The 57,671-nt window shown below is 58.0% G+C and carries 42 protein-coding genes and 21 pseudogenes (1 of these 63 running past the window's edge); 20 read left to right on the top strand and 43 right to left on the bottom strand.

Annotated elements, in window-relative coordinates; translation table 11 throughout:
- The first annotated feature begins 254 nt into the window (after positions 1–254).
- The 4 genes and pseudogenes from potA (at position 255) to potD (ending at position 4,036) form a co-directional block, all read left to right on the top strand.
- A pseudogene (gene potA / locus AC6I8M_RS05485) lies at positions 255–1,368 on the top strand (spermidine/putrescine ABC transporter ATP-binding protein PotA).
- Positions 1,361–2,213, top strand: a pseudogene (potB, locus tag AC6I8M_RS05480) (spermidine/putrescine ABC transporter permease PotB). Before potA ends, potB begins: the two co-directional pseudogenes overlap by 8 nt.
- Positions 2,210–2,982 (top strand): annotated as a pseudogene (potC, locus tag AC6I8M_RS05475) (spermidine/putrescine ABC transporter permease PotC). Before potB ends, potC begins: the two co-directional pseudogenes overlap by 4 nt.
- Before the next feature lie 10 nt (positions 2,983–2,992).
- A complete protein-coding gene (gene potD, locus AC6I8M_RS05470; RefSeq protein ID WP_010617226.1) occupies positions 2,993–4,036 on the top strand; it encodes a spermidine/putrescine ABC transporter substrate-binding protein PotD in 1,044 nt (347 codons plus the stop codon).
- Between the two features lie 190 nt (positions 4,037–4,226).
- Here the strand turns inward: potD and cobB are convergent, their stop codons facing one another.
- The 4 genes from cobB to lolC all read right to left on the bottom strand — a co-directional run bounded on the left by cobB (position 4,227) and on the right by lolC (position 8,345).
- Positions 4,227–5,060 carry a Sir2 family NAD+-dependent deacetylase gene (gene cobB / locus AC6I8M_RS05465; RefSeq protein WP_010617227.1) on the bottom strand — a complete coding sequence of 278 codons (834 nt, stop codon included), beginning with the start codon at positions 5,058–5,060 and terminating at the stop codon, positions 4,227–4,229.
- 147 nt (positions 5,061–5,207) lie between these two features.
- On the bottom strand, positions 5,208–6,452 hold the full coding sequence (gene lolE, locus AC6I8M_RS05460) for a lipoprotein-releasing ABC transporter permease subunit LolE (protein ID WP_010617228.1): 1,245 nt from the start codon (positions 6,450–6,452) through the stop codon (positions 5,208–5,210).
- Entirely contained in the window at positions 6,452–7,153 is a 702-nt protein-coding gene (gene lolD / locus AC6I8M_RS05455) for a lipoprotein-releasing ABC transporter ATP-binding protein LolD (RefSeq protein WP_010617229.1), read from the bottom strand. The genes lolE and lolD overlap by 1 nt, the downstream gene beginning before the upstream one ends.
- A complete protein-coding gene (gene lolC, locus AC6I8M_RS05450) occupies positions 7,146–8,345 on the bottom strand; it encodes a lipoprotein-releasing ABC transporter permease subunit LolC (RefSeq protein WP_010617230.1) in 1,200 nt (399 codons plus the stop codon). The genes lolD and lolC overlap by 8 nt, the downstream gene beginning before the upstream one ends.
- 248 nt (positions 8,346–8,593) lie before the next feature.
- Between lolC and AC6I8M_RS05445 the strand changes: the two genes are divergently transcribed.
- Positions 8,594–8,803 carry a hypothetical protein gene (locus tag AC6I8M_RS05445; RefSeq protein ID WP_010617231.1) on the top strand — a complete coding sequence of 70 codons (210 nt, stop codon included), beginning with the start codon at positions 8,594–8,596 and terminating at the stop codon, positions 8,801–8,803.
- 186 nt (positions 8,804–8,989) lie between these two features.
- Positions 8,990–12,433: a transcription-repair coupling factor gene (gene mfd / locus AC6I8M_RS05440; protein ID WP_010617232.1), complete on the top strand. Its 3,444-nt coding sequence runs from the start codon at positions 8,990–8,992 to the stop codon at positions 12,431–12,433.
- A gap of 126 nt (positions 12,434–12,559) precedes the next feature.
- On the opposite strand, the pseudogene AC6I8M_RS05435 reads toward mfd, so the two are convergent.
- From AC6I8M_RS05435 to yceD, 22 genes and pseudogenes are all read right to left on the bottom strand, one after another.
- Positions 12,560–13,084, bottom strand: a pseudogene (locus AC6I8M_RS05435) (glycine zipper 2TM domain-containing protein).
- A 305-nt stretch (positions 13,085–13,389) separates the two neighbouring features.
- Positions 13,390–13,872, bottom strand: a pseudogene (locus AC6I8M_RS05430) (FAD-dependent oxidoreductase); the annotation flags it as partial.
- Positions 13,873–14,105: 233 nt separating this feature from the next.
- Positions 14,106–14,648: pseudogene (gene ycfP, locus AC6I8M_RS05425) on the bottom strand (alpha/beta hydrolase YcfP).
- A gap of 39 nt (positions 14,649–14,687) precedes the next feature.
- Entirely contained in the window at positions 14,688–15,731 is a 1,044-nt protein-coding gene (nagZ, locus tag AC6I8M_RS05420; protein ID WP_022548776.1) for a beta-N-acetylhexosaminidase, read from the bottom strand.
- Between the two features lie 15 nt (positions 15,732–15,746).
- A pseudogene (gene thiK / locus AC6I8M_RS05415) lies at positions 15,747–16,562 on the bottom strand (thiamine kinase).
- Positions 16,549–17,145 carry a penicillin-binding protein activator LpoB gene (lpoB, locus tag AC6I8M_RS05410; protein WP_010617239.1) on the bottom strand — a complete coding sequence of 199 codons (597 nt, stop codon included), beginning with the start codon at positions 17,143–17,145 and terminating at the stop codon, positions 16,549–16,551. Before lpoB ends, thiK begins: the two are co-directional and overlap by 14 nt.
- A gap of 10 nt (positions 17,146–17,155) precedes the next feature.
- A complete protein-coding gene (locus AC6I8M_RS05405; RefSeq protein ID WP_010617240.1) occupies positions 17,156–17,521 on the bottom strand; it encodes a YcfL family putative periplasmic lipoprotein in 366 nt (121 codons plus the stop codon).
- Positions 17,522–17,539: 18 nt separating this feature from the next.
- On the bottom strand, positions 17,540–17,890 hold the full coding sequence (gene hinT, locus AC6I8M_RS05400) for a purine nucleoside phosphoramidase (RefSeq protein WP_010617241.1): 351 nt from the start codon (positions 17,888–17,890) through the stop codon (positions 17,540–17,542).
- Positions 17,891–18,224: 334 nt separating this feature from the next.
- Positions 18,225–19,657, bottom strand: a pseudogene (gene ptsG, locus AC6I8M_RS05395) (PTS glucose transporter subunit IIBC).
- 286 nt (positions 19,658–19,943) lie between these two features.
- Positions 19,944–20,735: a metal-dependent hydrolase gene (locus tag AC6I8M_RS05390; protein WP_010617245.1), complete on the bottom strand. Its 792-nt coding sequence runs from the start codon at positions 20,733–20,735 to the stop codon at positions 19,944–19,946.
- 17 nt (positions 20,736–20,752) lie between these two features.
- The gene (holB, locus tag AC6I8M_RS05385) at positions 20,753–21,742 is read right to left on the bottom strand and encodes a DNA polymerase III subunit delta' (protein ID WP_498013694.1); all 990 of its coding nucleotides are present in this window, start codon (positions 21,740–21,742) and stop codon (positions 20,753–20,755) included.
- Entirely contained in the window at positions 21,739–22,374 is a 636-nt protein-coding gene (gene tmk / locus AC6I8M_RS05380; RefSeq protein WP_010617247.1) for a dTMP kinase, read from the bottom strand. Before tmk ends, holB begins: the two co-directional genes overlap by 4 nt.
- A complete protein-coding gene (gene mltG / locus AC6I8M_RS05375) occupies positions 22,364–23,383 on the bottom strand; it encodes an endolytic transglycosylase MltG (protein ID WP_022548778.1) in 1,020 nt (339 codons plus the stop codon). Before mltG ends, tmk begins: the two co-directional genes overlap by 11 nt.
- Entirely contained in the window at positions 23,380–24,192 is an 813-nt protein-coding gene (pabC, locus tag AC6I8M_RS05370; protein ID WP_010617249.1) for an aminodeoxychorismate lyase, read from the bottom strand. Before pabC ends, mltG begins: the two co-directional genes overlap by 4 nt.
- A gap of 123 nt (positions 24,193–24,315) precedes the next feature.
- On the bottom strand, positions 24,316–25,557 hold the full coding sequence (fabF, locus tag AC6I8M_RS05365; protein WP_010617250.1) for a beta-ketoacyl-ACP synthase II: 1,242 nt from the start codon (positions 25,555–25,557) through the stop codon (positions 24,316–24,318).
- A gap of 85 nt (positions 25,558–25,642) precedes the next feature.
- Positions 25,643–25,879, bottom strand: coding sequence for an acyl carrier protein (gene acpP, locus AC6I8M_RS05360; RefSeq protein ID WP_010617251.1), 237 nt, complete (start codon positions 25,877–25,879; stop codon positions 25,643–25,645).
- Positions 25,880–26,022: 143 nt separating this feature from the next.
- Positions 26,023–26,757 carry a 3-oxoacyl-ACP reductase FabG gene (gene fabG, locus AC6I8M_RS05355; RefSeq protein ID WP_010617252.1) on the bottom strand — a complete coding sequence of 245 codons (735 nt, stop codon included), beginning with the start codon at positions 26,755–26,757 and terminating at the stop codon, positions 26,023–26,025.
- 3 nt (positions 26,758–26,760) lie between these two features.
- Positions 26,761–27,699: pseudogene (gene fabD, locus AC6I8M_RS05350) on the bottom strand (ACP S-malonyltransferase); the annotation flags it as partial.
- Positions 27,700–27,715: 16 nt separating this feature from the next.
- A complete protein-coding gene (locus AC6I8M_RS05345) occupies positions 27,716–28,669 on the bottom strand; it encodes a beta-ketoacyl-ACP synthase III (RefSeq protein ID WP_010617253.1) in 954 nt (317 codons plus the stop codon).
- Entirely contained in the window at positions 28,670–29,710 is a 1,041-nt protein-coding gene (gene plsX, locus AC6I8M_RS05340) for a phosphate acyltransferase PlsX (RefSeq protein ID WP_010617254.1), read from the bottom strand.
- Positions 29,711–29,737: 27 nt separating this feature from the next.
- Entirely contained in the window at positions 29,738–29,908 is a 171-nt protein-coding gene (rpmF, locus tag AC6I8M_RS05335) for a 50S ribosomal protein L32 (RefSeq protein ID WP_010617255.1), read from the bottom strand.
- A gap of 14 nt (positions 29,909–29,922) precedes the next feature.
- Positions 29,923–30,444, bottom strand: coding sequence for a 23S rRNA accumulation protein YceD (gene yceD / locus AC6I8M_RS05330; protein WP_058948767.1), 522 nt, complete (start codon positions 30,442–30,444; stop codon positions 29,923–29,925).
- Positions 30,445–30,586: 142 nt separating this feature from the next.
- On the opposite strand from yceD, the gene AC6I8M_RS05325 reads away from it, so the two are divergent.
- On the top strand, positions 30,587–31,168 hold the full coding sequence (locus AC6I8M_RS05325) for a Maf family protein (RefSeq protein ID WP_010617257.1): 582 nt from the start codon (positions 30,587–30,589) through the stop codon (positions 31,166–31,168).
- 10 nt (positions 31,169–31,178) lie between these two features.
- Here AC6I8M_RS05325 and rluC read toward each other — a convergent pair whose 3' ends face one another.
- Complete coding sequence (gene rluC, locus AC6I8M_RS05320; protein ID WP_010617258.1) at positions 31,179–32,138, bottom strand: 23S rRNA pseudouridine(955/2504/2580) synthase RluC; 960 nt, start codon at positions 32,136–32,138, stop codon at positions 31,179–31,181.
- 575 nt (positions 32,139–32,713) lie between these two features.
- Between rluC and rne the strand changes: the two genes are divergently transcribed.
- Entirely contained in the window at positions 32,714–35,950 is a 3,237-nt protein-coding gene (gene rne, locus AC6I8M_RS05315) for a ribonuclease E (protein WP_041387272.1), read from the top strand.
- Between the two features lie 182 nt (positions 35,951–36,132).
- On the opposite strand, the pseudogene flgL reads toward rne, so the two are convergent.
- The 11 genes and pseudogenes from flgL to flgB all read right to left on the bottom strand — a co-directional run bounded on the left by flgL (position 36,133) and on the right by flgB (position 45,177).
- Positions 36,133–37,099, bottom strand: a pseudogene (gene flgL, locus AC6I8M_RS05310) (flagellar hook-associated protein FlgL).
- A 17-nt stretch (positions 37,100–37,116) separates the two neighbouring features.
- Positions 37,117–38,760, bottom strand: a pseudogene (flgK, locus tag AC6I8M_RS05305) (flagellar hook-associated protein FlgK).
- Between the two features lie 116 nt (positions 38,761–38,876).
- Entirely contained in the window at positions 38,877–39,818 is a 942-nt protein-coding gene (gene flgJ / locus AC6I8M_RS05300; RefSeq protein ID WP_010617261.1) for a flagellar assembly peptidoglycan hydrolase FlgJ, read from the bottom strand.
- The gene (locus tag AC6I8M_RS05295; RefSeq protein WP_318285107.1) at positions 39,818–40,867 is read right to left on the bottom strand and encodes a flagellar basal body P-ring protein FlgI; all 1,050 of its coding nucleotides are present in this window, start codon (positions 40,865–40,867) and stop codon (positions 39,818–39,820) included. The genes flgJ and AC6I8M_RS05295 overlap by 1 nt, the downstream gene beginning before the upstream one ends.
- Before the next feature lie 69 nt (positions 40,868–40,936).
- Positions 40,937–41,660, bottom strand: a pseudogene (locus AC6I8M_RS05290) (flagellar basal body L-ring protein FlgH).
- Positions 41,661–41,722: 62 nt separating this feature from the next.
- Positions 41,723–42,505, bottom strand: a complete 783-nt coding sequence (gene flgG, locus AC6I8M_RS05285; protein WP_498013693.1) for a flagellar basal-body rod protein FlgG — start codon at positions 42,503–42,505, stop codon at positions 41,723–41,725.
- Between the two features lie 17 nt (positions 42,506–42,522).
- Positions 42,523–42,621 (bottom strand): annotated as a pseudogene (locus tag AC6I8M_RS05280) (flagellar basal body rod C-terminal domain-containing protein); the annotation flags it as partial.
- Between the two features lie 95 nt (positions 42,622–42,716).
- Positions 42,717–43,886 (bottom strand): annotated as a pseudogene (flgE, locus tag AC6I8M_RS05275) (flagellar hook protein FlgE).
- Between the two features lie 43 nt (positions 43,887–43,929).
- Positions 43,930–44,278, bottom strand: a pseudogene (locus tag AC6I8M_RS05270) (FlgD immunoglobulin-like domain containing protein); the annotation flags it as partial.
- Positions 44,279–44,356: 78 nt separating this feature from the next.
- On the bottom strand, positions 44,357–44,761 hold the full coding sequence (flgC, locus tag AC6I8M_RS05265) for a flagellar basal body rod protein FlgC (protein ID WP_010617266.1): 405 nt from the start codon (positions 44,759–44,761) through the stop codon (positions 44,357–44,359).
- A gap of 2 nt (positions 44,762–44,763) precedes the next feature.
- Entirely contained in the window at positions 44,764–45,177 is a 414-nt protein-coding gene (gene flgB, locus AC6I8M_RS05260; protein WP_010617267.1) for a flagellar basal body rod protein FlgB, read from the bottom strand.
- Positions 45,178–45,331: 154 nt separating this feature from the next.
- On the opposite strand from flgB, the pseudogene flgA reads away from it, so the two are divergent.
- The 3 genes and pseudogenes from flgA to flgN all read left to right on the top strand — a co-directional run bounded on the left by flgA (position 45,332) and on the right by flgN (position 46,796).
- Positions 45,332–45,965, top strand: a pseudogene (gene flgA / locus AC6I8M_RS05255) (flagellar basal body P-ring formation chaperone FlgA).
- 106 nt (positions 45,966–46,071) lie between these two features.
- Positions 46,072–46,359, top strand: coding sequence for a flagellar biosynthesis anti-sigma factor FlgM (flgM, locus tag AC6I8M_RS05250; protein WP_498013692.1), 288 nt, complete (start codon positions 46,072–46,074; stop codon positions 46,357–46,359).
- 5 nt (positions 46,360–46,364) lie between these two features.
- On the top strand, positions 46,365–46,796 hold the full coding sequence (gene flgN, locus AC6I8M_RS05245) for a flagellar export chaperone FlgN (RefSeq protein WP_010617270.1): 432 nt from the start codon (positions 46,365–46,367) through the stop codon (positions 46,794–46,796).
- 67 nt (positions 46,797–46,863) lie between these two features.
- On the opposite strand, the gene murJ is transcribed toward flgN, so the two are convergent.
- From murJ to rimJ, 4 genes are all read right to left on the bottom strand, one after another.
- A complete protein-coding gene (gene murJ, locus AC6I8M_RS05240) occupies positions 46,864–48,402 on the bottom strand; it encodes a murein biosynthesis integral membrane protein MurJ (protein WP_010617271.1) in 1,539 nt (512 codons plus the stop codon).
- Positions 48,403–48,523: 121 nt separating this feature from the next.
- The gene (locus AC6I8M_RS05235) at positions 48,524–49,444 is read right to left on the bottom strand and encodes a Gfo/Idh/MocA family protein (protein WP_010617272.1); all 921 of its coding nucleotides are present in this window, start codon (positions 49,442–49,444) and stop codon (positions 48,524–48,526) included.
- A 1-nt stretch (position 49,445) separates the two neighbouring features.
- Entirely contained in the window at positions 49,446–50,090 is a 645-nt protein-coding gene (locus tag AC6I8M_RS05230; protein ID WP_010617273.1) for a DUF480 domain-containing protein, read from the bottom strand.
- 75 nt (positions 50,091–50,165) lie between these two features.
- Entirely contained in the window at positions 50,166–50,699 is a 534-nt protein-coding gene (gene rimJ, locus AC6I8M_RS05225) for a ribosomal protein S5-alanine N-acetyltransferase (protein ID WP_022548795.1), read from the bottom strand.
- A 123-nt stretch (positions 50,700–50,822) separates the two neighbouring features.
- On the opposite strand from rimJ, the pseudogene AC6I8M_RS05220 reads away from it, so the two are divergent.
- The 9 genes and pseudogenes from AC6I8M_RS05220 to AC6I8M_RS05180 form a co-directional block, all read left to right on the top strand.
- Positions 50,823–51,089: pseudogene (locus tag AC6I8M_RS05220) on the top strand (glutaredoxin); the annotation flags it as partial.
- A 115-nt stretch (positions 51,090–51,204) separates the two neighbouring features.
- Positions 51,205–51,768: a lipoprotein gene (locus AC6I8M_RS05215; protein ID WP_010617276.1), complete on the top strand. Its 564-nt coding sequence runs from the start codon at positions 51,205–51,207 to the stop codon at positions 51,766–51,768.
- 218 nt (positions 51,769–51,986) lie between these two features.
- On the top strand, positions 51,987–53,033 hold the full coding sequence (pyrC, locus tag AC6I8M_RS05210) for a dihydroorotase (RefSeq protein ID WP_010617277.1): 1,047 nt from the start codon (positions 51,987–51,989) through the stop codon (positions 53,031–53,033).
- Positions 53,034–53,101: 68 nt separating this feature from the next.
- On the top strand, positions 53,102–53,332 hold the full coding sequence (gene dinI, locus AC6I8M_RS05205) for a DNA damage-inducible protein I (RefSeq protein ID WP_010617278.1): 231 nt from the start codon (positions 53,102–53,104) through the stop codon (positions 53,330–53,332).
- Between the two features lie 159 nt (positions 53,333–53,491).
- A complete protein-coding gene (locus tag AC6I8M_RS05200) occupies positions 53,492–53,761 on the top strand; it encodes a hypothetical protein (RefSeq protein WP_010617279.1) in 270 nt (89 codons plus the stop codon).
- A 287-nt stretch (positions 53,762–54,048) separates the two neighbouring features.
- Positions 54,049–54,264, top strand: a pseudogene (locus AC6I8M_RS05195) (BssS family protein).
- Between the two features lie 106 nt (positions 54,265–54,370).
- Positions 54,371–55,486 (top strand): annotated as a pseudogene (solA, locus tag AC6I8M_RS05190) (N-methyl-L-tryptophan oxidase).
- Positions 55,487–55,770: 284 nt separating this feature from the next.
- A pseudogene (locus tag AC6I8M_RS05185) lies at positions 55,771–56,344 on the top strand (cytochrome b).
- Between the two features lie 4 nt (positions 56,345–56,348).
- A pseudogene (locus AC6I8M_RS05180) lies at positions 56,349–56,919 on the top strand (YceI family protein); the annotation flags it as partial.
- 47 nt (positions 56,920–56,966) lie between these two features.
- Here the strand turns inward: AC6I8M_RS05180 and trhO are convergent.
- A protein-coding gene (gene trhO / locus AC6I8M_RS05175; RefSeq protein ID WP_010617284.1) for an oxygen-dependent tRNA uridine(34) hydroxylase TrhO crosses the window boundary here: on the bottom strand, positions 56,967–57,671 show its 3' portion. 351 nt of this gene lie beyond the right edge of the window; the window shows 705 of its 1,056 coding nt (coding positions 352–1,056); its start codon lies beyond the right edge, outside the window; the stop codon is at positions 56,967–56,969.

The following is a 57,671-nucleotide window of genomic DNA, read 5'->3' as shown; positions in this document are numbered from 1 at the left end:
ATCGCCATGTTGCGTCAAATCATTATCCTTCAGGTTAGCCCTCTCAGCCCAATCGTGCGCTGAAATTCGCCCTGCCAGCCCCCCGTCCGGCTGGCCCGATGAGCATACTCCAGCAATTTGCAGACTTTTCAAGGTTATTTCGTGTCTGAACATGGCAATGGCGCATTTTTCAGGTATTATCGCGCCCTTCATCACGGCAAGCTGTCGCCGGCGGCTATGCTGTAACCTGATTCTCATCAGACTGAGTGACTAAAATGACGCAAACACGCGCGCAGCAGGCGCTGGTTACGCTTTCTGGCATCAGTAAAGCTTTCGATGGCAAAACCATCATCCCGGATTTCGACCTGACCATTGGTCATGGCGAATTTATCACCCTGCTTGGCCCGTCCGGCTGCGGTAAGACCACGATTCTGCGCCTGATCGCCGGGCTGGAAAGCGCCGACAGCGGACGTATCCATCTTGATGAGAGCGACATCACTGAAACGCCCGCCGCATCGCCATATCAATACCGTTTTTCAGAGCTACGCCCTGTTTCCGCACATGTCGGTGTTTGAGAACGTCGCGTTTGGCCTGCGCATGCAGAAAACCCCGACGGCAGAGCTGACGCAGCGCGTCAACGAGGCGCTGGCGATGGTGCAGCTGGAAAGCTTTGCCGCGCGCCGGCCGCATCAGCTCTCCGGCGGCCAGCAGCAGCGCGTGGCGATTGCGCAGGCGGTGGTCAACCGGCCCAAAGTGCTGCTGCTCGATGAGTCGCTCTCCGCGCTGGATTACAAACTGCGCCGCCAGATGCAAAACGAGCTGAAAGCGCTGCAGCGCAAGCTGGGCATCACGTTTGTGTTTGTCACGCACGATCAGGAAGAAGCGCTGACCATGTCCGACCGCATCGTGGTGATGCGCGACGGGCGTATTGAGCAGGACGGCACGCCGCGCGAGATCTACGAAGAGCCCGCGAACCTGTTTGTGGCGCGCTTCATTGGCGAAATCAATGTGTTTGATGCGGAAGTGATCGGCAGCGCGCACGCGCCGCAGGTACGCGATCGCGTCGAAGGCCGCGACTGTGAGATTCACTGCCCGTTCCCAGTCAAACCCGGCGATCGACTGCATGTGCTGCTGCGACCGGAAGATTTGCGCGTTGAGGAGATCGATCACGACAGCCGCAGCGAAAACCTGATCGGCTATGTGCGCGAACGCAACTATAAAGGCATGACGCTGGAATCCACCGTCGAACTGGAGAACGGCAAGCTGCTCACCGTCAGCGAGTTCTTTAATGAGGACGATCCGGATTTTGACCACTCGCTGAACCAGAAAATGGCGGTCAGCTGGGTGCCAAACTGGGAGGTGGTGCTGCCGTATGAAACGGATGCGTAATCGTCTGCAGAAAGCCATTGTGGCGCTGATCGTCGGCTGGCTGACGCTGTTCGTGTTGCTGCCGAATCTGATGATCTTCGTCACCAGCTTTCTGACGCGCGACGACGCGCACTTTGTCAGCATGGTGTTCACCCTGAACAACTACGGCCGGCTACTCGATCCGCTGTATGCCGACGTGCTGCTGCATTCGCTCAACATGGCCTGCATCGCCACGCTGTGCTGCCTGCTGCTTGGCTACCCTTTTGCCCTGGTGCCTGACCAGACTGCCGGCGCGTCTGCGTCCGCTGATGCTGTTTCTGCTGATTGTGCCGTTCTGGACCAACTCTCTGATCCGGATTTATGGTCTGAAAATTTTTCTCAGCACGCGCGGCTGTCTCAATGAATTTCTGCTGTGGCTCGGCGTCATTGACAAGCCGTTTCGCATCATGTTTACCCCGGAAGCGGTGATCCTCGGGCTGATCTATATTCTGCTGCCGTTTATGGTGCTGCCGCTCTATTCCAGCCTCGAGAAGCTGGACAAATCCTGCCTTGAAGCGGCGCGCGATCTTGGCGCCAGCAGACTACAGACATTCATCCGTATCATTTTGCCGCTGACCATGCCCGGTATCGTTGCCGGCGCGCTACTGGTATTTATCCCGGCGATGGGGCTGTTCTACGTAGCGGATTTAATGGGCGGGGCCAAGAACCTGTTGATCAGTAACGTGATCAAAAGCCAGTTCCTCAATATTCGTGACTGGCCGTTTGGCGCCGCCACCAGCATTGTCATGACGCTGCTGATGGGGCTGATGCTGCTGGTTTACTGGCGCGCAGCGCGTCTGCTGAATCACAAGGCGGCGTTGCAATGATGGCGCGCGGATTACGCTACGGCTTCATGGCCGTGATTTATGCCTGGTTCTACATTCAGATCATCATCCTGATCGTCAACTCCTTCGATGCCTCGCGCTTCGGCATCAACTGGCAAGGCTTCAGCACCCAGTGGTATCGCCTGCTGGTCAATAACGATAGCCTGATTCAGGCGGCGCAGCATTCGCTGATCATGGGCGTGTGTCGGCCAGCTGCGCGACGCTGATCGGCTCGCTCACCGCCGTGGCGCTGTACCGCTACCGTTTTCGCGGCAAGCCGTTTGTCAGCGGTATGCTATTTGTGGTGATGATGTCGCCGGATATCGTGATGGCGATTTCGCTGCTGGTGCTGTTTATGCTGCTGGGGATTTCGCTCGGCTTCTGGTCGCTGCTGTTTTCACACATAACCTTCTGCCTGCCGTTTGTGGTGATTACCGTCTATTCGCGCCTGAAAGGCTTTGACGTGCGCATGCTGGAGGCGGCAAAAGATCTCGGCGCCAGCGAAGTGACCATTCTGCGCAAGATTTTGCTGCCGCTGGCGCTGCCGGCAGTGGCCGCGGGCTGGCTGCTGAGTTTCACCCTGTCGATGGATGATGTGGTGGTGTCGTCATTTGTCACTGGTCCCAGTTTCGAAATTTTGCCGCTAAAAATTTATTCCATGGTGAAAGTGGGCGTGTCGCCGGAGGCGAACGCGCTGGCTACCATTTTGATGCTGCTGTCGCTGCTGCTGGTGGCAGCCAGTCAGCTGTTGCTGCGTGATAAAACCAAATAGAGGATAACTGATGAAAAAGTGGTCTCACTGGCTGGCGGCTGGGGCGCTGGCACTGGGTATGCAAAGCGCTCAGGCGGATGACAACAACACGCTTTACTTCTATAACTGGACCGAATATGTGCCGCCCGGGCTGCTGGAGCAGTTCACCAAAGAGACCGGCATCAAGGTGATTTATTCCACCTATGAATCCAATGAAAGCATGTACGCCAAGCTGAAAACCTGGAAAGCGGGCGCTTACGATCTGGTGGTGCCGTCGACCTACTTCATCGCCAAAATGCGCAACGAGGGCATGCTGCAGAAGATCGACAAGTCACAGCTGAGCAACTTCCGCAACCTCGATCCCGACCTGCTGAACAAGCCGTTTGATCCGAACAACGACTATTCAATTCCCTATATCTGGGGCGCAACGGCGATTGGCGTGAACACCGACGAGGTGGATCCGAAAACCCTGACCCAATGGGCCGATCTGTGGAAACCACAGTATAAGCAGAGCCTGCTGCTGACCGATGACGCGCGTGAAATGTTCCAGATGGCGCTGCGCAAGCTCGGCTACTCCGGTAATACGCAGGATCCAAAACAGATTGAAGACGCTGATGAAGAGCTGAAAAAGCTGATGCCGAACGTGCTGGCGTTCAACTCGGATAATCCCGGCAATCCGTTTATGGAAGGCGAAGTCAACGTCGGCATGATCTGGAATGGCTCCGCCTGGGTGGCGCGCCAGGCCGGTACGCCGCTGCAGATTATCTGGCCGAAAGAGGGCGGGATTTTCTGGATGGATAACCTGGCGATCCCGGCGAATGCGAAAAATAAAGCAGGCGCGCTGAAGCTGATTAACTTCCTGCTGCGCCCGGATGTGGCGGCTAAAGTGGCGGAAACCATCGGTTATCCGACGCCCAACCTGGCGGCAAGAAAGCTGCTGCCGCCCGAGGTGGCCAGCGATCCGTCACTCTATCCGCCGGCTGAAGTGATCAAAAACGGCGAGTGGCAGAACGATGTCGGTGCCGCCAGCGTGCAGTACGAAACGCTGTTCCAGAAGCTGAAAGCGGGACGGTGAGGTTCTGAAGTGCGAGGCGGTGCGGCTTTGCCCTCACCCTGCCCTCTCCCAAAGGGAGAGGGTTCATTCGTGCTGGATTCGGCCTGTGGGAAAGATCGTACTGGATTTAGCCTGAGCTTCAGTCCGGCGCGTTTTAGCCCTTCTCCCGCCGGGAGAAGGCCGGGATGAGGGGAAACGTGCAGTACGCTGACTATTTATACAACCCGCGTAAAAAGGTATGCACGAATTCGGGCACCACTTCGCTGGCTAAGCCGTAATGCGCTTCAGCAAATTCGTTACCGACCTGACTGGGAGCCAGATTCAGCTCCACGGTGTGCGCACCCTGCAGTTTCGCCTCGTGCACAAATCCTGCCGCCGGATAGACGTGGCCTGAGGTGCCGATGGCAATAAACAGATCGGCCTGTTCCAGCGCCTGATAAATCTCCTCCATGCCGAGCGGCATTTCACCAAACCACACCACGTGCGGACGCAGCCGCGACGGGAACTGGCAGCAGGTACAGCGATCGTCCGGACCGACGTCCTCCGTCCACGCCAGCACCTGACCGCTGTGCTCACAGCGCACCTTCAGCAATTCACCGTGCATATGCAGCACGCGCTGGCTGCCGGCGCGCTCGTGCAGGTTATCGATATTCTGCGTAACCAGCAGGAAATTATCGCCCAGCACCTGCTCCAGTTCGGCCAGCGCTTTGTGCGCCGCGTTAGGCTGGATTTCTGGCTGCTGCAGCTGACGCCGGCGCGCGTTGTAGAAGCCCTGTACCAGCGCCGGATCGCGGCGAAAGCCTTCGGGCGTCGCCACATCTTCCACGCGATGCTCTTCCCACAGGCCATCCTCCGCGCGGAACGTGCGAATGCCAGACTCTGCCGAAATTCCGGCACCGGTCAGAACCACCACGTGCGGCTGCGGATGGGCGGCAAGTTCGACCTGACGATCGCGCTCAAAGATGCGCTGGCGAAAGCGCTGATGCACTTTGCGGCGGTTCTTTTTGTAGCGGGCGAGTCGAAGGCGGCGGCGCGGTTGGCGCATAAAGGCTCCTTAATCTGCGGCGCTGAACGCCGCGCTGCGGGTGTTTTCCGGGTTACTCAGACCCGATAATAGCGGCTGGGTATGACGGCTGCATGCCGCAGACGCTGAAAATGTGCGCAGCCGCGAAGGCGGCTGCGTGATTTGTCTTTACTGACCGCTCAGCACGCGGGCAGGATCGATGCGGCTAGCGCGCCGCGCCGGATACCAGCTGGCAATCAGGCTCAGGCCAATCGCCGTCGCCAGCACGATGGCCACATCCAGCCAGTGCAGCTCGGACGGCAGGAAGTCGATAAAATAGATATCGCCCGCCAGCAGCTGATGCCCGGTAACATGCTCCACCACGCGCATTACCGGCGTCAGATTGAGCGCCACCAGCACGCCGACCACCACACCGCTGACGCTGCCCAGCAGCCCGGCCAGCAAGCCATACCAGATAAAGATGGCACGGATTAGGCCGTCTTTCGCGCCCAGCGTGCGCAGCACGGCGATATCGCTGCTCTTGTCTTTCACCGCCATCACCAGCGTCGACACGATATTAAAGCAGGCAACGCCAATCACCAGCACCATCGCCAGATACATAATGGCGCGAATCATCTGGATGTCACGATACATGTAGCCGTAAGTGCCAATCCAGCTTCGGATGTTGACATAGGAGTGGGTGGCTTCGCCGGCATCGCGCACCAGCTTTTGTGCCTGGAACGGATCGCTCATCTTCAGCGCAATGCCGCTGACGCTGTCGCCCAGATCCAGATACTTTTGCGCATCGGCCAGCGGCACCAGCGCCAGACTGTGATCCAGCATGCCGCTCAGCTGCAGAATACCGCTCACCTGCAGACGAATGCGTTTTGGCTGCAGCAGTTTGTTCTCGCCATCATTATTCGGGATCATGATGGTGATCCAGTCGCCCTGCTTCACGTTGAGCGATTTGGCGATGCCGCCGCCAAGAATGATCTGCTGCTTGACGGCGCTGAACTGCGACCAGGCATCGCCGCTGACAAAACGCGGCAGCGCGCTGAGCCGCGGCTCCTGCTGCGGATCAACGCCTTTCACCTGCAGCGCCTGCAGCTTCGCACCGCTCTCAATCAATCCGGTAAAGTTAACGTAAGGCGCCGCCGCGGCGATGCCCGGCACCTGTTCGATGGGCGCAATCATCGGCTGCCAGTTGCGAAATGGCTGGTTAACCGCCTCAATTTCGCCGTGCGGCACCACGGCCAGAATGCGGTTGTTGAGCTCCCGCTCGAAACCGTTCATCGCGCTCAGCCCGATGATCAGCACCGCCACGCCGAGCGCAATGCCGATAGTCGAGATAATGGAGATCAGCGACACCATGCCGCCGCGCCGCCGGCCGCGGCTGAAGCGCAGCCCGAGCAGCAGGGATAAAGAGGACGCCATCAGATCGCTCCCAGCGTCAGTTGATCGCTCAGCTGGCCGTCGCGCATTTCCATCTGACGGCTCAGGCGCTTCGCCAGGTTGAGGTCGTGCGTCACCACCAGAAACGCGGTGCCCTGCTGCACGTTGAGCTCGCCGAGCAGTTCAAAAATGGCGTCCGCGTTACGCGCATCGAGGTTACCGGTGGGCTCATCGGCCATCACCAGCCGCGGCCGGTTCACCAGCGCCCTGGCAATCGCCACGCGCTGACGTTCACCGCCCGACAGCTCAGAAGGCCGGTGCGCCGAGCGCTTTTCCAGGCCAACCGCCGCCAGCATCTCGCGTGCGCGCGCTTCCGCTTCGGCTTTGCCGGTTTTCCCAATCAGCAGCGGCATCGCCACGTTCTCCAGTGCGCTGAAATCCGGCAGCAAATGGTGAAACTGATAAATGAAGCCGAGTTCACGGTTGCGCAGCTCTGCTTTGGCCGCCGACGACATGGCATTGAGCGATTTCCCGTCAAACACCACGTCACCGGAGGTCGGCGCATCCAGCCCGCCCAGCAGGTGCACTAAGGTACTTTTGCCGGAGCCGGAGCTGCCGACGATGGCCGTCAGTTCGCCCGGCTGCAGGCTAAAAACCACATTGCGCAGCACATCGGTCTGCACGCTGCCTTCCTGATAGCGTTTGCACAGGTCACGACACTGCAACAAAGGGGTATTACTCATAACGTAGAGCCTCAGCGGGTTGAACGGCGGCAGCGCGCCATGACGGATAGAGGGTAGACAGCAGCGCCACGGCCATCGAGACCAGCGCAATGGTGATCACCTGCCAGACATTGATATCCACCGGCAGCGCCGCGCCATCAAGGAACAGGCCGATCACCGGCATTAAATTGTTGAGCTGGCTGGCCAGCAGCACGCCCAGCAGCGTACCGAGCAGCGCGCCGATAATACCGGCGCTGGCGCCCTGCACCATAAATACCGCAACGATTTGCCGCCGCGTTAAGCCCTGGGTTTGCAGGATCGCCACTTCCGCCTGCTTCTCCATGATCAGCAGGCCCAGCGAGGTAATGATATTGAAGGCGGCCACGGCAATGATCAGGCTGAGCAGCAGCCCCATCATGTTTTTCTCCATGCGCACCGCCTGGAACAGGTCGCCCTTGCGTTCGCGCCAGTCTTTCCACGTCAGCCCCTGCGGCAGCGGCTGCTGGCTCAGCGCATCCACATTTAACGGCTTATCCAGCCACAGGCGCCAGCCGGTAATGTTGCCGAGCGGATAGCGCATCACGCGCGAGGCATCCTGCTGGTTAACCAGAATCAGATAGCCATCGACTTCGCTATTGGCCGCGTAGGTGCCGGCAACGGTAAAAATACGCTGGATCGGCACGCGCCCCACCGGGGTAAACTGGCTGACCGATGGCACCATCAGGCGCAGCTGATCGCCGCGCTTCACGCCCAGCTGCGAGGCCAGCAGTTCACCGAGAATGACCTTATACTGGCCCGGCTGCAGCACGCTCTGCTGGGTGTTGACCAGATAAGGCGTCAGCGGATCCGGTTCGTCAGGGTTGATGCCCAGCATCACGCCCACCGACACGTTGTGCGCACTCTGCAACACCACATCGGCCGTGGTCAGCGGCGCAATCCGCGTCACGCCCTGCAGCTTGAGATCCTGTGCGCGCATCTGCTGCGGATTGATGCTGCCGGTGTCGCTGGTCACCAGCGCCTGCGGCATCAGTCCAAGAATGTTGCCTTCCAGCTCGCGCTCAAAGCCGTTCATCACCGACAGCACCGTCACCAGTGCCAGCACGCCGAGCGTGATACCAATAGTCGAGAGCCAGGAGACGAAACGACCGAAACGGTCTGAAGCACGTCCACGCATGTAGCGCAAACCGATGAATAACGCGACTGGTTGATACATGAGATCCGTCTTGGCCGTTGCCCAAAATTAAGTAGAGCGATGATAAAGGAGCCGTCTGCTTTATGAAACCTTTAACCCGCTGAGTCGGTTGCGAAGTTGCGTCAAAATGCGTCCTCTTGCGCGACAATGCACAAAATTACGACAAAATAGTGACGCTATTAGTACGATTATTCGTCAGCAGGTGGGTTAGACTTAGCTTGCAGTACCGGTTTTCGCATCACAGTAAGCGCAGTAAGGAGGTTCTTACCATGAGCAGGTTTCCTAAAGGCAGTATCGTTAAACATAAATCTAGCGAGATCAAAGGCGAAGTGGTCAATGTCTTTGAGCAGGGAGACGCGCTAACCGGTTATTATGTGAAGTGGGACGATGGCAACAACAGCTACCATGTCGAGCGCGAGCTGTCATGGGCCAATGTAGATCGTCCTCGCATGCACTACACACAGCAATCCAGCAAATAACGTGACGCGGCCAGGTCGTCATCAATGACGACCTGGCAACCGGCAATGCTGGCGGCCCTTCAGGGTGCAGCTGATGTAAGGTGCGCATTCATGCGCCCTGACATAAACTCAGAAAGGAGAGATGATCCTCACGGCGGAATGTGGAATGATGACGCCCTGGAAACTGAGGAGAGAATGTCGGACCTTATGTCGGAACAGAGTCGTTATACCCTGCCTGCTAAAGCAGGCGACCATCGTCAGCTCGGTCAGCTGGTCGGCGCCGCGCAGGCGGTTGAGTGTGCCAGCATCACCGAACGCCACAGCGGTCCGGTGTTAATGATCACCCCGGATATGCAATCGGCCCTGCGGCTGCAGGAGGAGATCAGGCAGTTTACCGATCTGCCGGTCACCAATCTTGCTGACTGGGAAACACTGCCCTACGACAGCTTCTCGCCCCATCAGGACATTATTTCCGCCCGTCTTTCTACGCTGTACCAGCTGCCCACCCTGACGCGCGGCATGCTGATTCTGCCGGTCAATACGCTGATGCAGCGCGTTTGCCCGCACAGCTTCCTGCACGGCCATGCGCTGGTGATGCAGCAGGGCCAGAAACTGTCGCGCGATGCCCTGCGCGACCAGCTGGAGCAGGCCGGTTATCGCCATGTCGATCAGGTGATGGAGCATGGCGAGTACGCGACGCGCGGCGCGCTGCTCGATCTGTTCCCGATGGGCAGCGATCAGCCTTATCGCATCGATTTCTTTGATGATGAGATCGACAGCCTGCGCCTGTTTGACGTCGACTCACAGCGCACGCTGGAGGCGGTGAGCGCCATCAACCTGCTGCCGGCGCATGAATTTCCCACCGACAAAGCGGCCATTGAGCTGTTCCGCAGCCGCTGGCGTGAAACCTTCGACGTGCGGCGCGAACCTGAGCACGTCTATCAGCAGGTGAGCAAAGACACGCTGCCAGCCGGGATTAAGTACTGGCAGCCGCTATTTTTCGAGCAGGAACTGCCTACCCTGTTTAGCTATCTGCCCGCCAGCACGCTGGTGCTGAACAGCGGCGATCTGCACGCCAGCGCTGAACGTTTCTGGCAGGATGCTAACGCGCGCTATGAAAATCGACGCATCGATCCTATGCGCCCGCTGCTGGAACCGGCCACGCTGTGGCTGCGCCCGGATGCGCTGCTCAGCGAGCTGAAAAGCTGGCCGCGCATGCAGCTCAGCGCTGAGACGCTGCCGGAGAAAGCCGCGAACAGTAATCTGGGCTATCAGCCATTGCCAGAGCTGACGGTGCAGGCGCAGGCTAAAGCGCCGCTCGATCTGCTGCGCCAGTTCCTCGAACAGTTTACCGGTCAGGTGATTTTCTCAGTAGAAAGCGAAGGTCGCCGCGAGAGCCTGCAGGAGCTGCTCTCCCGCATCAAACTGCGCCCGCAGCCGATCGATCGCTTCGATCAGGCCGATGAGCAGCCGTACAGCCTGATGATTGGTGCCAGCGAGCGCGGCTTTATTGATACCCAGCGCCAGCGCGCGCTGATTTGCGAAAGCGATCTGCTCGGCGAGCACGTCAGCCGGCGGCGTCAGGACAATCGCCGCACTATCAATCCGGACATACTGATTCGTAACCTCGCCGAGCTGCACCCGGGCCAGCCGGTGGTGCATCTTGAACACGGTGTGGGGCGCTACATTGGCCTGACCACACTGGAAGCCGGCGGTATCGTGGCTGAGTATCTGATGCTATCCTATGCCGACGATGCCAAACTTTACGTCCCGGTGTCATCGCTGCATCTGATCAGCCGTTACGCCGGCGGCGCCGATGAAAATGCGCCGCTGCACAAGCTGGGCAGTGATGCCTGGTCACGCGCGCGACAGAAAGCGGCGGAGAAAGTACGCGACGTGGCCGCTGAGCTGCTGGGTATCTATGCCCAGCGCGCGGCCAAGGCTGGCTTTGCCTTTAAGCACGACCGCGAGCAGTATCAGCTGTTCTGTGAAGGTTTTCCGTTTGAAACCACGCCGGATCAGGCGCAGGCAATTAACGCCGTGCTCAGCGATATGTGCCAGCCGCTGGCAATGGACCGCTTGGTGTGCGGCGACGTTGGCTTTGGTAAAACCGAAGTGGCGATGCGCGTCGCCTTCCTTGCGGTGGAGAACGGCAAACAGGTGGCGGTGCTGGTGCCAACCACCCTGCTGGCGCAGCAGCACTACGACAACTTCCGCGACCGCTTCGCCAACTGGCCGGTGCGCATTGAGATGCTGTCGCGCTTCCGTAGCGCCAAAGAGCAGGCGCAGGTGCTTGAGCAGGCCAGCGAGGGCAGAATTGATATTCTGATCGGCACCCACAAGCTGCTGATGAGCGATCTGAAGTGGCGCGATCTCGGTTTGCTGATCGTCGATGAAGAGCACCGTTTCGGCGTGCGTCACAAAGAGCGCATCAAAGCGATGCGCGCTGACGTCGATATTCTGACGCTCACCGCAACGCCGATTCCGCGCACCCTGAACATGGCGATGAGCGGCATGCGCGATCTGTCGATTATCGCCACGCCACCGGCGCGCCGTCTGGCGGTGAAAACCTTCGTGCGTGAATATGACAGCCTGGTGGTCCGCGAAGCGATCCTGCGTGAAGTGCTGCGCGGCGGTCAGGTTTACTATCTCTACAACGACGTCGAGAACATCGAGAAAGCGGCGCAGCGGCTGGCCGAGCTGGTGCCTGAAGCGCGCATCGCCATCGGCCACGGTCAGATGCGTGAGCGCGATCTGGAACGGATGATGAACGATTTCCACCACCAGCGCTTCAACGTGCTGGTGTGCACCACCATCATCGAAACCGGGATCGATGTGCCCAGCGCTAATACCATCATCATTGAGCGCGCCGACCATTTCGGTCTGGCGCAGCTGCATCAGCTCCGTGGCCGCGTCGGCCGTTCGCACCATCAGGCCTATGCCTGGCTGCTGACGCCGCCCCCGAAAGCGATGACGACCGATGCCCAGAAGCGACTGGAAGCGATTGCCTCGCTGGAGGATCTGGGCGCTGGCTTTGCGCTGGCGACGCACGACCTGGAAATTCGCGGTGCCGGTGAGCTGCTGGGTGAAGATCAGAGCGGTCAGATGGAGACCATTGGCTTCACGCTCTACATGGAGCTGCTGGAAAACGCGGTGGATGCGCTCAAGGCCGGACGTGAGCCGTCGCTGGAAGATCTCACCAGCAATCAGACGGAGATTGAGCTGCGCATGCCTGCCCTGCTGCCGGATGATTTTATTCCGGACGTCAATACGCGCCTGTCGCTGTATAAACGCATCGCCAGTGCGACCGATGAACAGGAGCTGGCCGAGCTGAAAATTGGGATGATTGATCGCTTCGGCAAGCTGCCCGACGCCGCGCGTAACCTGCTGGACATCGCCGCGCTGCGCCTGGTGGCGCGCCAGCTGGGGCTGCGCAAAATCGAAGCCAGCGAAAAAGGCGGCTTCTTTGAGTTCGCGCCGCAGAATCAGGTCGATCCCGGCTGGCTGATCGACCTGCTGCAGAAAGATGCGAAGCAGTGGAAGCTGGATGGCCCGACACGACTGAAATTCACCCGCGATCTCAGTGAACGGAAAACGCGCATGGAATGGGTGCAGAATTTCGTCGCCGAGCTGGCGAAGAACCGGGTCTAAGTTCCCAGCCGTTACGCAACAGCGCTATGCGACGCGCTGCTGCGTGCGGTGCCCATCGCGTGAGCATAAAAAAAGCGCCTTGCGGCGCTTTTTTTGTTACTGCTGCTGTGAAGTAGCTTTGCCCAATCAGGCCTGATTCGAATTCAGGATCAGCTGACCATTTTCGGTCGAGCGGGATGCGGGTGCAAGGGTCATTCTCCATGCGGATTTTGCCCTGCTAGTCGCCTATTTTATAGGTCAAGTCATAACCCAGCATTTTTTCCTGTTTATCGTACACGGTTTTGCAGCGCTGCTCGCTGGTGGTGTAAGTGTCACGATCCTGCAGCGCACCCTGCACCTGGTTACCGCCGTAGCCGCCTGCCAGCGCACCAGCTACGGTCGCGATATCCCGGCCGCGGTCACCGCCGAACTGGTGACCAATCACACCACCGGCCACGGCACCCAGTACGGAACCGGCGATGCGGTTCTCATCCTGCACCGGACGACGGTGCGTGAGGGTAACGTTGCGGCACTCCTGACGCGGCTGCTTGATGCTCTCTTTAATTGGCGTTGCCGAAAGCACCTGAGCATACTGCGGGCTACGATCAAACACATCCATGCTGGCGACGGCGGCCACGCTGCTGCTACGCCGATTCCAATACCCGCTAACATTTATTCACAGGAATGTCCTCCTGAAGTTGTTACCACGCATTCCTGCCGCAACCCGATCCCGGGTTACCGAGGCATAACCGGCGTGCGCGCCGCGCCGTGTTCGTTAGCATAAGTTTTACAGATGGTCCGAAAATGCAACATCAGATTAATGGAGGAAACGCAGCGGAAAGCCAGCAGGACCAGCTTTTAGGAGAGTTCTGAGCGGCAGTGTCATTGCGCCGTAACCTGGCGCTGATTGAACGGCAATCAGCGCCAGGTTACGGCAGCCGGGCGCGCAGCGGGCGGTGGTTACCGCCCGCCAGCCATCAATGCAGTTTGAGACGCGGACGCAGCACGCGGTTGAGGCTGCCGACCAGCATCATCAGACCGGTCTTGAAGTATCCATGGAGCGCAATCTGGTGCATACGGTACAAGGAGATGTAGACAAAACGCGCAATGCGCCCTTCCACCATTATCGAACCGCGCATCAGGTTCCCCATCAGGCTGCCGACGGTACTGAAGCGGGACAGTGACACCAGCGAGCCGTGATCTTTATACACGTAGGCTTTGAGCGGCTTGCCTTTGCGCTGGGCGAGGATGTTTTCCAGCGCACGCGACGCCATCTGATGCGCCGCTGCGGAGATGCGCGGTGGCAGCGCAGGCAGAATACGCTCGCCGGCTTCCACCAGCGTAACGTTGAGCGCGCTGCTGTCGAGACCTTTGTAACCGTAGCTGTGCAGCTGTTTCACTGCGTTATACAGTTCTGCCGACAGCTCGACGCCGGTCGCGCCGCCGCCGACGATGACGATTTTTTCCATACTTGTAGTCAATGAAGACCCCCTCAAAGTTGTAAACCAAAAGTTAATTAATGGTTATATAAAACCTTAATAAACATAGGGTTGGCGACGTTTAATCGCGAGCTGAGGGCAGAATAGCACGGCATAATCATCCGGACATAAGAAAATTGATGTACATCAATCTTTGCACTGCATTATCAGAATGTTACACGTTTTGTGCGCCGCATCACACGGCGCAGCAGCACTCAGGAAAGGGTTTTGAACGCTTTGATGCGTTGCAGATGCGGAGCAATATTTTTGAATTTGTGGCTGGCCTCCTCGTCCCACACGATCTCGTAGTACAGGTGCAATGCGGCCGCGCTGCGCTGATTATCCAGCGCTTCATCGTGACGTGACAAAATGGTCAGGCAGCGGTCGCGGTTCTTTTCACGAAAGTTGCTGACGCATTTGGTGGCGATATCGAGATACTCTTCCGGCCGGTCGATCTTGCCTTCCATGTTTTCATCGGGAAACAGGTTGGGATTAAATATCGCCTAGCGCATGCCGCAAAGGAAGCCGATGCGTTCCGCCCAGTAGCCGCCCAAGCCGACGCCACAAATCAACGGATGCGCATCGCTGCCCTGCTGGAGCAGTTTGTCGCACTCTTTCAGCAGAAACTGCATGTCGTGTTTCGGATGGCGGGTGCTGTAGCTAATAAGTCTGACGTCCGGGTCAATAAACTGCAGCTGCAGCACCTTTTCATGGTTGCCCGGACTGCTGGAATCAAAACAGTGCAGATAGATGATCATGATTATCCTCAGCGTGGAGTGAGATCCGGGCAGCGGCGATTATCTGCCCGACGCTTTGTGCGCCAGCCAGCGGTCCTGCAGGTCGCTGAGCTGACGGTGATTTTGCCGCCAGCGCTCGCTGGCCTGCAAACTCTGACGGTCAAAACGTCCCTGATGGTATAACTGCGTGACGCGCGTCGCCTGGATCGGCGTCAAATTATCCAGCACGCTCACCGCGCCGGCGCGCTGATTGCACACCAAGATCATATCGCAGCCGGCATTCAGCGACTGCTGAGCACGTTCCGCATAGCTGCCCATCACCGCCGCGCCCTCCATCGACAGATCGTCTGAGAAGATCACCCCGTTGAAGCCCAGCTCCTGCCGCAGCACCGTTTGCAGCCAGTAGGGCGAACCACTGGCCGGCAGCGGGTCCACTTCAGTATAGATAACATGCGCGGGCATCACCGCATCCAGCAGCTGCTCATCAATCAGCTGCTGGAAGATCGCCATGTCGTGCTGGCGCAGCGTGGCCGCATCGCGCGTGTCGCGCGGCGTCTCTTTGTGCGAATCCGCGCTGACCGCGCCGTGGCCCGGGAAGTGCTTGCCAGTGGTTTTCATGCCGGCTTCGTGCATGCCGTGGATAAACTGGCGCGCCATCTGCAGCGCAATCGCCGGATCGGCGTGGAAAGCGCGATCGCCGATGGCTGCGCTGATGTGGCCGATATCCAGCACCGGCGCAAAGCTGATATCGATGTCCATGGCGATCATCTCCGCCGCCATTTGCCAGCCGGCCTGCTGCGCCAGCTCGCCGGCGCGCGCCATGTCATGCAGCGCGACGAACGATTGCATCGCGGGCAACTGGGTAAAACCGTCGCGGAAGCGCTGCACGCGTCCGCCTTCCTGATCAACCGCCACCAGCAGCCGGTTGCGCGACGCCGCGCGAATCTGGCGCACCAGCTCCGCCAGCTGCGCAACATCATGGAAGTTGCGGGCGAACAGGATCAGTCCGCCTGTCAGCGGATGTTGCAGAATTTCGCGCTCTTCGGCGTCCAGCTCGTAGCCTTCGACGTCCAGCATTAGCGGTCCGGGCGTTGTCATCGTCATGTTTCGGTTCCTGAATTAAAGATCCTGCCAGCTGGCCTGCGCCAGCCGTTGCAATGTTTGGTCGTGGCTCTGCTCGGCACGCAGCTGATACCAGCTGGCCATCAGCAGCTGCAGCCACGGCTGCCAGCGCCGGCTTTGACGCCGCAGCGCCGTTGCCGACAGCCGCGCCTAGGCGGCATAGTCGGTTATCCAGTGATCGTGTTGGGCGCCATCCACCGCGCCGACAGCGGCCAGCTCCAGCGCCACGTCGTCATCCGCAGCATATTCCCAGTCAATTAAACGCAGGCCATCCGGCGTGGCGATCAGATTGCTAGGGTGGACGTCCATGTGCAGTGGTGCCAGCCGCAGCGGCGACGGTTCGCCGCGCTGCAACAATTGGTTTAAGCGCCGCTGCCAGCGCCAGTGTCGCTGCTGACACAGCTGCCAGTAGCGCTGCAGCAGCGGTGCCAGCCGTAAGCGATAACCGGTCAGCGGCTGGTGATGCAGGCGCAGCAGCAGCGTCAGCACCGCTGCGCGCTGCGCGGTGAACTGAGCCGGCGACAGCACCTCGCCCGGCAGCCAGCGCTGCAGCAGCCACGGCGCCTGCCACGCCAGTGGCTGCGGCGCCAGCGCCGTAGCACGCAGCTGACGCAGGATGCGGTATTCGCGCTGACGATCGACAAACGGGATGGGCTGCGACGGCGTCCGGCGCGCCAGCAGATCGCCCTGCTCGCTGCGTACCTGCACGCTGTTACCGCTCAGTCCTGGCAGCGCGAAAAAATGACCGGCAGCTTGCGCCGTCGGCCATTGTTGCTGAACCAGATGCTGCAGCTGGGGATCAGGGTTGTGCAACGCCGTTGCCCGACCAGATGATTTCGCCGGTCTGTACCAGCATCAGCTGCATCTGCAGCGTAGGGGCTTTCACATCGCCCTGCGCGTTGCTGTACAGCACATACTGCGCGTTGACGATGCGCGCCAGGCCAATCGCTTTGCTGCGCGAGTTGAGGCTATCCTCCGGCGATAGGCCGAGCGTTTGCTTAGCCTGATTGAGCTGATCGGTTGAGACCAGGCTGAACTTGCCGTTATTCGCCAGCACGTTCTCAATCGCTGCCGTGGCTTTTTCCGTTTGCAGCGAGCCGTTGGTGCTGTTTTTGATGCGATCCACCAGCAGCACGCTGCCCGGATTGACGCCCGCCGACTGCACCATATTGGCGACTAACGGCTGGACGCTGGCGTTCCAGTTGATGGTTTTCAGCTTCGGCGGCTGCGGCACAGTTTGCGGCGGCGGCACCGGCTGGGCGGGCGGTTGCTCTGGCTGGGTTGGCGTGGTCGGCTGCGTCGGTTCAACCGGCGCCGGGGTTTGTTGTTTCACCACACAACCGGTGAGCATCAGTGCAAACAGTAGCGCGCCGGAACGTTGTACACTGCGAATCACAGGTTACTCCTCAAAGATAAAGATAGAGACGCACCTTACTGGCGGTCGGGTTACCCATTTGCGAGGCCACTTCTACGCTGCCGTGCGCCGGTACGGTTTGAGGCTGCGCCGGCTCCTGCGGCTCAATCTCCAGCCCTTTGTCATCGTACCAGTAGAAACGATAGTGCACGGTGACCGGCGTTTCACGCAGATTTTGCAGCACGCTGGCGGCGCGCTGCTGGCCGTCGCTGCTGGTCAGCGCGGGCTCATCGGTGATGATGCCCGCCGACAGTACGGCAGACTCCATCACCAGCGACTGGGAGGTGTTGATCATCGGCTTATCGCTGCTGCAGCCCACCAGGGTCAGCAACAGCAAGCCGCTCAGCCATTGACGCATCACAAGGTCCGCCTGAGGTTAGATGGCCAGCATCGGGCCCAGCGACTGTCCGCCGACCAGGTGCATATGAATGTGGTAAACCTCCTGACCACCGTGACGGTTGCAGTTGATAATCAGGCGATAGCCATCCTCGGCGATGCCTTCATCGCGGGCAATTTTTGCTGCGGCGGTGACCATGCGGCCCAGCGCCTGCTCATGCGCTGCCTGCACATCGTTGGCGGTCGGAATCAGTACGTTAGGGACAATCAATATGTGGGTAGGCGCTTTGGGCGCGATATCGCGGAAGGCGGTGACCAGTTCGTCCTGATAAACCACGTCTGCGGGAATTTCGCGACGAATGATTTTACTGAAAATGGTTTCTTCAGCCATGGTGCAGTTCCTTAAGCCTGAGTTCAGTCAGGCAGTATGCGTGAGGAATTCCGTTTCTTTCAACCTCAGGACCACTTTTCTTCATTAAATGGCTGCCTTTGCATCACTTTTTCACGCTGGCGCGTCGCGGCGGGTGGTGTCTGGCGGCGGTAAAATAAAAAACCCCTCGGATGAGGGGCTGTGCTTGCGCAGTAAGAGGCGTCAGATCGTAAAGACGCCATAAACCATCCCTGGGGCTTGGCCCGCGACATCCCTGTCGCAGGACACTTTACTCCTCTGCCGCCTCTTACTGCTTGTCACCATCGTGCGCGCTTCGTGCACGATGGCTGCCTGATTACATACCGCGGATATAGTCATCCATCTCGGTTTTCAGGTTATCGGACTTGGTGCCGAAAATCGCCTGCACACCGGAACCGGCCACCACAACACCACGCGCGCCGAGGTTTTTCAGTTCAGCCTGATCCACCTTCGCTACGTCCGCCACGCTGACGCGCAGACGGGTAATACAGGCATCAAGGTTAGTGATGTTCTCTTTGCCACCGAACGCCGTGACCAGCTTGCCCGCCATTTCACTGCCGGTCGCGCTGCTCTGCTCAATCGCCGTATCTTCACGACCCGGCGTTTTCAGATTCAGTTTAGCGATCAGCACGCGGAACACAGTGTAGTACACCAGACCGTAGATGATACCGACAATCGGGAACAGCCAGATTTTGCTGCTGTTGCCGCTCAGCACGATGAAGTCGATCAGACCGTGTGAGAAGCTGGTGCCATCACGCATGCCCAGCAGAATACAGATTGGGAACGCTAGGCCCGCAGGATGGCGTGGATCACGAACAGGATCGGCGCCACGAACATGAACAAGAACTCGATAGGCTCGGTGATACCGGTCAGGAACGAGGTCAGCGCGGCGGAGATCATGATGCCGCCCACTTTGGCGCGGTTCTCCGGTTTAGCGGAATGCCAGATGGCGATAGCCGCAGCCGGCAGACCGTACATCTTGAACAGGAAGCCGCCAGAGAGTTTACCGGCAGTGGGATCGCCCGCCATGTAGCGCGGAATGTCACCGTGGAAGACCTGACCAGCCGCGTTGGTGAATTCACCGATCTGCATCTGGAAAGGAACGTTCCAGATGTGATTCAGACCAAACGGCACCAGCGCACGCTCAACCACACCGTAAATACCGAACGCCACCACCGGGTTCTGATAGGCCGCCCACTGGGAGAAGCCCTGAATCGCGGTACCAATTGGTGGCCAGATGAAGGACAGCACCACACCGGTGAAAATCGCGGTCAGACCGGAAATAATCGGCACAAAGCGCTTACCGGCAAAGAAGCCGAGGTATTCCGGCAGCTTGATGCGGTAGAAGCGGTTGAACATGTAGGCCGCAATCGAACCGGCAATAATGCCGCCCAACACCCCGGTATCGGCGAGGTGTTTGGCTTCGATCTCGGCCGCCGGCAGATGCAGCACCAGCGGTGCGACCACAGACAGGGTTTTCACCATAATGCCGTAGGCGACCACGGCGGCCAGCGCCGACACGCCGTCGTTATTGGTAAAGCCCAGTGCTACACCGATCGCAAAGATCAGCGGCATGTTAGCAAACACCGAACCACCCGCTTCGGCCATCACGTGGGAAACCACTTACGGCAGCCAGCTGAAGTTAGCAGAACCAACACCTAACAAAATACCGGCAATCGGCAGAACCGATACCGGCAACATCAGCGATTTACCTACCTTTTGCAGGTTCGCAAATGCGTTCTTGAACATAGAAGCTCCTGAGTATGAGTGCATTTTTTAGCGCAGTGCGCATGGCAAAGGGGGAGGAGCCTTAGCCGGGGTGACGCTGAGCGTCTTTTGATTTATTACGAAAGGTAAAATAAATGACGACACGTTACTTTGACGGCTATCACGTTTCACCAAACACAGCGCTGAAATTTCGGTCATTTCTTACTGACTTGCTGCTATAAACAGCAATAAATCACTGCCTGCGCCGCGAAACACGCAGCGCAGATGAGTGATTTCAGATTAATTACAGAGTTTGAAATAAAGCGCGTTAGCCGCCGAGTCGGCTCATCGGCACCTTAAACAGGCGGGAGAAGTTTTCCGTGGTGGCGGCCGCCAGGGTAGCAAGATCGACGCCCTTCACCACGGCCATGTACTCAGCCACGTCGCGGGTGAAAGCAGGCTGGTTTTGTTTGCCGCGATGAGGTACCGGGGCCAGATAGGGTGAATCGGTTTCAACCAGAATGCGATCCAGCGGTACATAGCGCGCTGCTTCGCGAATCTGTTCAGCGTTGCGGAAGGTCACAATGCCGGAGAAGGAGATGTAGAACCCAAGATCCAGCAGCTGCGCCGCCGTCTCTTTGTCTTCCGTGAAACAGTGCAGCACGCCGCCGCACCGCTCTACCTGCTCTTCACGCAGAATGGCCAACGTGTCTTCGCGCGCATCGCGGGTGTGGGCAATAATGGGCTTGTTCAGCGCAATGCCGGTCCGAATGTGCTCACGGAACGAGGTCTGCTGCTGGGCTTTGGTCTCCTGCTGGTAAAAATAATCCAGCCCGGTTTCGCCCAGCGCAATCACCTGCTCTTCTGCCGCCAGACGGCGAAACTCTTCCACATCATACGGCGTTTCCTGATTGAGCGGATGCACGCCGCAGGCCAGCGCGATGTTGTCACGATCGCCGACCAGCTGTTTGATTTTGTAGTAATCCGGCAGCGTGGTGGCAATCGCTAGCATGAATTTCACATCCCGCGACGCCGCTTTGGCAATCACGTCATCCAGATCGCGGTGCTGGGTTTCATAATCAAGGCCATCAAGATGGCAGTGCGAATCAACAATAAACATAGATTTCTCTTTTACACTTAGCCGACCGTCGCGGGAGACAGCAAACGTCCCCAGGCAAGCAGACGGTCGGTCAGAATCAGTTCACGATTAAGCGCCGCCACGTGCAGCAGCTGCTCGCGACACTGCAGCCACTGCTGCACGCTTGCGTTAAGCGCGCTGCTGCTGAACTGCTGCGCCAGCTGCGTCACCACGTCCGGGCGATCGCCATTACTCAGCCAGTTGCTGGCGCCCTGCTGCACCTTCATCGCATCCACCAGCAGCGAAAGCAGCCAGCCGAGGCGAACCGCCACATCGTCGCTGTTGAGCGCCGGCAACAGCTGCAGAATATCGCCGCTCAGTGCGTTGTTCAGGCTGTCGCACAGCGTTTGCCGTGCCTGCCAGCGGTCCGGCTGTAATAGGGCCAGCGCCGCAGCGGGTGCACCGTTGCTCAGACGCAGCGCCGCGCGCAGTATCGCTTCCGGCTGCTGCTGCTGTTTCTGCAGCCATTGCTGGCTGTGCGTCTCTTCCGGCGGCGACAAATGCCATTTCATACAGCGGCTGCGCAGCGTGGCCAGCAGTCGCGACGGCTCGCGCACGCTGAGGAAAAACCAGCAGTTGGCGGGCGGCTCTTCCAGCGTTTTCAGTAACGCGTTGGCAGCGGCTTCGGTCAGTTGCGTCGCATCCGGCAGCCAGACAATTTTCGCGCCACCCTGCTGGGCAAAATGGTACAGCTTCTCACTGACGTCGCGAACCGCGTCAATGCCGAGTGAGGCTTTACCCTTTTCCGCTTCCAGCCGATACCAGTCCGGATGGGTGTGTGCCTGCATCAGCTGGCAGCCGTGACACTGACCGCAGCTTTTCAGTCCCTGCGGCTGCTGACACATCAGCCAGCGGCTGATGCCCCACACCAGCGCATCGTCGCCCATGCCGTCGATGGCCTGAATCAGCAGCGCATGATGTGCCTGTCCACTCTGATGGCGGGCAATGATCTGTCGGTACGGCTGGTTCAGCCACGGATACCAGTTCATGCCGCCTGACCTGCCAGCCACTGACGCAGCACGGCTTTAAGTGACACGGTCACATCTTCAATCGGCTGTGTCGCATCGATAGTTTTGATGGTCGGATCGGCAGCGGCCAGCGCCTGATAGCGTTCGCGCGTGCGGGTAAAAAAGTTCAGCGACTCCTGCTCAATGCGATCCAGTTCGCCGCGCGCCCGGGCACGCTGCAGGCCAATCTCCGGCGTGACGTCGAGATAGAGCGTCAGGTCGGGACGAAAATCGCCCAGCACCGCATCGCGCAGCGTGGCCATCAGCTGGGTGTCGAGCCCACGGCCACAGCCCTGATACGCCTGCGACGAAAGATCGTGACGATCGCCCACCACCCAGGCACCGCGTGCCAGCGCCGGTTTGATGACGTTTTCTACCAGCTGCACCCGCGCCGCATACAGCATCAGCAGCTCGGCTTTATCACTCACCTTTTCGCCATCAATGCCCTGTTTCACTAGCACGCGCAGCTGTTCGGCCAAAGGCGTGCCGCCCGGCTCACGGGTAAAAACCACGTCTTCAATGCCCTGCTCATGCAGGACCGCAACCACCGCCTCACGCGCGGTGGTTTTGCCAGCGCCTTCCAGCCCTTCGATGACGATAAACTTACTTTTCATTTTTTTCCTTCATCGCCAGCCGGTAAACCTGCACGGCTTTATTATGACTGGCCAGATTGGTGGTAAAGGTGTGACCGCTTTTGCCATCCGCGACGAAATAAAGGTAATTGGTCTTCTCCGGATGGGCCGCCGCCTCCAGCGAGGCGCGCCCCGGCATGGCAATCGGTCCCGGCGGCAGGCCGCTGATGGTATAGGTATTGTACGTGGTCGGGGTCTCAAGATCCTTGCGCGTCAGCGTACCGGTATAGCTGTCGCCCATGCCGTAGATCACCGTGGGATCGGTTTGCAGTTTCATACCGGTGCGCAGTCGATTGATGAATACCGAGGCAACGCGCGCGCGCTCTTCGCTGACGCCGGTCTCTTTTTCGATAATCGACGCCATGGTGACCATCTGCTGCGGCGTTTTATACGGCAGACTGGCCATCCGCCCCTGCCAGATCTCATCCACCAGCTTGTTCATGCGCGCGTGCGCCCGCTCCAACAGTGCCACATCGCTGGTATTGGCAGTATACAGATAGGTATCCGGATAGAAACAGCCTTCCAGCTGGCTGACATCAAGCTTGAGCGCGGCCGCAACGCTGGTAAATTCATCATCCGGCAGCGTGTGTTTAAGGTATGGCGCTTTACGCAGCTCAGCCAGCCACTCTTTCAGCCGGGAACCCTCGACAAAGCGCAGAGGAAATTGCGCCTCTTTGCCGCTGGCCAGCAGCTGTAGCAGCTGGCGCACCGTCATGCCGGTTTCAAGGCGATACGTCCCGGCTTTGAAATTAGCCAGATCGGGCTCCAGCTTCAGCAACGGGCCAAACCAGATGCTTTGCGGAATGATGTGTTGGCTCTCCAGCTGCGCTTCCAGCACCACGCGACCGCTGCCGGCCGGCAGGGTGTACAGAGTTTCCTGGTTAATGGTTAATGGCGTCGCGGCAAAGCGTTCAATCTGCCAGTAGCTAAATGCGACAGCCAGGCCAGCGATGACTACGGCGCCAGCAAGTATTTTTTTCATTCGGGTCATGATGCTTCCATCGTCTGGCAACTGGCGAGCAGTTGCTGGTACAGCGTGCGTGCGGAAAAGGTGACGTCGTCAATTTGCCGCACGGGTAATACTGGCATCAGCGCGTTACAGATCACCACTTCATCGGCGCTTAACACCACCGATCGGCTGGCCTCAACCTGCTGGCAGTCGTGACCTGCCTGTGCCAGCTGCGCCAGCAGATAACGACGCATGATGCCATCAACGCCGGCCTGCGCGAGGCGCGGCGTGAAAATGGCCTCACCGCTGCGCCAGAATAAATTGGCCGCACAGCATTCCACTACCGTCCCGGCGGTGTCAAGCACCAGCGCTTCGTCAGCGTCGCACGCGTCCAGCTGCTGGCGAATCAGCACCTGCTCCAGCCGGTTAAGATGTTTGATGCCGGCCAGCAGCGGGTTCTGCGCCAGCCGCACCGGGCTGGTCACCAGCCGCGCGCCCTGCTGCTGCAGCGTGGCGTAGTGCTGTGGCCAGGGTGCGAGCGCGATTATGCGCGTGGGTTGCGTGCAGCCGGCGCGACTGTAGCCGCGTCCGCCCGCGCCGGGCGTCAGGATCACTTTGAGCACTGCTTCGCGCTGGCCCGCCGCAGCGCGGCGCATCTCCTCCGCCAGTAAGGCGCGGTCCGGCGCGGCCATCAGCAAACGCTGGCAGCCGTCCTGCAGACGCTGCAGATGCGCCTCCAGCAGCTGGATACGGCCCTCTTTGACTGCCGCCGTGGTGAAACAGCCGTCACCAAACTGCACCGCGCGGTCGCGGGCAGAAAGCGTATCCTGTGCCACTCCGTTAATCCACATGCGCTTTTCCTCTGCCGCTAGCGTCAGCGTTGAATAGCACTGTGGCGCGTAACATTCCACGCCACTGCGTGACAAAATATAAAAAAGGCCCGCATTGCGGGCCTCTGTTCGGCTGGATAGCGCTTATACCTTGCGGAAGATCAGCGAGCCGTTGGTGCCGCCAAATCCAAAGGAGTTACACAGCGTGTACTCCAGTCCGCTAACCTGGCGCGCCGTATGCGGCACAAAGTCCAGATCGCAACCTTCGTCAGGATTGTCGAGGTTGATGGTTGGCGGAACCGCCTGGTCGCGCAGCGCCAGAATCGAATTAATCGCTTCTACCGCGCCCGCCGCACCCAGCAGGTGACCGGTCATCGACTTGGTCGAGCTGACCATCACGCTGTGCGCTGACGCACCAAACACCGACTTCACCGCCTGCGCTTCTGCTTTGTCACCGGCCGGCGTTGAGGTGCCGTGCGCATTAACATAGCCAATCTGCGCCGGATCCAGCTGCGCGTCACGCAGCGCGTTGACCATCGCTGCGGCTGCACCTGAACCGTCTTCCGGTGGTGATGTCATGTGGCAAGCGTCGCTGCTCATGCCGAAACCAACGATTTCCGCATAAATCTTCGCACCGTGTTTTTTCGCGTGTTCGTACTCTTCCAGCACCACGATGCCGGCACCGTCGCCCAACACGAAACCGTCACGATCTTTATCCCACGGACGGCTCGCCGCCTGCGGATTGTCGTTACGGGTAGAGAGCGCACGCGCCGCGCCGAAACCGCCCACGCCCAGTGGCGTACTGGCTTTCTCAGCACCACCAGCCAGCATCACATCCGCGTCGTTATACGCGATGATGCGCGCCGCATGACCAATATTGTGCACGCCGGAGGTACAGGCGGTCGCAATCGAGATGCTCGGACCTTTCAGGCCGTACATGATGGTCAGGTGGCCAGCGACCATGTTAACGATGGTTGAAGGCACGAAGAATGGACTGATTTTGCGCGGACCGCCATTGACCAGCGAGGTATGGTTATCTTCGATCAATCCCAGACCGCCGATGCCGGAACCGATAGCCGCACCGATACGTCCGGCATTCTCATTAGTTACGACCAGACCGGAGTCCGCCATAGCCTGAATACCGGCCACAATGCCGTACTGGATGAAATCATCCATCTTGCGTTGATCTTTACGCGAGATGTATTCATCGCAATTAAAATCTTTGACCAGACCCGCAAAACGCGTTGCGTAGGCACTGGTATCAAAATGGTCGATCAGGTTAATGCCGCTCTGACCGGCAAGGAGAGCACGCCAGGTAGACTCTACGGTATTGCCGACAGGAGACAACATGCCAAGACCGGTCACAACTACACGACGCTTAGACACGTTTGTCCTCCAGGGAGGGAAATAATGACGCTATGTGGGGCAAACATAAAACTCAGGCGGTCGAATGACCGCCTGAAGATATTCATTAACCTTTATGGTTATTGATATAGTCGATCGCTGCCTGAACGGTAGTGATTTTCTCAGCTTCTTCGTCTGGAATTTCAGTATCAAACTCTTCTTCCAGAGCCATTACCAGCTCAACGGTGTCAAGAGAATCTGCACCCAGGTCTTCAACGAAAGAAGCGCCGTTAACCACTTCGTCTTCTTTAACGCCCAGCTGCTCAGCTACGATTTTCTTAACGCGTTGTTCGATATCGCTCATACTATTTAATTTCCTATCAAAACTCGCTTTCGCGATGGTTTTCGTAGTGTATAAAATGTTGAAAAAGATGCAACAAAATCCCGGCTGGTCGAACCACGATTTTGCGGTGTTTACCGCAGATAATGCAAATGATTTCGTGATTATCAGACCATGTATATGCCGCCATTGACGTGCAGCGTCTCACCCGTGATGTAGGCGGCTTCGTCAGAGGCTAAGAATGCAACAGCATTGGCAATCTCCTGCGGGTCGCCTAAACGACCTGCCGGCACTTCTGCCAGAATGCCCGAGCGCTGATCTTCGTTCAATGCACGCGTCATGTCCGTCTCAATAAAGCCCGGAGCCACGACGTTTACGGTAATGCCACGTGACGCAACTTCTCGCGCCAGTGATTTGCTAAAGCCAATCAAACCTGCTTTTGCTGCCGCATAGTTTGCCTGACCCGCGTTACCCATGGTTCCAACTACCGAACCGATGGTAATGATACGGCCCACGCGCTTTTTCATCATGGCACGCATGACCGCCTTCGACAGGCGGAACACCGATGTCAGGTTGGTATCCAGGATATCCGCCCACTCATCGTCTTTCATGCGCATCAGCAGATTGTCACGCGTAATGCCTGCATTATTGACCAAAATGTCAACTTCGCCAAATTCGGCGCGAACTTTCTCGAGCACGCTCTCAATAGAGGCCGCATCAGTCACGTTCAGCAGCAGACCTTTGCCCTTGTCGCCAAGGTAAGCACTGATGGCTTCCGCGCCGCTTTCGCTGGTGGCAGTACCCATCACTTTTGCACCGCGTGCCACCAGCGTTTCCGCGATGGCACGTCCGATACCGCGGCTGGCGCCGGTCACCAGCGCTAATTTACCTTCAAAGCTCATGATTTTCCTCTTATTCCTAGCCAAGCCCGCAGCCAGTGACGATGGATCGTTCACCGCTGCAGCCGTCAGGCTGTCCACAATTCGCTTGGTCAGGCCGGTCAGCACTTTACCCGGACCGATTTCCAGCAGTTCAGTCACACCCTGCGCAGCGATAAACTCAACCGCCTCAGTCCAGCGCACCGGGCTGTACAGCTGACGCACCAGCGCGCTGCGAATCGCCGCGGCATCGCTTTCGCACTTAACGTCAACGTTATTGACGACCGGCACCGACGGCGCATTGAAAGTCACGCTTTCCAGCGCCACCGCCAGCTTATCCGCCGCAGGTTTTATCAGCGCGCAGTGTGACGGCACGCTGACCGGCAGCGGCAGCGCGCGTTTGGCACCGGCCGCTTTACAGGCGGCACCGGCACGTTCAACCGCTTCTTTATTGCCGGCGATAATCACCTGACCCGGCGAGTTGAAGTTGACCGGCGAAACCACCTGACCCTGTGCGCTCTCTTCACAGGCTTTGCGAATTGCCGCGTCGTCGAGACCGATAATCGCCTGCATCGCGCCCGTGCCTTCCGGCACCGCTTCCTGCATCAGTTTGCCGCGCAGTTCAACCAGCTTGATGGCGTCAGCAAAATTCAGCACGCCCGCACACACCAGCGCAGAGTATTCACCGAGGCTGTGTCCGGCCATCAGCGCGGGCTGTGCGCCATTTTTACTCTGCCAGACGCGATAAATCGCGACCGAGGCTGCCAGCAGAGCCGGCTGGGTCTGCCAGGTTTTGTTCAGCTCTTCAGCCGGGCCCTGCTGGACCAGCTGCCATAAGTCGTAACCCAGCGCGTCAGAAGCTTCACGGAAAGTGGCTTCAACCTGTGGATTCTCCACAACCAGATCGGCCAGCATGCCGACGGTCTGCGATCCCTGTCCCGGGAAAACAAAAGCAATTTGCGTCATCTTGCGTTCCTGTCAATCAAAAGCGAACCAGCGCCGAGCCCCAGGTGAAACCGCCACCAAAGGCCTCGAGCAAAATCAGGTGTCCGGGCTTGATGCGGCCATCACGTACCGCTTCGTCCAGCGCGCTTGGCACCGACGCCGCCGAGGTGTTGCCGTGACGATCCAGCGTCACTACCACTTTATCCATGCCCATGCCGAGCTTTTTGGCGGTGGCGCTGATGATGCGCAGGTTAGCCTGATGCGGCACCAGCCAGTCAAGCTGTTCACGATCGAGATTATTCGCCTGCAGCGTTTCATCGACGATATGCGCCAGCTCAGTGACCGCGACTTTAAACACTTCGTTTCCGGCCATGGTGAGGTAAGCCGGCTCATCCTGATGCGCGCGATCCTGATACGGCAGCGTCAGCAGCTTACCGTAGCGGCCATCGGCATGCAGATGAGTGGAGAGAATGCCCGCTTCTTCGCTTGCGCCGAGCACCACGGCACCCGCGCCATCACCAAACAGAATGATGGTGCCGCGATCGTCAGGATCGAGAGTGCGAGCCAGCACATCCGCGCCGATCACCAGCGCGTGCTTCACCGCACCGTTTTTGATGTATTGATCGGCCACGCTCAGTGCATAGGTAAAGCCGGCACAGGCGGCCGCGAGATCGAAGGCGGCACAGTCGTTGATTTTCAGCATCTGCTGAATCATGCACGCTGAGCTCGGGAAGGCGTGGCTGGAAGAGGTGGTTGCCACAATGATCAGGCCAACGTCGCTGGCTGCCACGCCCGCCATCTCCAGCGCACGCTGGGCAGCGGTGAAGCCCATGCTGGCTACCGTTTCATCCGGTGCCGCAATGCGACGTTCACGAATACCGGTCCGGGTGACAATCCACTCGTCCGAAGTCTCCACCATTTTTTCCAGGTCCGCGTTGCTGCGAACCTGCTCAGGCAAATAGCTGCCCGTACCGATAATTTTGGTAAACATCTACGCTTTGTCACTCCTGGCTAATACAGCGTCAAGGCGCGCGGCAATTCTCTCGGGAACTTGCTTGCGCACCGCCTGCTCTGCCTGTTCTATCGCCACGGCAAACGCGCGTTGATTCGCCGCGCCGTGGCTCTTGATCACTGTCCCGCGCAATCCTAACAGACAAGCGCCATTGTACTGGTCGGGGTTGAGATGACCGAAACGTTTAGCCAGACGCTTTTGGATCCAGCGTCCCAGCCATTTCAGCCACCAGGCCCGTTTTTTTCCTTCACCTGACGATTTGAGCAGAGAAAGAAACATTCTTACCACGCCTTCCATGGTCTTCAACGTGACATTACCCACAAAGCCATCACAGACCAGCACATCCGTCTTGCCGGTGAGGAGATCGTTCCCCTCAAGGTAACCAATATAGTTGATCTGCGGCGAGGCCCGCAGCACCGCCGATGCGGCGCGGATCGTCTCCAGCCCCTTCGTCTCTTCCTGACCGATGTTGAGCAGCGCGACGCGCGGCTGGCTGATTTCCAGCACTTCTTCCGCCATCACCGCACCCATCACCGCAAACTGCACCAGCATTTCACTGTCAGAATCGACGTTAGCGCCCAGATCCAGCACCACCGTCTTGCCGTGCTGCTGATGCTGCAGCACGGTCATCAACGCCGGACGCTCAATGCCATCCAGCGGCTTCAGTAATAATTTTGCCAGGACCATCAGCGCACCGGTATTGCCGGCACTGACGCACGCCTGCGCTTTCCCCTCTTTCACCAGCTCTAACGCCACGCGCATGGAACTGCCGCGGCTGTTACGAATCGCCTGCGAGGGTTTGGCATCACTTGCAATAACCGATTCGGCAGGGATTACCTGCACACGCCCCAGTAACGAGGAATACGCTTTGGCAAGAAATGACGAGATGATGTCGGGATCGCCGACCAGAAGAAGAACCAGCTGCGAATGAGAGGCTAGTGCCTGCAAGGCTGCAGGCACTGTCACGCAGGGACCGAAGTCCCCGCCCATGGCATCAACTGCTAGGGTCAAACGTGTCAAGGTATCGCCTTGCGTAACCGCAAAGAATTACTTGGTGATAACCTTGCGACCGCGGTAGTAACCATCCGCAGTGATATGGTGACGCAGATGAGTTTCACCAGAAACTTTATCTACTGACAGAGTGGTAGTGGTCAGCGCATCGTGCGAACGACGCATATCACGCTTAGAACGGGTTGGTTTATTCTGTTGTACGGCCATGGACCTTACTCCTATTACTTACTCTTTAAACTGGCTAATACGGCAAATGGGTTTGGTTTTCCCCCCTCTTCAGGCAGCTGGCCAAAGACCATGTCCGCGTCGGACACTTCACAGTGTTCAGAATCATGCACCGGAACGACCGGCAGCGCGAGGATGAGTTCATCCTCGATCACCGCCAGCAGGTCGATTTCACCGAAATCGTTGAAATCAACCAGCTCGTAGGCTTCCGGCAGTGCCTCGGCCTGCTCATCAGAAGAGACAGGACTGAAGCAATAGCTTACGTGCACAGCATGCGTGAACGGTTGGTTACAGCGTTGACATAACAACGTTACCTGCACATCGGCCGTTCCTTGCAGAACCGCAAGGCGCTGGTTGTCAACCGCAAACGACATGGTACATTCCACATCACTGTCCACACTCACGACCGTTTCGGCCAGGCGCGCCACCAATTCAGGTGCGTAAACACCGTGATAATCCAGGCGTTTTTGCGCGGCGCGGACCGGATCGAGCGTCAGGGGTAATTTTACCTTTTGCATAGGGCGCGCATATTAACTTTGTGACGTCATAGAGTCAAAGAAAAAGGCCGGTTTACAGCATCTTTCACCCGTTAGTCGCATCCAGTGCGGCGCATAGTTTAAAATGCCTGTCATCTTTACGCTATCACTTCTGCAAAAAATGATGACACCGCTGGTTTTAGCCTCAACCTCTCCGTTCCGTCAGGCGCTGCTGCGCAAGCTCGGCCTGCCGTTTATCACTGCCGCCCCTGAGAGCGATGAAACGCCGCTACCGGGAGAAGCCGCGCCGCAGCTGGTGCAGCGTCTGGCCATTGCCAAAGCGCAAGCGCTGGCCGCGCGCTATCCTGCGCACTGGATCATTGGGTCCGATCAGGTCTGTGTACTGGACGGCCGCATCGCCGGCAAGCCGCATACCGCAGAGAACGCCTGCCAGCAGCTGGCGCTGGCGAGCGGCAAAGCCATTACCTTTTATACCGGCCTGGCGCTGATTCACCCCGCCAGCGCGCAGCAGCATGTGCTGTGTGAACCCTTTACCGTGCATTTTCGGCAACTGAGCGCGGCAGAGATTGCGCGCTACGTCGAGCTGGAGCAGCCGCTGCAGTGCGCCGGCAGTTTCAAAAGTGAGGGACTGGGGATTTGTCTGTTCGAACGGCTGGAGGGGCGCGATCCCAATAGCCTGATTGGCTTACCGCTGATCGCGCTGAATGGCCTGTTAAGGCAGGCGGGCATCAATCCGCTGGACTGATGCCACCCTGTCAGGCTTTTTTCTGCTGGCGCAGCTGGGACAGGCAGTGCTTCAGTGCCTTATCCAGCGGCGCTTCCATACGCAGGCTTTCGCCGGTGTTTGGATGGGTAAACGTCAGCGCGGCAGCATGCAGGAACAGCCGCGACAGACCGGTTGGTGCCAGCTGGCGATCGAATTCGCGATCGCCATAGCGATCGTCAAAGGCAATCGGATGCCCGCCATGCAGGGTATGCACGCGAATCTGATGCGTACGTCCGGTCACCGGACTGGCTTTAACTAATGTCGCCAGGCCAAAACGTTCTTCAACTTTAAAGCGCGTTTCCGACGGCTTGCCCTCGGCGCTGACCCGCACCACGCGCTCGCCGCTTTGCAAAATGTTTTTCAGCAGCGGTGCCTGCACCACTTTCAGGTGCGATGGCCAGTCGCCGCGCACCAGCGCCAGATAATCCTTCAGCATGCCCTTCTCACGCAGCTGCTCGTGCAGCGAACGCAGCGCCGAGCGCTTCTTCGCCACCAGCAAAATGCCGGACGTGTCACGATCGAGACGGTGCACCAGTTCAAGGAAACGCGCCTCCGGGCGCAGCGCGCGCAGCCCTTCAATCACGCCGAAGCTCAGCCCGCTGCCGCCGTGCACCGCGGTGCCGGACGGTTTGTTCAGCACCAGCAGATAATCGTCTTCATACAGAATGCACGACTCCAGCGCCGCCACTTTATCCAGTTTGGGCGACACCGCCTGCTCTTCACGCTCGGCCACGCGCACCGGCGGCACGCGCACTTCGTCGCCGTCTTCCAGCTTATATTCAGGTTTTACGCGCTTCTTATTAACCCGCACCTCGCCTTTACGCAGGATGCGGTAAATCATGCTTTTCGGCACCCCTTTCAGCTGGGTGCGCAAAAAGTTATCAATGCGTTGATCGGCATTTTCAGCCGTGATGGCGACAAACTGTACGCCGGGATTCTCTGTTTTCATGGCGGCGATTCTAAATAGTGTCCCCGGATAGCGCCACCCCTTTTTCTGTGCTTAACTCTGACTTTATCGCCGCGTTAAGCGGCCAGAATGCTGGCTTTTTCAACGATGCGATGATTACCCCTGCAAATGAACAGGTTAAGGATGAACAAACTTCACAGCTCGGTAAAAAGTCGCCTTGCTATAAGTTGCTAAGAAATGGAATAATGCAGAGGTTTCTGTCCTGGAAAGAGTCAGGCAGGAAAAAGAGCGAAATTAAGGTATTTTGCCGGATGAAACGGACACGCAGCAATGGCGTAAGACGTGATGTTTAATCAGGCACTTAGCGGGCTGCGGGTTGCGGCCTGGACGACAGACTGGGATGTGTGGATTTTTGAATACTCTGTAGCACTTCCACCTTCAGGCGCTGGTTTTCCTTATGAAAAACAGGCCACCGACAAGATTTGTCGCTCCTTTAGCCGCCGACAACCGTGAGGTTGACGTCAGTGCATGCAGACACGGGGCCATCGGTTGATTCTCGTCCAGGGTAACGATGCCCGCAGCTTTATCACTCATGTGAGAATAACGAGTAAGTCACGATGAAAAGAATGTTAATCAACGCAACTCAGCAGGAGGAGTTGCGCGTTGCCCTTGTTGACGGACAACGTCTGTACGATCTGGATATCGAAAGCCCCGGACACGAGCAGAAAAAAGCCAACATCTACAAAGGTAAAATCACCCGTATTGAACCCAGCCTCGAGGCTGCGTTTGTTGATTACGGTGCCGAGCGTCACGGTTTCCTCCCTCTGAAAGAAATTTCCCGCGAATACTTTCCTGCTAATTACAACGCGCATGGCCGTCCGAACATCAAAGATGTGCTGCGTGAAGGCCAGGAAGTGATCGTACAAATCGATAAAGAGGAGCGCGGTAATAAAGGGGCAGCACTGACCACCTTTATTTCGCTGGCCGGTAGCTATCTGGTGCTGATGCCCAACAACCCGCGCGCCGGGGGCATTTCCCGCCGTATCGAAGGTGACGACCGTACCGAGCTGAAAGAGGCGCTGTCAGCGCTGGAGCTGCCGGACGGCATGGGCCTGATCGTGCGTACCGCTGGCGTCGGCAAATCTGCCGAATCGCTGCAGTGGGACCTCAGCTTCCGCCTGAAGCACTGGGAAGCCATTAAAAAAGCCGCAGACAGCCGCCCGTCACCGCTCCTGATTCATCAGGAAAGTAACGTGATTGTGCGCGCCTTCCGCGACTACCTGCGTCAGGATATCGGTGAAATCCTTATCGATAACCCGAAAGTGCTGGAGCTGGCGCGTCAGCACATCGCCGCGCTCGGTCGTCCGGACTTCAGCAGCAAAATAAAACTGTACACCGGTGAAATTCCACTGTTCAGCCATTATCAGATCGAATCGCAGATTGAATCGGCGTTCCAGCGCGAAGTGCGTCTGCCGTCCGGCGGTTCTATCGTTATCGACAGCACCGAAGCGCTGACCGCCATCGATATCAACTCCGCCCGCGCTACACGCGGTGGTGATATCGAAGAGACCGCCTTCAACACCAACCTGGAAGCCGCCGACGAGATTGCCCGTCAGCTGCGACTGCGCGACCTCGGTGGTCTGATTGTTATCGACTTCATCGATATGACGCCAGTGCGCCATCAGCGCGCCGTGGAAAACCGTCTGCGTGAAGCGGTACGTCAGGATCGGGCGCGTATCCAGATCAGCCACATTTCACGCTTTGGTCTGCTGGAGATGTCGCGTCAGCGCCTCAGCCCGTCACTGGGTGAGTCCAGCCATCACGTCTGCCCGCGCTGTAGCGGTACTGGCACCATCCGTGATAACGAATCGCTGTCGCTGTCGATCCTACGTCTGATTGAAGAAGAAGCGCTGAAAGACAACACCAAAGAAGTGCACGCCATTGTGCCGGTTCAGGTGGCCTCTTACCTGCTGAACGAAAAACGTGAAGCGGTCAGTGCGATTGAGAAACGTCAGGGCGGCGTGCGTGCCATCATCGTGCCAAACGATCAGATGGAAACGCCGCACTACTCGGTGCTGCGCGTACGCAAAGGTGAAGAGACGCAAACCCTCTCCTATCACCTGCCGAAACTGCATGAAGCTGAGATGGCGCTGCCTTCGGAAGAAGAGCACGCTGAGCGTCGTCGTCCCGAGCAGCCTGCACTGGCCGCCTTCGTGATGCCGGATGCACCACCGGCTCCGGTTGAAGTGAGCGAAGAGAGCCAGCCGGCAGCGGTTGACGTTAAAGCCAAACCGGCGGTCGCAGCACCCGCGACGGTCAGCACCGGTTTTGTTGCGCGCCTGCTGGGTGGCCTGAAAAAACTGTTTGCCGGTGATGCCCCCGCCGCAGCCCCTGCTGAAGAGAAGACCGAAGCGAAAACGGCTGACGGTGAGAATACGCAGCAGCGTGGTGAGTGTCGTAACAATCGTCGCAACAACAACAATCGCCGCGAGCGCACGCCGCGTAACGGTGAGCATGCGCAGAGCCGTGAAGGCCGTGAGCCACGTGAAGCCCGCGAGCCACGCGATCAGGATAACCGCCGTAACAAGCGTCAGAATGACGCGCGCGGCGAGCGTCCGGCGCTGACTGAAGAGCAACTGCAGCAGCGTGATGAGCAGCAGCAACAGCGTTCTGAGCGCCAGCGTCGTCGTCAGGAAGAGAAGCGTGCGCAGCAGGAGCCGCAAGTTGCTGAGCAGGTGCCTGTTGTTGATAGCGTTGATGATAGCGTTGCGCAGGAAGACGAGCGCGTTCAGGTTATGCCGCGTCGCAAACAGCGTCAGCTCAGTCAGCGCGTGCGCGTAGGTGAAAAAGCTGACGCGATTCCTGCTGAGCTGCCTGCCGCTGCCGTTACTGAAGCGGTGCAGGAAAACAGCCAGCGCGCCCAGCTGAAAGAGCAAGCCGAAACCGCTCAGGATGAACAGGATGACAGCGAGAACCGTGACGGGGCCAACATGCCGCGCCGTTCACGTCGCTCACCGCGTCATCTGCGCGTCAGCGGTCAGCGTCGTCGTCGCTATCGTGACGAGCGTTACCCTACGCAGTCTGCGATGCCGCTGGAAACAGCAGCTGCCTCGCCAGAGATGGCGTCAGGCAAAGTGTGGATCACCTATCCGGTTGCGCAGACTCACGAGCAGTTCACCTCTAACCAGGCGCTGAACGAAATGCCAGACTATGGCTATCAGGATGCCGCCCCTGCGGAAGAACTGCCTGTGGCTGTCGAAGCCGCAGCCGCTGCCGTGGCACAGCCAGAAACGCCAAAGCCAGAAGTTGTGCATCAGGCTGAACCGCAGGCGCACACTGAGGTGCCGGTGGTTAATACTGATGACCTGACGCCAGTGGCGGCACCGGTTGATCACGAGCCAGCAGTGATTTCCGCAGCCGATGAAGCAGTTGCACAGGAAACCGCAGCAGAAGCACAACCGGCTGTTACGCCTGCCGAAGAGACGCAGCCAGTCGTTACCGAAGCGGTTAGCGCAGCGGAACAGGCTCCGATCGAGGTTTCACCCGCGGTCGAAGCGCAGGTGGAAGAGGTACTGTCCGCGCCGGTAGCGGCCGAAGCACCTGTCGCGCCGGTGACCGAACCGCACGCACCGGTTGCCGCCCGTGATACCGAGGTCAGCCATGTGGAGACCCGCTTTAAGCATCACGCTACGGCACCGATGACCAAAGCACCGGCACCGGCATGGGAACCTGAGCCCGTGCGTCACAGTGACTGGGTCCGTCCGGCCTTCAACTTCAAAGGACGCGGTTCAGCCGGTGGTCATAGCGCCACGCATCAGGCCACCGCACCGGCTACCCGTCCGGAAAGCACGTAAGCCTCTGCTGTAGCACTACAGTATCCAAGCCCCGGCTGGTCCGGGGTTTTTTATTGCCCGCATTCTCCCCTCCCCACCTGACTGAAGACACTGATTAAAAGCAAAAAAAATCCCACGGCCCTCGCAGGCAGTGGGAAAAACTAAGCGTACCCGGTTTAAGTACGCTCAAACAGTCAGGTGTATTACTTGTTCATCTGAAACAGCGACATCTTCGACATATCGCTGAAGGTGGTGTACGACGCCTGCAGCAGCTGCTGTTGCATGGTGTAGGTAGAAATGGCTTCGGTGTAATCGACGTTAACCAGCGTGCTCATCTGATCTTTGAGCGTCACCTTGCGGTCGTCACCTTTTGCATCCAGCGTATCCAGTTCGTCCAGCTGGGTACCAATCTCAGAACGCACCGCCAGCACATTGTTCAGCGAGTTACTGAAGCCACAGTTGGCCTTGTCCATCGCCGCGCTGAAGGTCTGTTTGGTGGCATCGTCAGCGTCATTCTGCGGCACTTTCAGCGCCGCAATGGCGTCATCCAGCATATCGAACAGGGTTAGTCTGGCTGGCGCTGCCATCCGGCTCCGGCTTGGCATTGCTGGTCAGCTGGTCAAAAATTGAATTACCGGTATGACCAACCGTCATGGTGCGTTCGCTGTCGACTTTCTGGGTGATCGCGTCGCTGCCACCGCTATAGATGATTTTACCGCTGGCATCTTCGGTGAACGGCGGCTTGTCGGACTCATAGCCGGCAAACAGGTAGCGGCCGTTCCCGTCTTTGCTATTGGCCAGGTTGAGCAGCTGCGAGCGAACGCCCTCCAGCTGGGTGGCATAAGACGCGCGGTCATCGTCATTCAGCGAGCCGTTACCGGCGCTGATCAGCGTAGATTGCGCTGACTGAATCGCCGTCGTGACATCACTCAGCGTGCTCTCTTCCAGCGACAGTCCCTGATTCGCGAACGAACGCGCCAGCGCGAACTGGCTGTCGCGCGCCTGTGTCTGCGACAGCACCACTGCGCGCAAAGCGGCGATCGGATCGTCAGACGGATTGGTCACGCGGCGACCGGTTGACAGTTGTTCACCCGCTTTCAACCAAGAGGACTGCGCGTCAGTGACGCCGCGCACCTGCTGGTCGAAAATCATATTCGTACTGAGTCTCATCGGTCAGGCCTCCCGTATTAACCGCGAATGCTCATCAGAGCATCGAAAATGGTATTGGCAGTTTGCAGTACCTGCGCGTTCGCCATGTAAAATTGCTGATATTTTCTCAGGTTGGCGTACTCTTCGTCGAGGTTTACGCCAGAAACCAACTGCTGACGTTCGGTCAGCTGCGTCACCACGCCCTTCTGGGTGGTGGCGGCGGTTTCGAGGTTTTTGGTTTTGTTGCCGACGGTGCTCACCAGGCTGGCATAACCCTGCGCCAGGGTGGCGTTACCGTTAATCAGTTTGGCATCCTGCAGGTCCAGCAGCTTTTGCGCATTACGGTTATCGCTGGCGCCACCCGCAGCCGAAGCTGCCGCGATCTGCGATTCACTGGTGATAGCCACTGACATGCCGCTAATCACATCCTGCACCGGTTTGACCAGGAAGCTGTCTTTGGCGTTAGCCGTTCCGTTTACCGTTAACGACAGTCCGTCAAAGCTCATGGTGGTATTGCCGGCACCGTCGCTGCCCATGGTCGGCGTCACTTTCACGTTGTCCGAAAGACGCGTCACCGACCAGTTGCTGCCGTCATAGCTCACGCTGTAGTTGGAGGCCTTCATCGCCCCGGTGTCGGTCCAGCTGGCACTGACGGTGGCGGCAGAGGTGTTTTTGCTGTTGGTCACCACCGTCGGGCTACCAATATTGAAGAAGTCGATGCCAGTGTTGCCTTTGCTGTCATAGCCCTGGCTGTGCACCTTGTTGAAGCTGGTGGTGAATGCCGCTGCCAGCTGCCCGAGCTGGTTCTGCGCGTTATCCAAATCCTGGGTACGGAACGCCAGCAGGCCCCCGAGCGAACCGGTGGTCAGCGTTTTTTCCGGGATCTCAACGTTACCGGCCTGCTTATCGACATAGCCCACGGTAATGCGCGACGCATCGCTGCTGGAAGGCATGGCGATCAGCTAGGTGGTTTTGCTGCCGTTGACCAGCGTGGTGTTACCCATCGAGACGATGTAGTTACCGTCCTGCTGCGAAACGTTCACGCCGACCAGGCCATTCAGGTTATTGATCAGCTGATCGCACTGATCGAGCAGGTCGTTAGGCGCAGAGCCGCCACCGGTGGTCAGCTTAGCGATCTGCGTGTTGAGATCGGCAATCTGGCTGGAGTAAGTGTTGATCTGCTCGACGCTGGCTTTGATGTCCGTATTGACGCTGTTTTGCATGCTGGTCAGATACTGTGCGGTGGTCTGGAACTGGTTTACCAGTCCCTGCGCATAGCTCAGCATAGACTGACGCGCAGAAGGATCGTCCGCGTTACTCACCACGTTCTGCACGTTAGTGAAAAAGCTCTGAATCGAGTCTGACAGGCTGGTGGTCGACGTCGACAGCAGATCATCAATATTCGAAATCTGGTTGTACTGTGAATTGACCGCGCTGTAGTTGGCGCTGTTAACGCGCAGCTGTGCGGTAATAAACTCATCGTATTCACGCTGCACGCCGGTCACATTGACGCCGTTGCCATAATAGTTGCTGCCCTGCAGCGTACTGTTGGCCTGCGACAGCAAAATCGTCTGGCGCGAATAACCGCCCACGGTGTAATTACTGATGTTGTTGCTGGTGGTGCTTAATGCGGCCTGTGCGGCGCTCGGCCCGCTCATCGCGGAGTTAATTATGCTGGACATCTCGGTTCCTTTCTCCCGTTAACCGGGCTGGCAGTCATCAGTGCGATTGCGCGGGCCACAACGCCCGCGGCATGTGAAGGTTATCGGCGTGCTTAAGCGAAACTTGAGCGGAAAAATCAGAACAGGTCGGTGAAATCCTGGCTGTAAGCCTTGACCACTTTTTCGCCCATGTTTTTGAATTGCTGGATCATTCCTACCAGTTTCTGCGCATATTTCGGGTCAGTCACGTAGCCAGCCGCCTGCAGCGCACGAGCGCCCTGCTCGGCGCTCGGTGCGTTCGCCACCGCCGCATAGCGCGGGTTACTGGAAATCAACCGGACGTAGTCGCTGAGCGCTTCGAAATAGGAGCCATAAACGCGGAAGGTGGCGCGCACTTTCTTCGCTTCACCGCCCTCGTATTCCGTGGTCATGATGTCGGTGGTTTCGCCCTTCCAGGCGCCGCTGGCTTTAATCCCGAACACGTTGTAGCTCGGCTTGCCGTCGCGCGTCAGGATCTGCCGCTGGCCCCAGCCGGACTCAAGCGCCGCCTGCGCCAGAATCAGATGGTGAGGAATGCCGCTCTGCTGGCTGGCCACTTTCGCCGGCTGCGCCAGCTGGGCGATAAACTCATTGCTGTCACCGGGCAGGCTGGCAGGCGAGACCGGCAGACGCGGCACCGCTTTGCGCACCATCTGCTCCAGCTGCGTGGGTGCCATGCTGCTATAGATGAAGCTGTTATCCAGCTTCATCGGCACGGTACCGGCGCTTTCGTCCGGTGCCTGCGCCGGCTGCATCTGTTTGACAATGGTGTCCGCCAGACCCAGCCCGCGCTTGCCGATTTCCTGCGCAATCTGCTGATCGTAAAGCGAGGTGTAAAGCCGCGTCTGATCGTTGCTCAGCATGCCATCCTGCGGCAGCGCTTCATGCATGCTCTTCAGCATCATCTGCACGAACATCCCTTCGACCTGCCTCGCCACCTGCAGCGCTTTGCCTTTCGGGTCCAAGGCAGCCTGGCGTTTCAGTTCGTTCAGCGAGCGGCTGTCATACGCCGCGTTCATCAGCGATTGCGTATCGGTCATCAGATAATTTCCAGCTTCGCGCGCAGGCTGCCTGCGCTCTCCATCGATTGCAGAATCGACATCAGCTCAATCGGTGTCGCACCCAGCGCATTCAACGCCCGCACTACGTTGTTCAGGTTGGCACTGGCGTTAACCCGCTGCAGCGCGCCACCGCTCTGACACAGATCGATCTGCGTTTGCGTGGTGGCAACCGTCTGGCCACCGGCAAACGGCGTATCCGACTGGCTGACATTCTGCTGCTGATTAACCGTAACTGACAGGTTGCCCTGCGCCACCGCACAGGTGTTGAGCGTCACTTCGCGATTCATCACCACCGAACCGGTGCGCGAGTTAATGATCACTTTGGCGTCTTCCAGCGCCACCGACACGTCGATGTTCTGGATCTCCGCCAACAGACGTACCTGCGAGCTGTTATTCGGTGACACGCGGATTTGCACGGTACGGGCGTCCAGCGGCAGCGCTGACCCCACGCCACGACTATTGATGGCATCGGCAATGCGCTGCGCCATGGTGAAATCTTCGTTGTTAAGCTGCAGATTGATGGTGTTCTGGCTGCCGAAGTTGCTCTGCAGCTCACGCTCCACGGTGGCGCCACCGGTAATGCGGCCGCCGTTGAGCTGGTTAACCTGCACGCTGCTGCCGCCGGCCGAGGCGCCCGCCCCGCCGACCAGAATGTTACCCTGCGTCAGCGCGTAAACCTGGTTATCGACGCCCTTCAGCGGCGTCATCAGCAGCGTACCGCCGCGTAAGCTTTTGGCGTTACCCAGTGAAGACACCACCACGTCAACCGTCTGTCCCTGACGGGCAAACGACGGCAGTTTGGCGGTGACCATCACCGCCGCCACGTTTTTCAGCTGCATGTTGGTGCCGGCAGGCACGGTGATGCCCAGCTGCGACAGCATGTTACTCACCGTTTGCGTGGTGAACGGCGTCTGGGTGGTCTGGTCACCGGTGCCGTCAAGGCCAACCACCAGACCGTAACCAATCAGCTGGTTATCGCGTACGCCCTGCACGCTGGTGAGATCGCGGATGCGATCGGCCTGCGCCATCAGGCTGCTGATGCCGAGCAACAGGCCCAGGCCCAAACGCAGCAGTGTAGTGTTTTTCATCATGACCTCTTACATCGGCGAGACGTTCAGGAAGAAGCGCTGGAACCAGCCCATGGTCTGCGCCTCATTGATATAACCGTTACCGACGTACTCAATACGTGCATCGGCGACCTGCGTTGACAGCACCGCGTTGCTGGCGCTGATAGTGCGCGGGTTCACTACGCCAGAGAAGCGAATGAATTCGGTGCCTTGGTTGATTTCAATCTGTTTCTCGCCGACCACGCGCAGGTTGCCGTTCGACAGCACCTGGTTAACGGTGATGGTGATGGTGATGGTGATGGTGCCGGTATAAGGTGTTATTGGCGGTTGCGCCACCTTTGCCAGCGAAATCGTTTTTGCCGTTGGCGTCGAGCGCGGCTTTTTCGCCGCCGGCGCCCACCAGTCCGGCCAAACCGGTTGGGATGGCGCTCAGGCCAAAGCTGTTGCTGCCGTCGCGGCTGGCATTCGCTGAAGAGCTTTTGCTGGCACTGACGTTTTCCTGCAGCGTAATGGTCAGGGTGTCACCAATGTTACGTGGACGACGATCCTCAAACAGCGGCTGATAGCCGTAGTTGAGCGGCGCCACGCCCTGAAAAATGGAACCGTTCACCACCGGCGGAGCGGATGGCGTCGGCTCAGCCGTTGTCGCACCCTGTACCAGTGGCGTGCGCGGCACCAGCGCACAACCGTTAAGGGTCAATAGCAGCGTGGCTACTAACCAATGCCCAGGCTTGAGAATCACTTGCTTCGCCACGGAGTTCTGACCTTTTTCATGTTCTTAATCGGGCCAGACGCGCTGGCCCAACGATCCCGGCATTACAGCTGGGTTAACTTCTGCAGCATCTGATCGGAGGTGCTGATCGCTTTGCTGTTGATCTCATAAGCGCGCTGCGTCTGGATCATGGTCACCAGCTCTTCCGCCACGTTGACGTTGGAGGTTTCCACGTAACCCTGATACAGCAGACCGGCCCCGTTCTGACCCGGCGTGCTTTCGGTCGGCGCACCGGAGGCCTGGGTTTCCTGATAGAGGTTTTCCCCGACGCTATCCAGTCCGGCATCGTTCATGAAGGTGCTGAGCGTCAGCTGGCCAACCTGCGCCGGCTGCGTCTGCCCCTGCTGTGTCACCGTCACCACGCCGTCACGCGCAATGGTGATGCTGGTGGCGTTCGCAGGAATAGTGATGCCTGGCTGCACCGGGAAACCGGCGTTGGTCACCAGCTGGCCGTTCTGGTCCACCTGGAAAGAGCCGTCGCGGGTATACGCAGAAGTGCCGTCCGGCATCTGCACCTGGAAATAGCCCTGACCATTAATCGCCACATTTTTTGAGTTGCTGGTCTGCGACAGGTTGCCCTGGTTGTGTAGACGTTCGGTGGTCACCGGACGCACACCGGTACCGATCTGCAGGCCCGACGGCAGCGTAGTCTGTTCTGACGACTGCGCACCCGGCTGACGCAGGGTCTGGTACATCAGGTCTTCGAACACCGCGCGTGAACGCTTAAAGCCGTTAGTGCTGACGTTCGCTAGGTTGTTGGCGATGACGTCCATGTTGGTCTGCTGTGCGTCAAGACCGGTTTTCGCGATCCATAAAGAACGAATCATTGTGTTTTCCTTAAGCCTTAGCTGCTCATATTGAGCAGCTGATTAGCCCGCTGTTCGTTTTCATCAACGTTGGAGATCACTTTCATCTGCATCTCAAAACGTCGGGCGTTGGCGAGGTTGCTGGCGGTGACAGACTGTTACTCCATCGTCTGACTGGCCGCGCCCATCGCGGTATATATTGCGTGAGCCATAAAGCAATCCCGTTAGCGTATTAACGAAGGTTGACCAAGGTATTAAGAATCTGGTCCTGCGTTTTGATGGTCTGGCTGTTGGCCTGGTCGTTACGCTGGGCAACGATCATATTCACCAGCTCTTTACTCAGGTCGACGTTGGACACTTCCAGCGGGCCGTAGGTACCAGTGCCTGCCAGACCGACTGCCGCCTAGCCCGAGGAGTTGGTCGCCGACCAGACGTTATTGCCCTCAGACTTCAGCCCTTCCGGGTTAGAGAAACTTGCCAGAACAATCTGACCCAGCAGCTGGGTTTTCTGGTTGGAGTAAGTCCCGGTGATGGTGCCGTCGTCGTTGATGGTGTAGCTGGTCAGATCGCCCGGTGCATAGCCGTCCTAGGTTGGGTTACCGAAGTTGGTTTTGCCGGTGTTCTGCTGCAGGCTGCCGAGCACGCGGAGGCTGACGGCCTGGTTGGCCTTGGCACCGTTCGCACCCTAAATGGTCAGCGCCACTGTGCTGGCCGAGGCCAGGTTACCGCTGGTATCGAATACCATATTGAAGTTACCGGCAGCCTGACCGGTGGTGGAATCAATCGCGTGCACCGTCCAGTTGTTGTCGGCCGTTTTGACGTAGTACAGATCCAGCGCGTGGTCGTTACCCTGCGGGTCGTACACGGTCACGGTGCTTTTAGCGTTGTAAGTATCCACGTTGGTCGCCGTGAACGCACCGCCGGTTGGCACCGCATCAGTAGAGTTCAGGTTGGATACCATGGTGGCTGTGGTGGTGGCGCGCGCAGACATCTGGGTGGTCGGAATGCTCAGCGCGACCGGGTTGGCACCGGCCTGAATGGTTGGCGGTGTGCCGTTAGCCGGATAGCCGGTTACGGTCAGGCCCTAGGTGTTCACCAGGTTACGGTTTTCGTCCAGCGTGAACTGGCCGTTACGCGAATAGAACACGCCGCCGCTGGCGTCGGTCAGACGGAAGAAACCGTTGCCGCTCAGCGCCACGTCCAGTCCACGGCTGGTAGAGGTGGTGGTGCCGTCGTTAAAGTTCTGAATCACCGCTGCGACTTTGGTACCCATACCGACGTTCGAACCGGCGAACATATCGGCAAACGCGATGGTGCTGGATTTAAAGCCGGCCGTCGCCGAGTTGGCGATGTTGTTACCAATAACGTCGAGGTTGCTGGAGGCAGCGCCCAGGCCGCTCACCGCTTGTGAAAATGACGTGCTATTTCTCCTGCTAAGAGGTTAGTCAGAGAATCTGATGAATTTCATCGAGGGTCGCGAGCCCATGGTGCCGAGATCCAGTTTTGCGGTGTTATTCACGGTGCTGACGCCGTTGACATAGGCGTAGTTCAGCGGCTGTGCCACCAGTTGGGTGCTGCCATTGCTGGCGGCGAGTGAAACCGTATATTTGCCGTCCGGTGCGGCGCTGCCATCGTCCATCTTGCCGTCCCACGAGAAGGTGTGAACGCCGGCGCTGAGACCGCCGAGATCGATGGAGCGCACTACGCTGCCGTTGCCATCTTTGATGGTGACGCTGGTGGCGGTCGACGCGGTGCCCACAGCTCAACGCCAAACGGCGTGCTGGTGCCTCTGCCGGTGCTGCTGCTGGAGCTGAGGACCGTGGGGTCGAGGTTGTCTTTAATCCCTACTGCAAGGCTCATAATGCGTCTCCGTTACTGACCCATGGTGAGGGTTTTCATCATCATTGACTTCACCGTGTTCAGCACTTCGACGTTGGCCTGATAGCTGCGCGACGCGGACATGGTGTTAACGGTTTCGGCGACCACGTCGACGTTAGGCATTTTGACGTAGCCTTTCTGGTCAGCCAGCGGATTACCCGGGTCATACACCAGTTTGGCGGGCGTCGGGTCGTTCACGACACCGGCCACTTTGACGCCGCCGGTGGCCGCGCCCTGAGCGGCATCGGTCTGGAAAATCACCTGCTTCGCCACGTACGGCTGGCCGTCCGGCCCGGTGACGCTGTCGGCGTTGTCCAGGTTACTGGCGCTGACGTTGAGCCGCTGTGACTGTGCGGTCATCGCAGAACCGGCGATATCAAAGATATTCAGCAATGCCATGATTATTGCCCCAGCAGAACGCTCATCATGCCTTTGATCTGGCTACTGATGAGGGTGAGATCGGTTTGGTATTTCAGGCTGTTATCCGCAAACTGCGTACGCTCGCGATCCATATCCACGGTGTTACCATCCGCGGCAGGCTGATCGGGAATGCGGTACAGCAGATCCAGTGCGGGCTGTGAGTTGGTCTGCGCTTCAATGTGACGTGATGACGTGACATTGAGCGCCAGGCTGCTGCCTTCGGCACGGCCGTTCTGCATCGCCTTGCTCAGCTGGCTGGCAAAGTCGATATCCCGCGCCTGGTAGCCCGGTGTATCGGCGTTGGCAATGTTAGACGCCAGAATCTCTTGGCGCTGCGCCCGCAGGTTTAATGCTTCTGTACCAAATCGCAGCGCGGCATCGAGTTTGTCGAGCATGCTTCCTCCGCGAATGAGAATTTCGAGCTGGCAGCTTAATAGGACAAAAGCAAGGGCTATCGTCTGAATAGCGCCAAAAATCGTGGCTATTTTTCACCTTGAATTTTTCGTGCGCGGAGTAGACTCAGTGCCATCTTTTCGACAGGAGGCGTTGATGCGTACAACTTCTTCCCTGCTGGCCCTGCTGTGGCTGGCCTTCGCGACGCCCGGCTATGCCGCCGATCTCAGCGCGCAGCTGACCCAGTTTTTTCAGGCGCGCGATCCCCACCGCAGGTATGACCGTGGTGGTCCGCACGCCGCAGACGCAGTGGCCCGCCTGCGACACACCGCAGCTGCTGCTGCCGGGTAACAGTCGCCAGTGGGGCAATCTGAGCATTGCCGCCAGTTGCGGACAGAATCGTCGCTATCTGCAGGTGCAGGTAACCGGAGAGTATCTGGTGGCCAATCGTCAGCTGGCGCGCGGCAGCAACGTCAGCGCCAATGATTTCCGCCTGGATACGCTGCCAGCACGCGCGCTGCTCAGCAGCAGCAATCTGGCGGACGCCATTGCCCTGCGTGACATTGCGCCAGGCCAGCCGGTGACGGCCACCATGCTGCGCCAGCCATGGCGGGTGAAAGCCGGTCAGAATGTGATGGTGATTGCCAGCGGCAACGGCTTTAATGCCAGCAGTGAAGGTCGTGCGTTAAACAACGCCAGCGCGGCGCAAACGGTGCGAGTGCGCATGAGCAATGGCCTGGTGGTAAGCGGTCGTGTCAGCGAGGATGGGAATATTCTGATATCGCTATAAAGCGTTAAAGAACGCTGTTGTTCTGCCGATAGAGATATCAACAATGATATTACCCTATGCTGACTCAGTTGGCTGATCCCCAACTGACCCTAACAGGAGCCACACCATGAGTATCGACAGAACGCAGCCTTTAAAACCGGTGAGCACTGTACAAACCCGTGACAGCAGCGACAATCAGGCAAAAGTGCGTCAGAACAGCGCACCGGCCGCCAGCACCAGCCAGAGTGGTGCGGAAGTGACGCTAAGTCCCGCTCAGGCGCAGCTGATGCAGCCGGGCAGCAAAGATATTAACACAGCGCGCGTAGAGCAGCTGAAGACCGCCATTCGTAATGGTGAACTGAAAATGGATACCGGTAAGATCGCCGATACCAGGGCGTTTTTAGAGGGTAAATAGTCCCGATGGATAATCTGCTGACCACCTTAGATAAAATGCAGGATGTGCTGAGTTCGCTTAACGTCGTGATGGATGAAGAGCAGCAGCAACTTTCTGCCGGACGGATCAATGGCAACCTGCTGCAGCGCATTACAGAAGATAAAAGCGCGCTGCTGACGACGTTGAATTATCTGGACGAGATGCGCCGCAAAACCGAGCTGTCGCTGGGTACCAAAGCGCCTTATCGTGGTCACAGTGATATCGCGCGCCGCTGGCACAGTATTCAGCAACATACCCAGCGTCTGCGCGACGCCAATCAGCACAATGGCATGCTGTTTCAGCATCAGATGACCTTTACCGAACAGGCACTGTCGGTGCTGAAACCGCATCAGACCCAGTCGTTCTACGGCCCGGACGGCCGCGGTTTAGGCCAGACCACGCTGAGCCGCAAAGGCTAAACGCAGCCGTGCTGCGTGTCTGCTGAATCAGGGTCGCCACGCCAGGCGACCCTTTTTTATTGTGCGCTCAGACCGCCGTGCGGCGGGCAAAATCGCGCGGGCGGAAGCCCAGTAAACCGAGCATCACGAAGTAAGCGCCGCCGCCAATGGCGCACACCGCCGCCAGCCGCAGTAACCGCCACCACATCTGCCCCTCTTCCCACGCCGGCATCACCTGCAGAATGCCCAGCAGCGCAGCGGCCATCACCGCCACGGCGACCAGCAGACGCAGCAGGAAACCGTGCCAGCCCGGCTGCGGCTGAAAGATTTGCTGCTTGCGCAGTTGCCAGTAGAGCAGCGCCGCATTCAGGCAGGCCGCCAGACCAATCGACAGCGACAGACCCGCGTGCTTAAGCGGACCAATAAACGCCAGGTTCATCAGCTGGGTCATGATCAAGGTGGCGATAGCAATCTTTACCGGCGTTTTGATGTCCTGCCGCGAATAAAAGCCCGACGCCAGCACTTTCACCACGATCAGCCCCATCAGCCCAACCGAATAGGCAATCAGCGCACGCTGGGTCATCGCCGCATCAAAAGCGGTAAATTTGCCGTACTGGAACAGCGCCACGGTGAGCGGACCGGAAAGAATGCCCAGCGCAACCGCGCTCGGCAGCGCCAGCAGAAAACACAGACGCAGCCCCCAGTCCATCAGACGGGAATATTCATCGTGGTTGCCGCTGGCAAAACTCTTCGCCAGCGACGGCAGCAGGATCGTGCCGAGCGCGACGCCCAGCACGCCAGAGGGAAATTCCATCAGACGATCGGCGTAGTACATCCACGACACCGAGCCAGAGACCAGAAACGAGGCGAAAATGGTATTGATGATCAGAGAGATCTGGCTCACCGACACGCCGAGAATCGCCGGGCCCATCTGGCGCATCACCCGCCACACGCCGGCATCGCGCAGGTTTACGCGCGGCAGTACCAGCATGCCAATCTTTTTCAGGTGCGGCAGTTGATAAAACAGCTGCAGCAGCCCGCCCACCACCACTGCCCACGCCAGCGCCATCACCGGCGGATGGAAGTGTGGCGCGGCAAACAGCGCAAAGCCGATCATGCTGATATTCAGCAGCGTTGGCGCGAACGCCGGGACGGAAAAGCGGTTCCAGGTATTAAGAATCGCCCCGGCCAGCGACGCCAGCGAGATCAGCAGAATATAAGGAAAGGTGACGCGCAGCAGCGAACTGGTTAAGGCGAACTTGTCGGCGGTATCGGCAAAACCCGGCGCCGTCACCACAATCACCCAGGGTGCAGCGACCATGCCCAGCACCGTCACCACCGCCAGTACCAGCGTCAGCAGGCCTGATACATAGGCAACAAATACCCGCGTGGCGTCTTCGCCCTGCTTGCTTTTATATTCGGCAAGAATCGGCACGAATGCCTGCGAAAAGGCGCCTTCGGCGAAAATACGTCGCAGCAGATTGGGCAGTTTGAACGCCACGAAAAAGGCATCGGTGGCCATGCCAGCCCCGAAAACGCGCGCCACAATGGCGTCGCGGGCAAAGCCCAGCACGCGGGAAAACAGGGTCATCGAACTGACCGCAGCCAGCGATTTCATCAAATTCATAATGAGTGGCGCATCCTGAAAAGTGTCGGATAAATGAGCAACTTAGCGCGGACATCCTGCGATGTCCGGCGATAGTCTACTGCTGCGGTGGGAAATGACCAGCATTGAGTGTTACAAGGGATTATTCCTGTACGGCGTCGCGCCACAGTTTTTCCACCAGACGCTGCGCCGCCAGCGCCTGTTCACCGCTGGTTTCAGGCATCGTCTGATTTTCCACGCACTGGATAAAATGGTGTGCCGCACCGCTGAAGCCACGCTGGGTCAGATGACTTTGCCACGCCGGCGGGACATCACTGCGCAGGCCGCTAAGCGTCTCTTCACGCCAGTCGCGCATCTCATTAATTTCGATGTAACGCCCGTCACAGATGGCGCTGACCACTTCACGCTGCGTGCCCGCGCGGCGATGCATACTGGTAGTAATTTGCAGCGATCCGGCCGAGAAATGGTGCTCACCGTAGAGCATTGCGCCGTCATCATGAGTGTCGATATGGCCGAGATCCAGCCTGAGCTTGCCGCCGGCCAGCCACAACGCAGTATCGACCACGTGCAGATAGTCATCCAGCAGGGTAAAGCGCAGGTCGTGCGGGCCGACGCTGTCTGCCCGGTGTTTCTCAATGCGCAGCGAAGACGCCCCCGGCAGCTGCGCTTTCAGCTGCTTGTAGCGCGGTGCAAAGCGCCGGTTGAAGGCCACCATCAGTTTGCGTTTGCGCTTTTCCGCCAGCGCCACCAGCGTCTCCGCCTGCTGCAGCGTTTCGGCCAGCGGCTTATCGACACAAACATCTTTACCGGCCAGCAGCAGCACCTGCACCACCTCAAAATGGCTGGCGGTGCTGCTGTGCACAAACACCGCATCGCTAGCCGCCGCCAGCGCATCCAGCTGACTAAAATAAGGTATACGGTAACTGTCGCAGATCGGCTGCGCCCGCGCCTGGCTGGGCGAGAACGCGCCGACCAGCTGCCAGCCGCTGGCCTGCGCCAGCACCGGCAGCCAGGCTTTCTGCGCGATACCGCCAAGCCCAACCACACCAATACGCAACGTCATCTCAGGCCTCCCGCTGCAGCAGTTGCTGCAGCTGAGCATCAAGGCGCGCCACCTGCGCTTCCAGCTGAGCAACGCGCGCGGCCAGATCGTCAGGTTCAGGCGACGCTGTGTGGCTCGCGGGTAGTTCGTCCGCCACCTCGCCGCCAAACAGGTGCATATAGCGGCTTTCACGCTTGCCCGGCTCGCGCGCCAGACGCACGACCATTGGGCCGTCGTCGCGCGTCGTCAGTCCCTCCAGCGTGCGTTCCACCTCAGCCATGTCCTGAAACTCATGCAGACGGCCACTGCGGGTACGCAGTTCGCCCGGCGTCTGCGCGCCGCGCAGGAACAGCAACGTCAACACCGCCACTTCGGCGGCATTCAACTGCAGATTGCCAAACGCTGAGTTGCAGAAACGCTGTTCATATTTGCTGACGCGCTGACCGAAACCGCTGTTAGCGGTGACCAGATGCTTTTTCACCAGCTCATCGAGCTGAGCCTGCACCTCGCTTTCGCTCAGGTTCATCACCGGCTCGCGGTTAGATTTCTGATTACAGGCGGTGACCACGCCATTGAGGGATAACGGATATTGATCCGGCGTGGTGACCTGCTTCTCCAGCAGGCAGCCGATCACGCGCAATGCCTGCGCAGAGAGAGCCATCTTCATTACGTGTTCCTTTTATTATTGTCCGCGACGATCCGGGTTCCATTCGCGCCAGGTAAGCGCCGTCAGCACATGATCCTACCAGCGGCCATCAATCAGTAAATAGTCTTTGGCGTAGCCCTCTTTTTTAAAACCGAGGCGCGCCAGCAAATCACCGCTGCGCTGATTATGCAGCATATAGTTGGCCATGATGCGATGTATGCGCTGCTGGCGCTGCATGTAGCGAATCGCCACTTGCAGCGCCTCAAACATCATGCCCTGCCCCTGCCACTTCTCTCCCAGCGAGTAGCCGAGATAGCAGGCATGAAACGATCCGCGCACCACATTGCTGAAGTTAGCGACGCCGCGCACTTCACGCTCTTCCGGGTCCATCAGCACAAAATAGAACGCGGAGCCCTGTTTATGCATGTCAGCGATCAAACCCAGGCGCGCCTGCCAGCCGGAGGGATAACAGTAGCTCTCATCGCGCACCGGTTCCCAAGGTTTAAGAAAGGCGCGGTTTTCGGCGTAGTAATCCGCCAGACGCCAGGCATCGCGTTCATGTACTAAACGCACCACCAGACGATCGGTGGTAAGCCGCACGCGCGGGCCAGCAGAGCGATAGCCAAACATCATGACTCCTGAAATCCATAACGAAAGAAAGATGTACGCCAGCGGCGTTACTTCTCACTATAACCGTCACCCCGACTGCGGTAAAACCCCGCGCATCGCTCACGGCAATTGATTCCGATTCAGGCCAGCCTCGGTGACTTTGCCGAACTGCGTAAGCATGCCCCGGGTTTCATCAAAAATATCAGCGATGATCTGCGCCAGCTGGATAAATTGATCGTCAAACCCAATGCCGTTAACGGCGAGCTGTCTGAGGATGACATTCATCTGTTTCCGCTGCTGCGCTCGCTGACGCTGGTTTCCGGTATCGAGTGGCCGAGCCGCGTCGCCGACTACCGCGATAATATGGCGAAACAGACGCAGGTGAATCTGCTGTCGTCGATTGCGGCCTGATGGCGCTGTGATGAGAAGCGCACGGCTGCGTTTCTCATCTCTCTCCTGGTGACACCTAGCCCTGAATCAGGCAGGCTTAAGGCTGTTTGGCCGTATCAACCAGGAAGAAGAAATGATGAAGAAGGCGTTTCCCGGGCTGCTTGCCCTGTTTTTTGCCGTGCTGCTCAGCGGCTGTAATCAATTGACGCAATACACCATCAGCGAGCAGGAAGTGAATCAGGCGCTGCAAAAGCGCAACAACTACGAGAAAGACATCGGCGTGTCCGGGCTGGTGAATGCCCATATTGTACTGACCGACCTGAGCAGCCAGATTGGCCGTGAAGAACCCGGCAAAGTGACGCTGTCTGGTAAAGCCAACATCAACGTCAGCTCGCTGTTTGGTCTGCAGCAGGCCGAAATGCAGCTGAAGATGAAAGCGCAACCGGTGTACAACGCGCAGCAGGGCGCAATCTATCTGCAGGACCTCGAAATCGTCGACGCGCAGGTGCAACCGGAGAAGATGGCGTCGATCATGAAAACCCTTACGCCGTATCTGAACGAATCCCTAAAGCGCTATTTCAATGAAAAACCCGCCTACGTGCTGAGCGCCGACCGCAGCAAAGGCGAGGCGCTGGCGAAGAAACTGGCTAAAGGACTGGAAGTGAAGCTTGGACAGCTGGTGATTCCGTTTACCGATTAACGTTGCAAGGGGCCGTTCTCAGTGGCGGCCCTGCATAGCGTGGCAGGACTCCGGCATTTTTCCGCCCGCGCCTGCCACGCGGCTACGCAACCTGCCGCGCCTGCGGTTATTTCTCTCCCGCACTGCAAAATCCCGTGCAAACGGTTGCCCGCCCCCTTATGATTAGTCCCCGACCTAAACGAGCCATTTCGTTTTTACCTCAGCCAGAGCCTTTTTGGATGACAGCCCAACCCCAGCAAATCACGATTCGCCGCCCTGACGACTGGCACATCCACCTGCGCGATGGCGCGATGCTCAATGCAGTGCTGCCCTATACCAGCGCGGTGAATGGTCGTGCGATTGTCATGCCAAATCTGGTTCCGCCGGTCACCAGCGTTGCGGCTGCCGAAGCGTATCGCGCACGCATCATGGCGGCGCTGCCTGCTGAGCATCACTTCACGCCGCTGATGACCTGTTACCTCACCGATTCGCTCGATGCGGACGAAAGCGAACGCGGCTTCCGCAACGGTATTTTTACGGCGGCTAAACTCTATCCGGCACACGCCACCACCAACTCCAGCCATGGCGTCACCAACATTGCCTCCATTGCCAGCGTGCTGGAGCGCATGCAGGAAATCGGTATGCCGATGCTGGTGCACGGCGAAGTCACCGATGCGCATATTGATATCTTCGATCGTGAAGCGCGTTTCATCGAAACCGTGCTGCAGCCGCTGCGCCAGCAGTTCCCGGGCCTGAAAGTGGTGATGGAACACATCACCACTAAGGAAGCTGCGGAGTATGTTGCCGCCGGCAATGAACTGCTTGGCGCGACCATTACGCCGCAGCATCTGATGTTCAACCGCAACCACATGCTGGTGGGCGGCGTGCGCCCGCATCTCTACTGTCTGCCCATTCTGAAGCGCAATATTCATCAGGAAGCGCTGCGTAAACTGGTGGCAAGCGGCAACCGTCGCGTCTTCTTGGGCACCGACACGGCACCACACCTGCGCCACCTGAAAGAAGTCAGCTGCGGCTGTGCCGGCGTATTTAATGCGCCGACGTCGCTGCCCGCTTATCTGACCGTGTTTGAAGAGCTTGGCGCGCTGGAACATTTCGAAGCCTTCTGCTCTGAGAACGGCCCCAATTTCTACGGCCTGCCGCTCAACGACGGCACCCTGACGCTGGTGCGTGAGCCGTGGACGGTGCAGGAGAGCATTACGGTCGCTGACGATACGCTGGTCCCGTTCCTTGCCGGTGAGACCCTTAACTGGCGCATTAAAGAATAATCATCTGCCGCTTGCCTTCGGGAACTTTATACTGTACAAATAACCAGTATATTATCCCGGAGGCGTTTATGCGTGTTGAAATTACCGTAGCAAAGACTCAGCCCCTTCCCGCCAGTGCACTGGATGCACTGAGCGCTGAACTCACTCGCCGTATCTCCCGCGATTTTCCCGACGACAATCATCACGTCAAAGTGCGCTATGCCGGTGGTAACCAGCTCAGCGTGTTTGGCGGCTGTAAAGAATCACGCGACCGCATCAGCGATATTTTGCAGGAAACCTGGGAAAGCGCTGACGACTAGTTTATTACCGATTAACCGCCACTGTGCCGTTTTTGCCGGGCCCGCCGCCCGGCTTTTTTGTTTTTATTTGCCGATCGCCAGAAAAACCCGCGCCAGCTAGACTCTGATTAAACGATGCCCTATTCTTGCCTCGTCGTGCTTACAGGAGGTGTTTTGCACATGACTACTGAAAAACCAGAAGAGGCGATGACGTTTGGTGAATTGCTGGCCTTCATTGCTGAACAGCAACGCCGTTTGACCGTGCTGGAAAATGCATTTGCTACGCTGACCTTCTGTCTGGACGATCGCGCCAGCCAGCTGCTGGCCCACAATCTGACGCTCGAAGCGCAAAACCAGAATCATGACGCTCAGTTACAGCAGCATTTTGCCCGGCTGGCGGACGAGATCCACCGGCGCAAAGGGCAGTTGCCTGCTGAGTCGCAGGGATAATTTCAGATTTTTACCCTGGCGTTCAGTTCGTTAAAGTTTTAACGCTGAGAAGCCGATAATCGGTATGAAGTCGCTTTCGCGCTACGCCTGTAAATATCCCGCGGCGCGCAGTGTTTATTTATTCGTTGAAAATCGGCTTTTGGCTGCTTTTATTTTGCTGTGTTTTTAACCACCACACTTTTTAACTACTGTACTGTTAATTCCATGTTATAATTATCTCGCAGTGCAAGATACAGACGCATTGAACCTCGAAAGCACTTCGTTTAACGAGTAATAAGGAGGTTATAATGGACAGAAGTAAAGACGTCATCCAGACCCATCCGCTGGTTGATCCGCCTGCACTCGCTATCATCGCAGGACCAGAAAGAAGAAGAAGCTGACGTGGGCCCAACATACTGGCTGACAACTGACGTAGCCAGACAGTTTATATCTATCCTCGAAGCTGGCATTGCAAAGATCGAGTCCACTGAGCAAAACGCCTACGCGATAATCGCAAGCACTAATCATCACCATCGCGTGAAAAGGCACCCTACAGGGTGCCTTTTTCATGGGCGCACTCTTTTGATATGCTATTGAAAAAAATCGCCGTTTTGCAGGAGTGATGTCGTCATGGTTTATGATCTGATTGTAGTGGGAAGTGGTTCCGTCGGAGCTGCCGCGGGTTTCTACGCAACCTAGGCGGGCCTGTCGGTGCTGATGATCGACAGCGCGCACCCGCCCCACAGCCAGGGGACGCATCACGGCGAAACCCGCCTGATTCGTCACGCTTACGGCGAAGGTGAACGCTACGTGCCGCTGGTGCTGCGCGCCCAGACGTTGTGGGACGAGCTGGAGCGCCAGAGCGGCGAACGCATCATGCACCGCAGCGGCATTCTTAATCTGGCTCCGGCCAGCTCGGATTTCATTCACAATGTGGTCGACAGCGCTAACCGCTGGCAATTAGCGGTGCAGGTTTTACAGGACGATGAGGTGCGTAAAAGCTGGCCGCAGCTTAGCGTACCGGACGGCTACTTAGGCGTATTTGAGCCCAACTCTGGCTTCCTGAAATGCGAACAGGCGGTACGCAGCTGGGTGCAGCTAGCGGAACAGGCCGGCTGCGCGCAGCTGTTTAACTGCCCGGTCAGCGCGATTGGCCGCGAGGGCGATCTGTAGCAGGTCACCACCAGCGATGGCGTATTCCGTGCGCGCAAGCTGCTGATCAGCGCCGGCACCTGGGTCAGTCAACTGGTGGACAATCTGCCCGTTACGCCGGTGCGCAAGGTGTTTACTTGGTATCAGGCCGATGGGCGCTATAGCGAAAATAACCAGTTCCCCGGCTTTACGGTAGAGATGCCGGATGGCAGCCATTTCTACGGCTTCCCGGCAGACAATAATGCCCTGAAAGTGGGACGCCACGATGGCGGTCAGCCCATGCTGACGCCAGCGGACCGCAAACCGTTCGGCAGCATCGCCGCTGACGGTAACGAAGCCTTTAGCTTCCTGCGCCAGTTTCTGCCAGGCGTAGGCGTGTGCCTGCATGGTGAAGCCTGCAGCTATGACAACACGCCGGATGAAGACTTTATTATTGATACGCTGCCCAGCGAGCCTGACAGACTGATCATCACCGGCCTGAGCGGCCACGGGTTTAAATTCGCCAGCGTGCTAGGTGAACTGGCCAGCGAGTTTGCGCAGAATAGACCGTTCTCCTTTGACCTCACGCCCTTCTCACTTACGCGTTTTGCCTGACCTTGTTCCTGCCGGTGCGGAGCGCACTGGCAGTTATTGACCTTTTCTGACACAGATTTACTTTCTGCCCGCTTTTATAGCGCATTTGGTGTAGCAATAAACATTGCCGCCAGGGCTAAAACAGCCTTTTGCTTATCTATTCAGAATTATTGAATTACACCGCCAACCTTTCGCCATATATATCGAACCAGTAAATTCAAAGTTATAGAAAAGTAAGGACGATTGATTTTCTATTTCAGGTTGTAGATTCTCATTACCACTTATTTCCTGATAACGGCTTAACTATGTGGCGTAATTCTCCACGGCATTACGGTGCGTTAACCATTGCGTTGCACTGGCTGATGGCGCTGACGATTTACGGTATGTTCGCGCTGGGTTTATGGATGGTCGGACTTGGCTATTACGACGGCTGGTATCACAGCGCCCCCGAGATTCACAAAGGCCTCGGAATCTTACTGTTTGCTGCTCCTGCTCCTGCGCCTGTGCTGGCGCGTCATATCGCCGCCGCCGGCACCGCTCAACAGTTACTCGCCGCACGTACGCCGTGCCGCCCATGCTGCGCACTGGCTGCTGTATGGCCTGCTGCTGGTGTTGCTGATCAGCGGCTATCTGATCTCTACCGCAGACGGCAAGCCAGTCTCAGTGTTTGGCTGGTTTGAGGTACCGGCACTGTTTACCGGAGCGGGTGAGCAGGCCGATGTCGCCGGTGAGGTCCATTTATGGCTGGCCTGGGCTCTGGTGCTGTTGTCTGCCCTGCACGCCCTGGCCGCGCTGAAACACCATTTTGTCGATCGCGACATGACGCTGAAACGGATGCTCGGTTACCGCATCCCCTTAACCTCTGAAAAGGAAAAGTAATATGATCAGGAAAACCCTGCTGGCGCTCAGCGCCGCTGCCCTCTTCTCGACCAGCCTGAGTGCCAGCGCGGCCGAGTATAAGTTTGATAAAGAGGGTCAGCACGCGTTTGTCCAGTTCCGCATTCAGCATCTTGGCTACAGCTGGCCGTACGGCAGCTTTAAAGATTTTGATGGCAGCTTTACCTTCGATGAAGCCAATCCGGCCGCGGACAAGGTCAACGTGACCATCAACACTAACAGCCTCGATACCAACCATGCCGAGCGCGATAAGCATCTGCGCAGCGCGGATTTCCTCAACACCGGCAAATTCCCGCAGGCCAGCTTCAGCTCGACTGAGGTTAAAAAAACAGGGCAAGGATTATAAGATCACCGGCAACCTGACACTCAATGGCGTAACGAAGTCGATCACGCTGGATGCGCAACTGATTGGGGAAGGCAAGGATCCGTGGGGCGGTTATCGCGCCGGCTTTGCTGCCAGCGGCGAAATCGTGCTGAAAGAGTTTAACATCAGCAAAGATCTCGGTCCGGCCTCACAAAAAACCGAGCTGAGCATTTCAGTCGAAGGTGTGCGTCAGTCATGGGCAGTACAGCCTGGCGGGCAATGCGCCAGGCTGTTAAGCCGTTACTTTTTGTCCGGCGCGGGGATCGCCATGGTCATGTTGAGTAAACCGCGCGATTTATTGAACACTTTGTTGCCATTTTCACGGCCAGCGCGGCGCGCGCGCTGCTCTTCCGGCGCCAGTTTCGACTCTTCCATGCACAGCGGGCTGCAGCAGTTTTGATACTTTTCCGCACAGCTCGGGCACTGAATAAACAGCAGATGGCAGCCGTCATTAACGCAGTTGGTGTGGCTGTCGCACGGCGCACCACACTGGTGGCAGCTGGAGAGTATATCGTCAGAGATACGCTCGCCCATGCGCTCGTCAAACACGAAGTTTTTGCCTTTGAAGCGCATCGGTAAACCCTGCTCGCGCGCGCGGCGGGTATATTCGATGATGCCCCCTTCAATGTGGTAAACATCATCAAAACCGTTGTGCTTCATCCACGCACTGGCTTTTTCACAGCGGATCCCGCCGGTACAGTACATGACGATTTTTTTATCTTTCTGCGCCTGCAGCATATCCACCGCCATCGGCAGCTGATCGCGGAAAGTATCGGCTGGCACTTCCAGCGCGTTGTCGAAGTGGCCCACTTCGTATTCGTAGTGGTTACGCATATCAACAAACACAGCATCCGGATCGTCGAGCATGGCGTTGACTTCGGCCGCTTTAAGATAGTTACCGACGTTACTGGCGTCGAAGCTAACGTCTTCAATACCGTCAGCCAC

Source organism: Type-A symbiont of Plautia stali (assembly GCF_059731155.1).
Note: the sequence above shows the minus strand (reverse complement) of the source record. Positions and strands in the feature narration are given on the sequence as shown.

Excerpts from the sequence above, each read along its gene's own strand:
- potD (WP_010617226.1), top strand. The coding sequence starts at position 2,993 with ATGAAAAAGTGGTCTCACTGGCTGGCGGCTGGGGCGCTGGCACTGGGT.
- cobB (WP_010617227.1), bottom strand. The coding sequence starts at position 5,060 with ATGCGCCAACCGCGCCGCCGCCTTCGACTCGCCCGCTACAAAAAGAAC.
- lolE (WP_010617228.1), bottom strand. The coding sequence starts at position 6,452 with ATGGCGTCCTCTTTATCCCTGCTGCTCGGGCTGCGCTTCAGCCGCGGC.
- lolD (WP_010617229.1), bottom strand. The coding sequence starts at position 7,153 with ATGAGTAATACCCCTTTGTTGCAGTGTCGTGACCTGTGCAAACGCTAT.
- lolC (WP_010617230.1), bottom strand. The coding sequence starts at position 8,345 with ATGTATCAACCAGTCGCGTTATTCATCGGTTTGCGCTACATGCGTGGA.
- AC6I8M_RS05445 (WP_010617231.1), top strand. The coding sequence starts at position 8,594 with ATGAGCAGGTTTCCTAAAGGCAGTATCGTTAAACATAAATCTAGCGAG.
- mfd (WP_010617232.1), top strand. The coding sequence starts at position 8,990 with ATGTCGGAACAGAGTCGTTATACCCTGCCTGCTAAAGCAGGCGACCAT.
- nagZ (WP_022548776.1), bottom strand. The coding sequence starts at position 15,731 with ATGACGATGACAACGCCCGGACCGCTAATGCTGGACGTCGAAGGCTAC.
- AC6I8M_RS05405 (WP_010617240.1), bottom strand. The coding sequence starts at position 17,521 with ATGCGTCAATGGCTGAGCGGCTTGCTGTTGCTGACCCTGGTGGGCTGC.
- hinT (WP_010617241.1), bottom strand. The coding sequence starts at position 17,890 with ATGGCTGAAGAAACCATTTTCAGTAAAATCATTCGTCGCGAAATTCCC.
- AC6I8M_RS05390 (WP_010617245.1), bottom strand. The coding sequence starts at position 20,735 with ATGTTTATTGTTGATTCGCACTGCCATCTTGATGGCCTTGATTATGAA.
- holB (WP_498013694.1), bottom strand. The coding sequence starts at position 21,742 with ATGAACTGGTATCCGTGGCTGAACCAGCCGTACCGACAGATCATTGCC.
- tmk (WP_010617247.1), bottom strand. The coding sequence starts at position 22,374 with ATGAAAAGTAAGTTTATCGTCATCGAAGGGCTGGAAGGCGCTGGCAAA.
- mltG (WP_022548778.1), bottom strand. The coding sequence starts at position 23,383 with ATGACCCGAATGAAAAAAATACTTGCTGGCGCCGTAGTCATCGCTGGC.
- pabC (WP_010617249.1), bottom strand. The coding sequence starts at position 24,192 with ATGTGGATTAACGGAGTGGCACAGGATACGCTTTCTGCCCGCGACCGC.
- acpP (WP_010617251.1), bottom strand. The coding sequence starts at position 25,879 with ATGAGCGATATCGAACAACGCGTTAAGAAAATCGTAGCTGAGCAGCTG.
- fabG (WP_010617252.1), bottom strand. The coding sequence starts at position 26,757 with ATGAGCTTTGAAGGTAAATTAGCGCTGGTGACCGGCGCCAGCCGCGGT.
- AC6I8M_RS05345 (WP_010617253.1), bottom strand. The coding sequence starts at position 28,669 with ATGTTTACCAAAATTATCGGTACGGGCAGCTATTTGCCTGAGCAGGTT.
- rpmF (WP_010617255.1), bottom strand. The coding sequence starts at position 29,908 with ATGGCCGTACAACAGAATAAACCAACCCGTTCTAAGCGTGATATGCGT.
- yceD (WP_058948767.1), bottom strand. The coding sequence starts at position 30,444 with ATGCAAAAGGTAAAATTACCCCTGACGCTCGATCCGGTCCGCGCCGCG.
- AC6I8M_RS05325 (WP_010617257.1), top strand. The coding sequence starts at position 30,587 with ATGACACCGCTGGTTTTAGCCTCAACCTCTCCGTTCCGTCAGGCGCTG.
- rluC (WP_010617258.1), bottom strand. The coding sequence starts at position 32,138 with ATGAAAACAGAGAATCCCGGCGTACAGTTTGTCGCCATCACGGCTGAA.
- rne (WP_041387272.1), top strand. The coding sequence starts at position 32,714 with ATGAAAAGAATGTTAATCAACGCAACTCAGCAGGAGGAGTTGCGCGTT.
- flgJ (WP_010617261.1), bottom strand. The coding sequence starts at position 39,818 with ATGACCGATACGCAATCGCTGATGAACGCGGCGTATGACAGCCGCTCG.
- AC6I8M_RS05295 (WP_318285107.1), bottom strand. The coding sequence starts at position 40,867 with ATGGCGCAGGCCGATCGCATCCGCGATCTCACCAGCGTGCAGGGCGTA.
- flgG (WP_498013693.1), bottom strand. The coding sequence starts at position 42,505 with ATGATTCGTTCTTTATGGATCGCGAAAACCGGTCTTGACGCACAGCAG.
- flgC (WP_010617266.1), bottom strand. The coding sequence starts at position 44,761 with ATGGCATTGCTGAATATCTTTGATATCGCCGGTTCTGCGATGACCGCA.
- flgB (WP_010617267.1), bottom strand. The coding sequence starts at position 45,177 with ATGCTCGACAAACTCGATGCCGCGCTGCGATTTGGTACAGAAGCATTA.
- flgM (WP_498013692.1), top strand. The coding sequence starts at position 46,072 with ATGAGTATCGACAGAACGCAGCCTTTAAAACCGGTGAGCACTGTACAA.
- flgN (WP_010617270.1), top strand. The coding sequence starts at position 46,365 with ATGGATAATCTGCTGACCACCTTAGATAAAATGCAGGATGTGCTGAGT.
- murJ (WP_010617271.1), bottom strand. The coding sequence starts at position 48,402 with ATGAATTTGATGAAATCGCTGGCTGCGGTCAGTTCGATGACCCTGTTT.
- AC6I8M_RS05235 (WP_010617272.1), bottom strand. The coding sequence starts at position 49,444 with ATGACGTTGCGTATTGGTGTGGTTGGGCTTGGCGGTATCGCGCAGAAA.
- AC6I8M_RS05230 (WP_010617273.1), bottom strand. The coding sequence starts at position 50,090 with ATGAAGATGGCTCTCTCTGCGCAGGCATTGCGCGTGATCGGCTGCCTG.
- rimJ (WP_022548795.1), bottom strand. The coding sequence starts at position 50,699 with ATGTTTGGCTATCGCTCTGCTGGCCCGCGCGTGCGGCTTACCACCGAT.
- AC6I8M_RS05215 (WP_010617276.1), top strand. The coding sequence starts at position 51,205 with ATGAAGAAGGCGTTTCCCGGGCTGCTTGCCCTGTTTTTTGCCGTGCTG.
- pyrC (WP_010617277.1), top strand. The coding sequence starts at position 51,987 with ATGACAGCCCAACCCCAGCAAATCACGATTCGCCGCCCTGACGACTGG.
- dinI (WP_010617278.1), top strand. The coding sequence starts at position 53,102 with ATGCGTGTTGAAATTACCGTAGCAAAGACTCAGCCCCTTCCCGCCAGT.
- AC6I8M_RS05200 (WP_010617279.1), top strand. The coding sequence starts at position 53,492 with ATGACTACTGAAAAACCAGAAGAGGCGATGACGTTTGGTGAATTGCTG.